Below are 57,228 nucleotides of genomic sequence, written 5' to 3'. Positions count from 1 at the left end.
CGGGTTCCGCTGGTGCTGGATGGCTTTCTCTCCTATGCCGCGGCGTTGGCCGCCTGCCGGATCGCACCGGGGGTACATCCCTATCTGATCCCGTCGCACCATTCGGCGGAGAAGGGGGCGGCGCTGGCGCTGGCGGCGCTGGGGCTGACGCCGTACCTGCATATGGAGATGCGCCTCGGGGAGGGAAGCGGCGCGGCGTTGATGATGCCGATCGTGGAAGCGGCCTGCGCCGTTCATCAGCGCATGGGGCTGCTGAGCCAGAGCAATATTGTGCTGCCGTAGCCGCGCGCGAACGGAGTGTCCCCGGTATTGACCCGCGGCGATCGAGGTGCGTAGATATCGAGATCGTCGCGGTACGGGGTGGGGAATAATCGGCGGGCGGTCATGACCTTGTCATGAATATGACGATGAGATTCCATATCATTATTTGTTGAATATGCCACAAACGCCCCGCGCTTATTTGTGCTGTGTCTTGCTGAAATGTTGCGAAAAAGTTTATTGGATATGCCATAAATATATTGCGCCGCGCTATTCTCGCTCTGGATTAATGGTGGTGATTCATTGAATATGCCATTAAAAACCGGTTCATGTTAGCCGGGCTAATCTGTAGTGATCCCCGTTGCTGGCGCGGTGAGAGGAGATATGCCCGATGACAGGGGGCGGATGTTGCAGCGCATCGCGCGCGTGGCGCGCCGCGCAGGGCGGCGGGGCGCCCTAATAATGGAATAAAGCAATGATGCGCTATACTATTATCGGCGTTGACGATGTATTATTGCTTTATCTGGTTATGCTATTTTTAATTTACCCGTTTTCCCGGTATATATTGACGCAACATCTGTTCACATTTATTTATCATGACGGCGTCAGTAGTGGGGAAATAATTTCCCATAGGCTGCTTATTTGCTGATGAGCTCAAATAATAAATCTCATTTCTCCCTATAATCATTTTATATAATAAAAAGGAGACTATATGAGCATCAGTCGTCGTTCTTTTCTTAAAGGCATTGGAATTGGCTGTAGTGGATGTGCCCTAAGCAGTTTTCCGCCCGGGGCGCTGGCGTTGAATCGACCCGATGAAATAAAAGGTAAGGCTAGGCTGACGCCCAGTCTGTGCGAGATGTGCTCTTTCCGCTGCCCGATACAGGCGCAGGTGGTGAACAATAAAACGGTGTTTATCCAAGGAAATCCGCAGGCGGCGCATCAGGGCACGCGGATCTGCGCCCGCGGCGGCAGCGGGGTGAGTCTGGTCAACGATCCGCAGCGTATCGTCAGGCCGATGAAGCGCAGCGGCCCGCGCGGCGCCGGGGAGTGGCAGACGATCAGTTGGCAGCAGGCCTACCGTGAGATCGCTGAAAAAATGAATGCCATCAAGGCGCAGCACGGCGCGCAGAGCCTGGCGTTCTCCTCCAAGTCCGGCTCCCTCTCGGGGCACCTGTTCCATTTGGCCTCCGCCTATGGCTCCCCGAATACCTTTACCCACGCCTCGACCTGTCCGGCGGGTAAGTCTATCGCCGCCAAGGTGATGATGGGCGGCGATCTGGCGATGGACATCGTCAACACCCGCTATATGGTGGCCTTCGGTCACAATCTGTATGAGGGAATCGAGGTCGCCGATACGCATGAAATGATGATGGCGCAGGAGCGGGGCGCCAAGGTGGTCAGCTTCGATCCGCGGCTGTCGGTCTTCTCCAGCAAGGCCGATGAATGGCATGCGATCCGCCCCGGCGGCGATCTGCCGGTGCTGATGGCCATGTGTCACGTGATGATCGCCGAGCGTCTGTACGATGCGGCCTTTGTCGATCGCTATACCCTGGGATTCGATCGGCTGGCGGCGGCGGTCAGTGAGACCACGCCGGCCTGGGCGCAGCAGCATTCGGATATCCCGGCGCAGGTCATCGTACGGGTGACCCGTGAGCTGGCCGCCTGCGCGCCCCACGCGATGGTCAACCCGGGCCACCGCGCGACCTATTCGCAGGAAGAGATCGACATGCGGCGGATGATCTTCACCCTGAATGCCCTGCTGGGTAACGTGGAGCGTCAGGGCGGCCTGTATCAGAAGAAGGGGGCCTCCGTGTATAACAAGCTAGCCGGCGAGACGGTGGCGCCGACGCTGGCCAAACCCGGAGTGAAGGGGATGCCATCCATCCAGGCGCCGCGTATTGACGCGACGGCGCCGCAGTTTACCTATATCACCGCCAGCGGCGGCGTGGTGCAAAGCATTATCGATGCCGCACTGAAGCAGACGCCTTATCCGCTGAAGGGGTGGATTATGTCGCGCCATAATCCGTTTCAGACCGTCACCTGTCGCCCCGATCTGGTGAAGACCGTCGAGAGCTTGGATCTGGTGGTGAGCTGCGATGTGTATCTGAGCGAAAGCGCCGCCTATGCCGACTATCTGCTGCCGGAGTGTACCTATCTGGAGCGCGATGAGGAGGTCAGCGATGTGTCCGGCCTCAACCCGGCCTATGCGCTGCGTCAGCAGGTGGTGGAGACCATCGGCGACGCGCGGCCCAGCTGGCAGATCTGGAAGGAGCTGGGGGAGGCGCTGGGGTTGGGCCAGTACTACCCCTGGGAGACGATGGCGACGCGCCAGCTGTTTCAGCTGGGGGGCGATCGGGCGCTGTACGGTGCGCTGCGCGAAAAGGGATATCTCAGCTGGGGGGTGCCGCTGCTGCTGCGCGAGCCGGCCTCGGTTGCGCGGTTTATCGAGCGCTATCCTCAGGCGGCGGCGCAGTGCGATAGCGACGGCACGCTGGGCGGGGCTCTGCGCTTTAAGTCGCCCAGTGGACGTATCGAGCTCTATTCGGCGACGCTGGAGGCGCTACTGCCGGGCTATGGCGCCCCGCGCTTTCGGAATCTGGCCCTTAAGCAGCCGGATCAGCTCTATTTTATTCAGGGCAAGGTAGCGGTGCACACCAACGGTGCGACGCAGTATGTGCCGCTATTGAGCGAGCTGATGTGGGATAACGCGGTGTGGGTACATCCCCAAACGGCGCAGGCGCGCGGTATTCGCAGCGGCGATATGGTGTGGCTGGAAAACGCGATCGGCCGGGAAAAGGGCCGGGCGCTGGTGACCCCGGCGATCCGCCCCGATACCCTGTTTGTCTATATGGGCTTTGGCGCGAAGGCCGGTGCCCGTACGGAGGCCACCCGCCACGGGATCCACTGCGGCAATCTGCTGCCCCATGAAACCAGCCCGGTGTCCGGCACCGTGGTACACACCGCTGGCGTTACCCTGAGCCGCGCCTGAAGGAGCCGTCGATGAATCAGAACGATAACCACTATGTCATGCTGCATGACGAAAAACGCTGCATCGGCTGCCAGGCCTGTACCGTCGCCTGCCGGGTGCTGAACGATGTGCCTGCGGCATACAGTCGGCTGCAGGTGCAGATCCATCTGCCGGAGCAGGAGACGGATGGCCGCTTCCGCTTTGTTCGGGTCTCGTGCCAGCACTGCGCCGATGCACCCTGCGTCAGCGTGTGTCCTACCGGCGCCTCTTTCCGGGATGATAACGGGATCGTGCAGGTCGATAAGTCCCGCTGCATCGGCTGCGACTACTGCGTCGCCGCCTGTCCTTTCCACGTGCGCTATCTGGATCCGCGCAGCGGCGTCGCGGATAAGTGCAACTTCTGCAGCGATAGTCGCCTGTCGGAGGGGCTGGCGCCCGCCTGTGTCTCGGTCTGCCCGACCGATGCGCTGCACTTTGGTCGTCTGGAGTCGGCGGAGGTGCAGAGCTGGATTGGCCAAGAGGAGGTCTATCGCCAGCGGGATGCGCGCAGCGGAGATGTCAGCCTGTATCGTCGTAAAGAGATCCACCGGGAGGAGCAAGCATGAATAGCATTTGGGGTGCGGAGTTACACTACACGCCGGACTACTGGCCACAGTGGCTGGCGCTGGCGGCGGCGCTGGTCGTCGCGCTGCTGGTCGGGCTGGCGCTGCATGGGGCGCTGCGCTACGCCCTGGCGCCGAAGCATGCCCCGGGGGTACCGGTGAGGCTGTATCTCTACTCGGCGGCGGTGCGCTGCTGGCACTGGAGCAACGCGCTGCTGTTTGTTCTGCTGCTGCTGAGCGGGCTGTGCGGCCACTTTTCGCTGGGGCCGGTGGCGCAGTGGGTCGCTCTGCATACGCTGTGCGGCTATGTGCTGATCGTCGCCTGGGTCGGCTTTGTACTGATCAACCTGCTGAGCGGCAATGGACGCCATTACCGCGTCCGCTGGCGGGGGCTGATCTCGCGCTGCCTGCGCCAGGCGCGCTTCTATCTGTTCGGCATAATGAAGGGCGAGGCGCACCCCTTCGTCGCGGATGCGCGGGGCAAATTTAACCCGCTGCAGCAGCTGGCCTATCTGGCGATTATGTATGCGCTGGTGCCGCTGCTGATGGTCAGCGGTCTGCTGTGCCTTTATCCGCAGTTTAGCGCCGGACAGGCGCCGCTGATGCTGACGCTGCATATGGTGCTGGCGGTGGTCGCACTGATGTTCCTGTGCGCCCATCTCTATCTGTGTACGTTGGGGGATACGCCGGGGCAGATCTTCCGTAGCATGCTGGATGGCTATCATCGCCACCGCGCGCACGAGAGCGCACCGGACGCGCGCCCGTAGCACCATGGCGGGGGAGTGGGTAAGACAGCGGGGGCGAATGCCCCCGCTGTGCTATCGCAGCGGCTGTGCCTCAGCCGCACTGAACCTTGATAGCCAGGCCGCCGCGCGAGGTTTCTCGGTACTTGGCGTTGATGTCTTTGCCGGTCTCGTACATGGTCTCAATCACCTTGTCCAGGGAGACGCGCGGCGCGGAGGTGCGCTGCAGCGCCATGCGGGCCGCGTTGATCGCTTTCACCGAGGCGATGGCGTTACGCTCGATGCACGGTACCTGTACCTGACCGGCGACCGGATCGCAGGTCAGCCCCAGGTTGTGCTCCATGCCGATCTCTGCGGCGATGCACACCTGCACCGGGCTGCCGCCCAGCAGCTCCGCCAGCCCGGCGGCGGCCATGGAGCAGGCGACGCCCACCTCGCCCTGACAGCCGACTTCGGCGCCGGAGATCGAGGCGTTCATCTTATACAGGGCGCCGATAGCGCCGCTGGCCAAGAAGTAGCGCACGAAGACATCCGGGGTCACGGGTTCGATAAAGTGGTCGTAGTAGGCCAGCACGGCCGGTACGATGCCGCAGGCGCCGTTGGTCGGCGCGGTGACGACGCGTCCGCCGGCGGCGTTTTCTTCATTGACCGCCAGGGCAAACATGTTGACCCAGTCGATCACGTTCATCGGATCGCGTGAGTATTTGTCGCTGGTGACCAGCATCCGACGCAGCGCGGCGGCGCGGCGCGGCACCCGCAGCGGCCCCGGCAGAATGCCTTCGGTGTTCAGTCCGCGCTCAATGCAGGCCTGCATGGTGTCCCAGATGGCGGTGAAGTAGGCGTAAATCTCCTCTTTGCCGTGCAGCGCCAGCTCATTTTTCATTACCAGCCCGCTGATGGAGAGCCCGGTCTCTTCACAATAGTCCAGCAGCGCCTGCGCGGAGTGGAACGGATAGGGAACCTTGACGTCGTCGCCGCTGTCCTGGCCAAAGTGCTCCTCATCAACGATAAAGCCGCCGCCGATGGAGTAGTAGGTTTTGCTGTACAGCGGGGCGTCGCCGGCGCCGTAGGCGCGGATGGTCATCCCGTTTTCATGCAGCGGCAGGTTATCGCTGCGGAAGACCATACCGCCGTCGCGAGGGAAGATTACCGGGTGGCCTTCGCGGCCCAGGGGCAGCCGTTCGCTGCTCTCCACGGTACGGATAAACTCAGGAATGGCGTCGATGTCGACGCTGTCCGGCAGGTTTCCCGCCAGCCCCATAATGATGGCGATATCGGTGTGATGGCCTTTACCGGTCAGTGAGAGCGAGCCGTAAACGTCAACGGCAACGCGCGTGACCGACGGCAACAGACCCTGCGCCGCCAGATCATCGACAAACTGTTTCCCGGCTTTCATCGGGCCGACCGTATGGGAGCTGGAGGGGCCAATGCCGATCTTGAACATGTCGAAAACGCTAATCACGCTAAAGCTCCTTAAAGAGGCTATGTCTTGTGCTGCTGGTGTAAAGTCGTCGACCGGCGCAATCGCGGGTCACGTGTCACCCGGGGTCGCCGTCACGGCGGCGGCGGGTGGAGTTGTTATCGCCGATTCGCATTAAATAATTTAATGCTGCACAGGCCCCTTTAATGGGGCGCCAACAATAACCGAACTGCGGCGTCGGCGCACGCGTAATTGTGCCACTGGCGTGCTCTCTCGCGCGGGAACGCGGCGATCGGCGGTACGGCGAACTGCGCAAAATAACCATGGGAATATGCTGCCAATTTCCACTTTTCTATCATATGACCCTGTGAAGAGTGAAAATCAAGACATATTCACATTGTTGCTCGCTGGGGGACGGCGACGGTCCGTTTTTGTCGGGTGGCTAGCAAAAACGCGCGCGGCCGCCGCGCCGTGGCGCCGCGCGGCTCGGATAAACTGAGGTAGGGGATCGGCGCCGACTCAGGGCGCGCGGGTCTGCAGGGCCAGGCGGCGGATCATCGCCGCCGTCAGTCCCCAGATCAGAAACTCCCGGTAGCGGGACAGGTAAAGGCGGTGCGCCGCGCCGGCGCGGGTCACATCCAGCGGATGATAGCGGCCCGGCTCCAGCGCCTGCGTCAGGGGCAGCTCAAAGATCTGCGCGACCTCGTCGCGGTTGGGGTGCAGGCGCAGCGGCGTGGAAAGGATGGCGACCACCGGCGTAACGCAGAAGCCGCTGCTGCTGTCCTGCGGCGGCAGATGGCCGAGGATCTTGACCCGGGTGGGATCCAGCCCGATCTCCTCCTGCGCTTCGCGCAGGGCGGTGGCATACAGAGAGGCATCCTGCTGATCGTGCGCTCCGCCGGGAAAGGCGACCTGGCCGGGGTGCTTGCGCAGGTCGGCCGCGCGTCGGGTCAGCAGCAGGGTCGGCTGTGGGCGGTTGACGATGGGGATCAGCACCGCCGCCTGGCGCGTGTGGCGCGGCGGGCGCTCCGGCAGCGGGCGATTCAGCTGAAAATGGGCCACAAAGCGGGCCAGCGCCGGGCTTAGTCGCATCGCGGGGGCGCTCCGTTCGCCAGCAGCGGCAGGATCCGACTGACTTTATCCAGCGTCTCCTGGTACTCGGCCTCCGCCTCACTGTCGGCGACGATACCGCCGCCCGCCCAGCAGTGCAGGCGTCCATGCTCCGCCAGCAGGGTACGGATCGTGATGCTGGTATCCATGTTGCCGCAGGCGCTGATATAGCCGATGGCGCCGCAGTAGAGGTTACGCCGCTGCGGCTCTAGCGCATCGATGATCTCCATGGCGCGGATCTTGGGCGCGCCGGTAATCGAGCCGCCCGGGAAGCAGGCGCGCAGCAGATCGCAGGCGTCCAGCCCCTCGGCCAGACGGGCGCAGACGGTGCTGACCAGATGGTGAACGGCGGGGAAGGTTTCCACCGCGAACAGTTCGGGCACGCTGACGCTGCCCGGCGCGGCGATCCGGCCAACGTCGTTACGCATCAGATCGACAATCATCAGGTTCTCCGCGCGATCTTTGGCCGAGGCGGCCAGGCGTAGGCGCTGCTGGGCATCGTCATGGGGCGCCGGACACCGGGGCAGAGTACCTTTGATCGGGCGGGTAACGATATCGCCCTGGGTGAGCTGCAGGAAACGCTCCGGCGAGACGCTGAGCACGGCGCTGTGCGGCAGACGCAGGAAGGCGGAAAACGGCGCCCGGTTGGCCTGCGTCAGGCGCAGGAAGGCCTGCCACTCATCGCCGCGGTAGTCGGCGCTGAAGCGCTGGGTCAGGTTGATTTGGTAGCAGTCGCCGGCCTGTAAGTGCGCCTGTATCCGCTGGAAGGCTTGGCGATAGGCCTCTCGGCTCAGGTTAGCCTGCCAGCCAGACGTCAGGCTGAAGGGGGCGACGGGGGCGGGCGTCTGCGCCAGTAGCCAGGCCAGCCGCGCTCCGGCGTCCCGCCAGCTGAGCAGCGTCACCCGGCGCCGATGATGATCGACGATCAGCGCCCAGTCGTAGATCCCCTGCGCCATGTCCGGGGTCTGCAGATCGGCGCAGGCCAGGCTGGGCAGACGTTCGAATCGTCGCCCGAGATCGTAGCCCCACAGCCCGAGCGCCCCGCCGCAAAACGGCAGATCCGGCGGCGGCGAGCAGCGGGGAAGATAGCGCGCTATCTCCGCGCGCAGCAGGGTCAGCGGATCGCCGTCGTCCTCCCGGCAGGCGCCGTCCCGCGTGGCGATCCGCGTCCGCTCGCCGCGGGTCTGCAGCGTGGCGCAGGGGTCGGCCACGACAATATCATAGCGGTTGTGGGCGTGGTCGGCGGCGGCGGAGCTGAGCAGCATGGCCCAGGGATGGTGCGCCAGCGGGGCAAAGTAGCGCAGCGCCGCATCGGGCTGGTAGGGAAGGTCACGCTGTGTCAGTTCGGGGATAGCGGTCATAGCGGCGTGGGGGTCTCATCGGTCTGTATATGATTTAGGTCAATTATCTACGGATGGCGCCTGCGCGGCAATCACCACGGCGCTGTTCCGTCCGGCGGGTTGGCTATATACTGCAGCGGAATTAACCGAGAGGAGACGTTGTATGGTTGGCGGTATGCCGGCATTAACCCATGAACAGCAGCAGGCGGCGGCGGAGCGCATCCAGACGCTGATGACGCAGGGGATGAGCAGCGGAGAAGCGATCGCCCAGGTCGCCGCAGAGATCCGCGCCAGCCACCGCGGCGAGCAGATCCGCGTGGCGTTTGACGAGACGGACGACGACGAGGCGTCGCAGTAGGGCGAGGCGCCAGCGGCGCCCCGGGGGCGTTTAGGGGCGGATAACCACCGACGCCGCGCTGTCCCTAGCGCGCTGGCGCGCCGTTTCCGTACTCTCTCCCCAGGCCAGCGCGACGCCGAGGCGCCGCACGCCGTCGATGTGCGGCTTGCCAAACAGGCGCAGCTGGGTTGCCGGGCGCAGCGCCTGCGAGAGATTGGCGAAGGTAACGTCGTCGCTGTGCAGCGACGGCAGCAGTACGGCGGATGCGCTGGGGCCAAACTGGCGGATCACGCCGATCGGCAGCCCGAGAAACGCGCGGACATGCAGCGCAAACTCAGAGAGATCCTGCGAGACCAGCGTGACCAGCCCGGTATCGTGGGGGCGGGGGGAGACCTCGCTGAAGATCACCTCGTCGCCGCAGACAAACAGCTCTACGCCAAACAGACCATATCCCCCCAGCGCCCGGACGACCGAGGCGGCGATCGCCTGCGCCCGCGCCAGCGCGGCAGGGCTCATCGCCTGCGGCTGCCAGGACTCGCGGTAGTCGCCCTCCTGCTGGCGGTGCCCGATCGGCGCGCAGAAGTGGATCCCGTCGCTGGCCTGTACGGTCAACAGGGTTATCTCGAAATCGAAGCGGACCTCACCCTCTACGATGACGCTGTCGGCGTCACCGCGGGCTCCCTGGCGGGCGTATTGCCAGGCGGACGCCACGTCGTCGTCGCCGCGCACGATGCTCTGTCCCTTACCCGATGAACTCATGACGGGCTTGACGAAGCAGGGATAGCCGATCTCGGCCACCGCCTGGCGAAACGCCTCGATGCTATCGGCAAAGCGATAGGGGGAGGTGGGCAGCGCCAGGGTCTCGGCCGCCAGGCGGCGGATCCCTTCGCGGTTCATCGTGAGCTGTACTGCCCGGGCGCAGGGAACGACGCGTTGGCCGTCGCTCTCCAGCTGCAGCAGCGTTTGCGTTGCGATGGCCTCGATTTCCGGCACGATATAGTCAGGGCGCTCGCGTTCGATAAGCGCCCGCAGGCTGTCGCCGTCGCGCATATCGATGACGTGGCTACGGTGGGCGACCTGCATGGCCGGCGCATCGGCATAGCGATCCACGGCAATCACTTCCAGACCGAGACGCTGACACTCAATAGCGACCTCTTTGCCGAGCTCACCGGCGCCTAACAGCATGACGCGGGTTGCATGGGGACGAAGGGCGGTTCCGATTGGCTGCATGGATTCTGTTCCTGTTCACTCGGGGAAATCATCGTCGGCAGTATATACGAAACCGTTTGCGTGGCAACGAGAAAGATTTTATTACAATGAGCAACAAAACGATAAGCTTTAAATAACCTTTTGTATTTCATTGTGTTGACTATGGGCTGCCGGGGATGCTTTACACAATTGTGCGCTATGTCTCACTAGAGCGTTTTCGCCGTCGGAGGCAGGGATATACTGGAAAAACGGGGGATAGACGGGGCGCTGAATAACCACTTCTAGCGCGGCCTTCCCCTCTCGGCGCGTAAGGCGCCGCAGCTTGAAGATTTGTATTATAAATAATATTGTATGATTAATTGTTTTGGCCGGAAGGGAGCCGGTCGCTTAAGACTTCAACAGCGCTGCGCAAACGCAGGAGTGCATCGGGTGCAGCGGGAAGGTATGTGGAATGAGTAGTGCGACCTGCATTGAAGAAAGCGGATTAAAACAGGATAACTGGTACCGTATCGCGGAAGAGATGCTGAGCCGGGCGGGGATTACCATCAATGGCACTCAGCCTTATGATATTCAGGTAAAAAACCCGCAGTTTTTTCACCGTGTACTGCAAGAGGGATCCCTGGGACTGGGCGAAAGCTACATGGATGGCTGGTGGGAGTGTGAGCGGCTGGATATTTTCTTCCAGCGCATTCTGACCGCCGGTCTGGATACCCAACTCCCGAAGCACGCTGCTGACATTGTACGCATCGCGTCCGCGCGGATCTTTAATCTACAGAGCCGTAAACGCGCCTGGATCGTCGGGAAAGAGCACTACGATTTGGGGAACGATCTGTTTAGCCGGATGCTCGACCCGTATATGCAGTACTCCTGTGCCTATTGGAAAACGGCGCAGACGCTGGAGCAGGCCCAGCAGGATAAGCTGAAGCTGATCTGCGAGAAGCTGCAGCTGCAGCCGGGCATGAAGCTGCTGGATATCGGCTGCGGCTGGGGCGGGCTGGCGCAGTATGCGGCGGAAAACTACGGCGTCTCCGTTGACGGGGTGACGATTTCCGCCGAACAGCAGAAGATGGCGCAGGCGCGCTGTCAGGGGCTGGATGTCAATATTCTGCTGCAGGACTATCGCGATCTGAACAACCGCTACGATCGCATTGTATCGGTGGGGATGTTCGAACACGTCGGTCCGAAAAACTACCGCACCTACTTTGAGGTGGCCGCGCGTAATCTGAAGGCGGATGGCCTATTCCTACTGCATACCATCGGCTCTAACCAGACTGACCTGAACGTGGATGCCTGGATCAATAAATATATCTTCCCTAACGGTTGTCTGCCGTCGGTGGCGCACATCGCCAACCACAGCGAGGGGCTGTTCGTCATGGAGGATTGGCACAGCTTTGGGCCAGACTACGATCGCACCCTGATGGCGTGGCACCAACGTTTCCAGACGTGCTGGCCGGAGATCAGCGATAACTACAGCGCGCGTTTTTACCGTATGTTCTGCTATTACCTTACGGCCTGCGCCGGGGCATTCCGCGCTCGCGACATTCAGCTGTGGCAGGTTCTGTTAAGCCCGAAGGGGATTGAAGGGGGGATGCGCGTACCGCGTTAATCTCCGCGCCTGTGCGAGGGCGGCTGAACAGAAAATAGGCGGTGCCAGGGTAATACTGGTGCCGCCTATTTATTATGTCTGACAATATACGCGGCGCGGTGGGGGCGGGAGGAAAAGGGGATATTTTTATGCAATGAGTGACGGCGATAAATGTGATGTCTATCTCGGAAATTGCGCTGGGAAACCCTATTTTTCTGTTTTAAAGATTTAATCTTATATCGTAATGCAATGAAATATATGGTATTTTATATTTAATTTCATTTAATAAACATCCTGAAATAATAATCCATAACGCACCTTTTTTTGCGGCGTGATTAAAAAACACAGCTAACCATTTGCACCCTGAAGTGAAGTGTGTCATTAATAATGGCGTCTTAAAACGGGGCGCCGTCTATGCCGAAGAAATATCTGGACTGATGCTTTCTTTACCATGGTGGCGGTATCGTTAAGAGGCTCAAGCATGCCTTAGGGCAGTTTTTCAAAGTGAAGGAAAGCGTAATGAGTAAGAAAACCGGTCAGGTCAAATGGTTCAACGAAAGCAAGGGATTTGGTTTCATCACGCCTGCTGATGGCTCCAAAGATGTCTTCGTCCATTTCTCTGCCATCCAGAACGATGGGTTCAAGACCCTGGCAGAAGGTCAGCAGGTTGAGTTCTCTATCCAGGACTCCCCGCGTGGCCCGGCCGCAGCCGACGTGGTTGCGCTGTAAGTAAACCGCTTCACCACGGTTGATAAAACCCGCCATCGGCGGGTTTTTCTGTTTTTGGCTGCGAAATCAACCGAACGGTAGCCATTGCTGCGCTGGAGGCTTGCAGATAGCCCCCGGAATCATTTACTGTATATAAAAACAGTGTCCAGGCGAGAGTGGGTAAGATGGCAGTAAATATTCAATATGTTGTGGTGCGCGATGGGGTAGAAAAAATGACCTTTGCCAGTAAGAAAGAGGCGGATGCCTATGACAAGATGCTGGATTTGGCGGATAACCTGAGCGAGTGGCTGGCGCAGGCGCCGCTGACGCTAGAGGAGGGGCAGCGTGAAGCGCTGAGCTTTTACCTGGCTGAGCAGAAAGAGAGCCTGGGGCGTCTGCTGCGCGGGGCCAGCGTAGCATCGCTGGTGGATGCATCACCGACGGAGCCCGCTGGCGAAGAGTCCATCGGAGAGACGCTGGTGGCCTAGTGTATCGCCTTGGCCAGCGTGGCCTCGATAGGCGCGCATGTCGACATTGGCAGCGGGAGGGGCAGCAGGATATCATGCTGCCTTTTCCCCTAGATCACCGCACTGGAGCAACCTATGAAACCCGATATCACTTTTTATCGCCGCTTCCAGGCCGATATTTTGGCCGGCCGTAAGACGATTACCATCCGCGATGGCAGCGAGTCCCACTTTCAGCCGGGGCAGCGGCTCACGGTCGGACGCTACGAGGATGGGCTCCCCTTTTGTGAGATTGAGGTGATTGACGTGACGCCGGTGACGCTGGCGCAGCTGAACGCACAGCATGCTGCTCAGGAGAATATGACGCTGGATGGGCTGCGCAGCGTGATCGAAGAGATCTATCCGCAGGTCGATCGGCTCTATGTCATCGCATTTTCACTGGTACGCGCGCTGGCGGGCTGAGGCTCGGGCGCCGACGCGTTTCCGCCGGTTGCGCTGCCGCCGTCGGCGATGCGCCGTTTGATGACGCGTCGGCCCTATTTTCCACTGCGGAGTACCTTAGCGCTCTGGTTTATTTTTCGGCGACCACGCTTCGCGATGATATGCACAATATATTACCTGTGGATCCATCAATGGGGGATTCTACGCGCCTATCTGCTGGCTGAGATGGCCGGCTGAAATAGTCGCCTTATCGCTGATGCTATTGGCGGTGGGGCATCGTCGTACGCGCTGGGCGTTAATTTAGCGGCGGCGCCTGGGTTATTTCAGTATGCGGCTAATCATTGTGTGAGATATATTAACCCAGCACACGATGCTATTGCTATGCGCTTTTTCCCGCGAGGAAATATCGCGTCGGTAGCGAAAAGGGGCGCGCTCTGCGGTGGCCTCTTCCGCGACGCCATATCCCGTATCGTGCACACGGAGAATCACCGGCGTGTGCGGCGAACCCCTCGGAGGCGCCGGCGCGATTATTAATGCATTTTTCGCATAACTTACTTATATTTAATAAGTTATTTTGATATATCGAAGCGGTGGCGCCCATCGCTACCGAGCTATGGTGCCCTGGTGAGCGTGGCTGTCTACCACAGGCGCTATCGCGCGATATTCCCGCGGTGCCCGGTATGTCCGGCCGGACGAGGCCGTGTCTATCCGGCGTAAGATATACGTCTTATCGATACGCCGATGAAATAGTTCTTCATCGTTATAGTGTCACGCGTAAATAATGTTGCGGTAGCCTAGCGATATCTTCTGGTGCGGGTGTGCTATCGGTGAGGTTATCCCTCTCGCCGAGCGTTACTTCGCGGCGTAATTTATTGCCTGCGTCGCGCCGTTTTAAATCTCACGCCCATGGATATCTCGGCGCACCGTATAATCGGCCGTTCGGATGGAGATTCGCGTTGGATGCGTAATTAAATTGATCATATATATTTTATTTAACGTCGATATTTTATTCTGTGATGAAAAGGAGACACCTGCGGCGCCGCGTTGACGAGCGCCACCGAGAAATGAACGCGTGATTCGCCGCTGATTCGTTTGCCCTCGGCTGACGTTGCTCTGGCGATACGCTGGGGCAGACGCCGCGGCGGGGGATAGGCCAAGCCGATCGCGTAGCCCGAGGGTTTGGCTATCCGTCGGGCGGAGTGGTACGGTAGACGATGCGCTTTACCCGAGTCTCTTTAGCGCAGCGGCGGTATCAGGCGAGTTAGGGGCGAGCCCCTATGTTCGGCTATCCAGCATAAAAAATGCGCGCTCAACGCGGTGGCGCGGGTATTGCTGCAGGGGGGGACGGCGCGCGCGTCTGCGGACCTCGGGCGCGTAGACGCCGCAAGATTGTTAAGATCGAAGTATCGATTCCTTCACGAATGTGATCTGATAGACATATTAATATATTTAGCTATAAAAATAGATTCTAATCCTGATTTTTTGATATATGAAGGATTTTTATTCTGATTTGTCGCAAATCATCGGATTATATAGTTACTCTTACCATATTACCCTCTAAGTGCATGGTTAATTATATCTATTCATTTATCCACTATCGGCTAGAATAGTGGCTGAATCCGCCGGATTAGATAAACTTTGCTAATATACCAAGGATGATTGATGCAATGTTCCAGAATAATAAATATTCACTTTAGTAAATACTGACGTAGCAGATACTTTAGAAGCGATTAATTTTTGTTGTAATAATGGCAAGCTGTCAACTTTGACACTACACGCAGTCAATACCAGTGACTCCTCATATGAGGAGGAAAATAAAATTAGATAGCATAATGAATAGTGAACATTACCATCTCTTAAGTGATGTCAGATCGGTAGCGCCGTCTCATAAGCAGGCTGAGGCGCTGCGGGTCAGGCTGCAATATGCGCTCGCTAGCGACGAGTTTTATCTGGAGTACCAGCCGCAGTGGAATGTTCACGGACACATCCAGGGCGCGGAGGTTTTGATTCGCTGGCAGCATCCTCGCTATGGCATCCTATTGCCCGAGCGGTTTATGGACGCGCTGATGAGCTGTCAACTGGGGCCCGCGCTATTTGGTTGGTTAGCCGAGCGCGCGCTGCCGCTGCTACAGCGGCTGCGTAACGAGGTCACGCCGGACTTCAGCCTGTCTTTGGCCCTACCGCTGAGCCTCGCCGCGAATGAGGCCGTGCTGGCGCCCTTTACCCAACAGCTGTCCCAGTATGGGTTAACGCCGGCGGCGATCGCGCTGATCTGGCAGGGAAGTGACGATCTGCTGTCCGATCCCGCGTGCCTGGCTGGCATGCACACTCTGCGCGAGCAGGGATACGGGGCCGCGCTGGCGGAGTACGGCGAGGGCTATCGCCAACTGGCAGCCCTGAACCAGCTGCCGCTGGATCGGGTGCACATTCCGCCGGGGGTGATCGGCCTGTTGCCGCACCCGGATGCTATGGTGATGGTTCAGCTGATGCTGCGCCTTGCGGATAAACTGGCTATGCGCTGCTGCGCGCAGCGAGTCGACAACGTACAGCAGTTTGAGTGTCTGTCGGCGGCGGGATGCCGCGATTTCCAGGGTGCCTATCTTTTTCATCCTCTGAGCGCGCATCAGCTGGCGGTCGTATGCCACATTTTGAGTGACGCCGACGAAGCGGCGTCGCCTTCTGGCGGGTGAGCCGCCGCGTTATCTCACCTTATTCCGCTTATCTTCCCAGGCATACGACGGTATTTTTGCGTTTTCACCGCCTGCGGATTGTGTCACCCTGTTATAAGATGGCTTGTGTGATGAATCCGTTAGGCATTAACAATGAAAAAGGCACCAAAAGCAGCAAAACATCCCTATGAGATCGTGACGCACGGGGATCGCCGGGTTGATGATTATTACTGGCTGCGCGACGACACCCGCAGCGATCCACAGGTGTTAGCCTACCTTAACGCGGAAAACGCCTACAGCGAGCGCTGCCTGGCACCGCAGTCGGCGCTGCGATCGGCGCTGTTGGCTGAGATGGTAGCGCGTATTCCCCAGCAGGATGCCTCCGTTCCCTATGTGCGCAACGGTTACCGCTACCAGCACCGCTACCGACCCGCCGCCGAATATGCCGAATATTGGCGCCAGCCTGAGTCGGCGAACCCGGAGAGTGAGACGGGGTGGCGACTGCTGCTGGATACTAACCAGCGTGCCGAGGGGCATGATTTTTATGCGCTGGGCGCACTGGAGGTCAGCCCGGATAACCGCCTGCTGGCCGTCAGCGAGGACACCGTATCCCGGCGGCAATATACGCTGCGCGTAAAATCCCTGACGGATGACGACGTCTGGCTGGAGGATACGATCGACGGGTGCGATGGGCATATCGAATGGTGTAACGACTCCCGCGCCTTTTATTATATCCGCCTGGATCCACAGACCCTGCTGCCTTATCAGGTCTATCGCCACCGCCTGGGCACCCCCTGCAGCCAGGACTGCCTGATCTATCAAGAGTTGGATGATGCGTTTTACCTGGGGCTGGAGAAGTCGCTCTCCCAGCGCTACGTGATGATCCATATCAGCAGCACGACGACCTCCGAGGTTCTGCTGCTGGATGCCGATGACCCCGAGGCGCGGGCGCACTGCTTCCTGTCGCGTAGGCGCGATCATGAGTATTCGCTGGAGCACTATGACTCGCGGTTTTATATCCGCTCTAACCGGGAAGGGCAGAATTTTGCCCTGTACTGTGGGCCGGATGGCGATGTGCTGAGCTGGCAGACGCTGGTACCGCCCCGCGATGCGGTCATGCTAGAGGACTTTTGTCTGTTTCACGACTGGCTGGTGGTGGAGGAGCGAACCCACGGTTTGACGACGCTGCGCCAGATCCGTCGCGACGGCGGCGAGGAGCGGCTGATCCATTTCGACGACCCCACCTACGTCACCTGGCTGGGCTATAACCCGCAGCCAGAGATTGCCAAACTACGCTACGGCTACTCATCGATGACGACGCCGGGCAGCGTCTATGAGCTGGATTTAAACAGCGGTGAGCGGCGCCTGCTGAAGCAGCAGAGCGTGGCGGACTTTAGCCCGCAGGACTACGCCAGCGAACGTATCTGGCTGCGGGCGCGGGACGGCGTGGATGTGCCGGTGTCTCTGGTCTACCGGCGCGATCGCTTTGTGCGCGGACAGAATCCGATCCTGATCTATGGCTACGGTGCCTATGGCAGCAGCATGGATCCCGGCTTCAGCACCAGCCGCCTGAGTCTGCTCGACCGGGGCTTTGTGTTTGCGCTGGCCCACGTTCGCGGCGGCGCCGATCTGGGGCAGCAGTGGTATGAGGACGGTAAGCTGCTGCACAAGCTGAACTCATTTTATGATTTTATTGATGTCACGCAGGGGCTGGTTCGCCAGGGGTATGCCGCCGCCGATCAGGTCTATGCTATGGGCGGCAGCGCCGGTGGGCTACTGGTGGGGGCGGTGCTGAATATGGCTCCCCAGCTTTATCGCGGTGCGGTCGCCCAGGTGCCTTTTGTCGACGTACTGACGACCATGCTGGATGCCTCGATCCCACTGACGACCGGTGAGTACGATGAGTGGGGGAATCCAGAGGATCCGGAATACTACCACTATATGCGGCGCTACAGCCCCTATGATGGGGTCCAGGCACAGGCTTACCCCCATCTCTTAGTGACCACCGGGCTCCATGACTCTCAGGTGCAATACTGGGAGCCGGCCAAGTGGGTGGCGCGTCTGCGTGAGATGAAATGCGATGATAACCTGCTGCTGCTGTACACCGATATGGAGGCGGGGCACGGGGGAAAATCGGGGCGTTTTAAAGCCTATGAAGATATTGCGTTGGAATATGCGTTTATTTTAACGCTGTCCGGCGTAACACAATAGACCCGCTTGGGTGAGCTTTAGCAAGGAGTCGTATGCCAATACTGCATTTACACCAGCGCGATATGTACTATGAGGACCACGGCAGCGGCTTTCCGCTGGTGCTGGGCCACAGCTATCTGTTCGATGCCGATATGTGGCGTCCGCAGATCGAGGCGCTGAGCGCCCACTACCGCGTCATCGTGCCGGAGCTGTGGGGACACGGTCGCTCTGCGGCGTTACCGGAGGGGCACCGCTCGCTGACCTGCCTTGCGCAGGATACTCTGGCGCTGCTGGACAGCCTGGGGATCGATCGCTTTGCGATGGTGGGGCTGTCCGTCGGCGGAATGTGGGGAGCCGAACTGGCGGCGCTGGCCGGCGATCGCTGCGCGGCGCTGGTCCTGATGGATACGTTCGTAGGGCGCGAGCCGGAGGTAACGCACCAGCGCTATTTTGCCATGCTGGAGGCTATCGAGCAGGCTGGCGCTATCCCGCCGCCGCTGCTGGCGCAGATCGCTCCGCTGTTCTTCCGCCAGACGCCGGCTCCCGAGCTGATCGCTGCGCTGAGTCAGCGCCTGGCCGCGCTGCCCGCAGAGAGGCTACGCGACAGTATTGTTCCGCTGGGGCGAATGATCTTTGGACGTCCGGATCGCTGCGATCTGTTGACTCAGCTACAGATGCCCGCGCTGGTGATCACGGGGGCAGAGGATCGACCGCGCCCACCGCTGGAGGGATATCTGATGGCTGAGATGTTGAACTGCCGCCAGGAGGTGGTGGCCGAGGCTGGGCATATCTGTACGCTGGAGCAGCCGCAGCGGGTGAACCAGCTACTGCTGACGTTTTTGCAGCAGAGCCTGCCGCGTTAAGCCGAACTCGGCGTGAGACAGATAAAAAAAGGGGCCTGAGGCCCCTTTTTGCTTTCCACCGGAGTGGAATTAGAACTGGTAGACCAGACCCAGAGCAACGATGTCATCGGTGTTGATGCTGTTCGCGCGGGTGAAGTCGTTTTCATCCAGCAGGTTGATTTTGTAATCAACGTAGGTGGACATGTTCTTGTTGAAGTAGTAGGTCGCACCCAGGTCAACGTATTTCACCAGGTCAGCCTTGCCACCGTTAAAGCCGTTGTAGGAGTTCAGCTCAGAGGCCTTAGACTGCAGGTAGGCGATGGACGGACGCAGACCGAAGTCGAACTGATACTGGGCCACGGCTTCGAAGTTCTTCGCTTTGTTAGCGATACCGGTAGAGCCGAACGGCGTCATGTTCTGGGTTTCAGTGTACATGGTGGCCAGGTAGATGTTGTTAGCATCATACTTCAGACCGGCGCCCCAAGACTGGGCTTTGTTACCGCCGGCAACGTTAGAGTTAGCCTGGTTGCCGCTCCATTTTTGCTCGGTAGTACGGTTAGAGGTGGTGTACGCCGCACCGGCGCTGATGCCCCAGCCCAGATCGTAGGTGGTGGACATACCGAAGCCGTCGCCGTTTTGGCCTTGGATCTCACGCGCATTGTTGCTCAGCGGAGCGCCATCCCAGCTGTAGGAGCCATCAGCATCTTTGCCATAGGCGTGGCCATCGTTTTTACCCTGATACTGCAGGGCGAAGTCCAGGCCGTCAACCAGGCCAAAGAAGCCGTTGTTACGGTAGGTGGCCAGGTTGTTGGCGCGCTGAGCCATGTAGTTGTCAGTCTGGGCAGAGGTATCGCCACCGAACTCCGGCAGCACGTCGGTCCAGCCTTCGATGTCGTACAGCACGCCGTAGTTACGGCCGTAGTCGATAGAACCGTAGTTGCCGTACTTCAGGCCGGCAAAGCCCAGACGGGTGAAGAAGTTAGAGGAGTTGCTTTCGGGCTGGTTAACGTTAGCCTGTGCTTCCCACTGGCCATAACCGGTCAGCTGATCGTTAATCTGGGTTTCGCCTTTAAAGCCGAAACGGACGTAGGACTGGTCACCATCCTTGCTGCTATCGCTAGAGAAGTAGTGCAGACCATCTACTTTACCGTACAGATCCAGCTTGTTGCCGTCTTTGTTGTAGATTTCCGCAGCGTTAGCTGCGCCTGCAACTAACAGAGCAGGAATAACGACTGCCAGCAGATTACGTTTCACAATAATATTCCTTCTTAGTTGCTGACCGGTGCGGTCAGGTATGAGATGCCACTGCTTATTTTGTCTTTTCGTGCTACGAGTGAGAACTAAATTGCGTTCCATCTGTCGAAGTAAACACATCGGGCACGCCCTAATGATAGGTGTTTTTTCAGCTAAATAAAAAGCAGAGTTCCATTTAATTTATTAAATCGCGTAATTAATTATGTATAAATGTAAAATGCACCATATTTTATGACATTACGTATGTTTTTTGCGCGCCCGCGCAGCTACCAACGTTTTATTATTCATTGCGCTATCGCGCGTTGACTGTTTGTTCGGATTTTTGACGATCACACAAAATGTCAATGTTATTCCTATTGTTGTTGTATACTTAAATCTCATCATTGTTACTGCACTTTATTTTTACTGTGTCTTAAAGATTTCTTTTAAGCCAACCTTTCGGGTTGGCTTTTTTTTGTAAAAATCCTTTAGTAATCATTATGATTTTCTATCGTCTTTAGCCTTTGCGTCGGTTGCTGTTGATACAACTCATTAATATTATTAAACCATGATATGCTTTTCTTATTATTCTATGGTGTATTGCTAGGTACTCTGTGCGTATATAAGAATCATGTTTGATTATTTGTGCTGTGCCCATTGCGAGTGATAAACCGTGTGATACGTCAACGATATCCCGCCGCTATTATATTAATTCTTAACTCTGTCTTTAACAAAAGATGCGGTTCGAAAGTGGCGGGGTGGGATATAAACATGATGACCTTGGCGGATGTTTTGTGAGAGTTGTCTTAGGTCTGGGGGGCGTCGATGGTGATTATTTTCCAATAGGGGGGAAGCGAAAGACGGCGCCTCACCGTCAATGCCCGGCGGAGGGATGTCATGCGACCTGCACGCCAAACGCCTCGCGGGATCGGCGCTGCGGATCTTCTGCACCTGCATAGAATACAAAAACCCGCCGTAGCGGGTTTATTTGCCAAGAATAACTGCCGTTTTTATTCTACCACATCCTCCGTGTGGGCGCGTTTAGCGCGTTTTGCCGCGCGCTTTTCCACCAGCGTTTTCTGCGGTTTTTTCTTAGCATTTTTTTTGCTATCCATTCCCTTACTCATAGTAGCCTCTCTTTAACTATCGTTGGGTAGGTTGCCTAGTTACTTAAGCGCCGTTGCGACTGAGTTGCAAGGTTATATTCATGGCATGAAGTTAATTCATTGTTATTGATGAAGTTATTTACAGGTAGTGGCTGGCAAGCAACGCTGCCACGCACGATTTTCGAACCGACAGTGCACCGTGGTACCCAGGGGGAGGATGGAACTACTCGGCGTGGGGCACCGCGCTCTGTGTGCCCCTGGTTTTTAGGCTGCGGTTGGCATACCGCACAGTTTGGTCAGATTACGGGCGCCGACCATGACGGTCGCGACATAGGACTGTCGTCGGGTGACGACCTCTACGGCAATGAGTTTATCTCGGTATTTAAGGTGGTAGATGCAAGGCCATCCCTGACGGGTGCGGCCGAAGGCGTTTGCATGTTGGTCGATGGCCGCATGGGCAACAACAAGGTGAGAGAAGTTTGTATCGCCTTTAATGATTCGCTTCATACAGGCTCCCTACATAAATCCATCAATTTGCTCTGTTCAGCCTAGGCTGACCTTTCTGTTATAACACCATTCCCTATACTTCGACACGTTTCAGTCAGAATTTCCGCTATTTAGTTAACAATATCGATCGGCTACGCTTAGCGGGATCCTCTATCGCGATCCGGGGAATGTGAGGCATGCTACGCTGAAACGAACTCTACCGATTAAGGAGCGCATATGAACCCTATCTATACCCTTACGCTGTCTCCCTCGCTGGACTGTTCGACCAGCACGGCCAAAATATATCCTGAGGGTAAGCTACGCTGCAGTCAGGCCATCTACCAACCGGGCGGCGGTGGGATCAACGTGGCCCGGGCCATTCAGCGCATGGGCGGCGGCGCCGTGGCCATCTATCCGGCGGGAGGATCGACCGGCGCGCACTTGACCACGCTGCTGCTGGCGGAGGGGGTGGCGGTCGATACGATCGAGGCGCAGGCCTGGACGCGTCAGAATATGCATGTCAGTGCGACGGCGACCGGCGAGCAGTTCCGTTTTGTGATGCCCGGCGCGGCGCTGACGCCGCGGGAGTTCGATCTCCTGGCGCAACGATTGGATCAGATCCCCACCGATGCCCTCTTGGTGGTGAGTGGGAGTCTGCCGGAGAACATTACGCCGTCGCGGTTTTCTGCGCTGCTGCAGCACATTCGTCAGCGCGGTATTCGCTGTGTCGTCGATACCTCGGGCGATGCCCTGATGGCGGCGGTGAATCAAGGGGGACTGACGCTGATTAAGCCCAATCAAAAGGAGCTGGCGACGTTGAGCGGTCGAGATATGACCCAGCCGGCCTCGGTTTTGCAGGCGGCCCACGCGCTGGTATTACAGGGCGCCGCACAGTATGTGGTGGTTTCGCTGGGGGCGCAGGGGGCGATTGCCGTCGATCGCCAGGCCTGGATTCAGGTGACGCCGCCGCCGATTAAGGCACTGACGACGGTGGGGGCCGGCGACAGTATGGTCGCCGCGATGACGCTGCAGCTGGCTCAGGGAGGATCGCTGAGCGCGCTGGCGATCGGCGGCGTTGCGGCCGGAACCGCGGCGACGCTGCGCCATGGCACCGAACTCTGCCAGGCGAGCGATGTCGCCGAGATCGTGGCTTATATCGAGGCCCACCACCCACAGCCGCATTCATTTTAATGCGCCGTGGATGTGGATAAAGAAAGACGCGGGGGACATTCGCCGCCCCGCGTCGCAAGCGGATCGCCGAGGATTAATCGGCCAGATGGGCCTCGATGAACCACAGGAACTTGTCCAGATCGCGCGAGGCGGCGGTCAGCATGTCTGCGCTGTCCTCATCCTGGGTGGCGCTAATCGCCGCCCGGGTATGGTTGGCGACGACGGCATAGCGCTCTGCCAGGGCGGACAGATGTTCGCGGACGCGGGTAATATTCAGCGGGTAGGCGGCCAGCGATGAGGCGGCGGCGGTCGTTTGCAGCGTCCCCAGCGCGATGCCGCCCAGCTGAACGATACGCTCGGCGAAAATATCCTGGTGGTTCAGCAGCGCGGTGCGAAAGCCGTCTAGCATTTCATGTACCGCGATAAAGTTTTTTCCCTTCATGTTCCAGTGCGCCTGCTTAGTCAGCAGGGCCAGATCGATGAACTCAGCGACCAGCGGCTGTAGCTGGGCGATGGTCTGCTGCTTGATTTCCGGGGCCAGATCGTTGCGGGTGGTCGCCAGAGTGGCGTCCAGAGCGGTGTTATTCAGCGGGGTCACGTTCATTATTATTTCTCCCATTGATTTACGTCGTTTATTCAGTCAGACAGCGCAATAATACGTACTTTTTGTGTCAGTATAGGGAGAGGGATGGGAGGATAGCTAAAGGGTTATCAGTATTGTTTGAATAGGTGCTATCTATCGTTTATGGCCTCAGTGCGTTTTATTTTTTATTCTCCTGGCGCGCTGCCGCGTCGACGTCCGCTTGAGCAGGGCGTGTGAATGGCCGTTAGGCGCCTGATGAGCGTGACGGCCGCGGGCTAGCGCGCCCGCGGGATTATCTGAGGACGGCGCGCGCGCCCTCGTGGTGAGGCTACTGGCCTAAGGGGCCGCTGATGGCTTTAAACAGCGGACACTCGGCGATGCCGATGACGCCGTTGCTATCGTGGATCTGCGTCTGCGTTACCAGCGACCGGGCGGTCAGATATTGGCACTGGAGTCCCAGACCGCCTAGGTTTTTACGGCTGCTGATCAGAAATCCATAGCCGCTGAATAGCATGGACAGATAGATGACAATCAACAGGATCAGGGTGGTTTTTAGCAGACGCATGACAACTCCTTAGGTCCGGCGCCAGCCTGCGGCGCTCACGGTAGAAAATTAGTGAAATATTATCATAATCAGTCAGATGGGCGAGCCTTTTTCCCTTGTTCGCGGCGCCGATATCCGCCAGCGCGCAAAGGGGGCGGGGGATTGTTGTATGCACAGGTTAACTACCAGAGATGATCTTGTTTTTATTTTTTGCCTTTGCTATTAATGAATCTGCAGATATGCAGAAGTTTGGTTTCCCGAAACTGAGTACTATCAAAAATAAGCGAGGTGTTTATGAGTAGAGGAAAGGATAAGGCCACCAAGAAAAAAGCAGAGAAGACGCTGAAGGAAAGGCGGGCGGAGAAAAGAGATAAACGCGGCGCGCCAGAATAAGTATTTTAAATAAAAGCCCGGGATGTGCCGGGCTTTTATTTTTTCGCGTGTGTCGATATCGCCGTGGTCGAAGGCTATGCGGTGACTGAGCTGAGAGACGCTAGCGCGGCAGGGAGGAAGCGGGGCATCGCGAATAATACGGTGAGTGGCTGCGCTAAGCGCGGGGAATGCGGGAGTGAACTCGCGCATAAAAACGTAAAGAGGCCTCACGAATGAGGCCTCAGATAATTGAGTGCTACATATTAAGGGCATGACCACCGCGAGGCAGAAATCCCGCGCCGCTTACTCAGTGGCATATTCCGGGCTGGCCAAGACGAGGGTCCGTTGGGTGCTACAACTCACTGCCGTCACGAACGTAATTAAATGTGCCATTTAACTCCTTTCGTTGCCTCGGATGAAATAAACATAGCGGAATCTCCAGCGGTCGAGTGTGATACAGCTCACTGATCTGTCTCTTTTTTTGCGCACGGACGTGATCGCCTTGCGCAACGGGGGCGTCCTGTATTGCGTCGGGAAATTTTACCGTAGACATTGAGTTGTGGCGTACGCTTGCTATTATCGCGGCCTACCTAGCGAGGAATATGTGATGAAACAATATCTTTCACTGCTGGCGGTGTGTCTGCTCGCCGGTTGCAGCGCGGGCCCGCAGGCGACGGAGAGCGTGCCGCAGACGCTGCGCAGCAGCTATCAGTGCGATGTGCCGCAGGCGCAGGCGTTTCCCCCGTTACAGACGGCGGCGGATCTGGTGGTCAATATGCGCCATCTCTCTCAGCATGCCCAGGCGCGAAACTTCGTCGCCGGCCAATGGCTGGCCCACAGCGACGCCCTGCCTGAGCGCGATCGCATCAGCGCCTGCAGTACGCAGATCTTACAGGCGTCGCGCCAGATTATCGATGCCCAGTATCAGGCGGTCTACCCCATGCTCACCAGCCAGGCGCAGCGCGATGCGCTGAAGGAGACCATCGCGACATGGCGTACGGCGATGCAGGGGATCACGCCGCAGGGCGTTAACGATACGGCGCTTGCGGCGTTTAATACGGCGGCGGAGCGTCTGCTTGCGCTGCTGCAGCCGCACTGAGTCCGGATGCGCCGGGGTGGGATACCCCCGGCGACGTAACGCGTCGTCTCCCCCCGTCGCGCGGGGCATAGGGATAGCCTGAGGCCGGAGAAACGCGCATGGCGCAGGCCATGCGTTAGCGGGGAGGCCCCGGATTCGAGGGGGCTAGCCACGGCTACCGCATCTCAACGCCGCCGGGGATAATGGGGGGGATGCCATCATGATCGTCGGGCTAGCGCGGTTAATTATCGCCCCATTTTGCGCTAGATTATCGCCGTAAAATACGCCGCCGAGCACCCGCTGATAAGGGGCCGCCGCGCCGTGATAGCGCGGGTTGTTTCGCCCATCATTTCTGTAAAATTAGCTGTATTCATTGAAATCAACCATGTTTTTCCTTATGATTTTGCCGTTCTTACGCCATCGTCCGCTATTTTTTTTGCCGTGGACGTTCATTTTAACCGGGTAATTTTCACATTAAGGATGAGTAAATTGCGCGCATTATAAACTCAACGTGAGGGTATAACATGAGTCATAATGGCACGAATATTGAGAATCAACGTCGAACGATTAACCCCCCCGTCTTTATTATTTCAGCAGTCCTCATTATTGCGCTTGTGCTGTTTGCCGGGATGTTACCGCAGCAGGCGGACCGCTGGTTTCAAGCCATACAGCAAGGGATATTTACCAACGCCAGCTGGTTTTATATTTTAGCCGTCGCATTAATTCTGTTAAGCGTGACCTACTTAGGCTTTTCACGCTATGGCTGCATTAAGCTTGGGCCGGATCATGCCGAGCCGGAGTTTAGCTATTTTTCCTGGTTTGCCATGCTATTTTCCGCCGGCATGGGGATCGGGCTGATGTTTTTTGGCGTGGCGGAGCCCGCCATGCATTATCTATCGCCGCCGCAGGGCAGCGCCGAGACGGTCGCGGCGGCAAAGCAGGCGATGACGCTGACCTTTTTCCACTGGGGCCTGCACGCCTGGGCCATCTACGCCATCGTCGGCCTGATCCTGGCTTTCTTTAGCTATCGTCACGGGTTGCCGTTGACTCTGCGCTCCGCGCTGTATCCGCTGATCGGCGAGCGTATCTATGGCCCGGCGGGCCATGCGGTCGATATTTTTGCCGTCATCGGCACCGTTCTGGGGGTGGCCACCTCGCTGGGCTACGGGGTGCTACAGGTGAACGCCGGGCTTAATCATCTCTTTGGCCTGCCCATTTCTGCCAGCGTACAGGTGACGCTGATCGTGGGGATCACGACGCTGGCGACGCTGTCGGTGGTCTCTGGGCTGGATCGCGGTATCCGTATGCTGTCGGAGCTGAACCTGGGGCTGGCGGTGCTGCTGATGATCTTGGTCGCCGCGCTGGGGCCGACGGTGCTGCTGCTCAAATCCTTTGTTGAGAACACCGGTGGCTATCTGTCGCAGATTATTAGCAAGACCTTCAATCTTTATGCCTATGAGCCTAAATCGAGCGATTGGCTGGGAGGCTGGACGCTGCTCTACTGGGGATGGTGGCTCTCCTGGTCGCCTTTTGTCGGCATGTTTATCGCCCGCGTATCGCGCGGCAGAACCATCCGGGAGTTTGTGACCGGCGTGCTGCTGGTCCCCGCTGGCTTTACCCTGCTGTGGATGACGATATTCGGCAATAGCGCCATCGATCTGATCGCCCACCGCGGCGCCGCCGATCTGGCGCGGACGGTGCAGACGGATGTCTCGCTGGCGTTGTTTAACTTCCTGGAGCACTTTCCGTTCCCGACGGCGCTGTCGTTTATCGCCATGGTGATGGTGGTGGTGTTTTTTGTCACCTCGGCCGACTCCGGGGCGATGGTGGTGGATACCTTGGCCTCCGGTGGCGTCAAGCATACGCCGCTGTGGCAGCGTATCTTTTGGGCCGCGCTGATGGGGGTGGTGGCGATCGTCCTGCTGCTGGCGGGGGGACTGCGCGCGCTGCAGACCGTCACTATCGCTAGCGCGCTGCCGTTTGCGCTGATCCTGCTGCTGGCGATCTATGGTCTGCTCAAGGCGCTGCGGGTCGATATCTATAAAAAGGAGAGTCAGCAGATGACCACCATTGCGCCGCCGGCCAGCCGTAATCCGATCCCCTGGCAGCGCCGCCTGCGCAATATCGTCTATTATCCGAAGCGCTCACAGGTGCGCCGCTTTATTGCCGAGGTGATCCGCCCGGCGATGCTGATGGTGCAGGAGGAGCTGGGGCGGCAGGGCAAGTCGGCCAGCCTGACGGAGGAGGCGGACGATCGCCTGAGTCTGCGGGTCGACTTTGGCGATGATATGGATTTTTGCTACGGCGTGCGGCCGCGTACCTATCGCAAGCCCGCCTTCGCTATGGCCGGGCTGGATGAGGAGGATAGCCCGCGCGAGGATGAGGCCTACTACCGCGCCGAGGTGTACCTGAAAGAGGGCGGCCAGGATTACGATCTGATGGGCTGGACCCAGGAGCAGGTGCTGCACGATATTCTGGATCAGTATGAGAAGCACATTCACTTTTTGCACCTGATCCGCGGCGAGCGGGTGCCGGAGTAGGGCAATCCCTTTCGCGGCCGGGATTGCGGTTGGCAATTGCGGCCGCAGGGGGGTAATATTGCCCGGTGCGGTGTTAGTCCGCTGTGTTATCCGTAGCGTCGTTGATGACGCAGCGTACGCGTCTTGCTAAGTAGAGCAGGAACGCACCGACAATCCTTGAAACTCAACAAAACTTTTTTCTATATGTGACCTGTCGTGTGGGTCACCACTGTAGATAAGGAATTCAAATGCCTGTTATTACGCTTCCTGACGGCAGTCAGCGTCATTTCGACCACCCCGTTTCTGTCATGGACATCGCCCGCGATATCGGCCCGGGTCTGGCAAAAGCCTGTATCGCCGGCCGCGTCAACGGTGAGCTGGTCGACGCCTGCGATCTCATCGATGCCGACGCAACGGTCGCCATCATTACCGCCAAGGATCAGGAAGGGGTAGACATTCTGCGTCACTCCTGCGCCCATTTGCTGGGACATGCTATCAAGCAGCTGTGGCCGCAAACGAAAATGGCCATCGGCCCGGTGATCGACAACGGCTTCTACTATGACGTCGATTTAGATCACACGTTGACCCAGGAAGATCTCGATCGCCTGGACAAGCGTATGCATGAGCTGGCGGAAAAAGACTACGACGTCATCAAGAAAAAAGTCAGCTGGCAAGAGGCGCGTGACGCTTTTGTCGCCCGCGATGAGCCGTACAAAGTGGCGATCCTCGATGAGAACATCAGTCACGACGATCGCCCCGGCCTGTATCATCATGAAGAGTATGTCGACATGTGCCGCGGTCCGCACGTGCCGAACATGCGCTTCTGCCACCACTTCAAGCTGCAGAAGTCCTCTGGCGCCTACTGGCGCGGCGACAGCGATAACAAGATGCTGCAGCGCATCTACGGTACCGCCTGGGCAGACAAGAAGCAGCTGAACGCCTACCTGCAGCGTCTGGAAGAGGCGGCCAAGCGTGACCACCGCAAGATCGGTAAGCAGCTCGACCTGTACCATATGCAGGAAGAGGCGCCGGGCATGGTGTTCTGGCACAACGACGGCTGGACCATCTTCCGCGAGCTGGAAGCGTTTGTGCGCATGAAGCTGAAAGAGTACCAGTACCAGGAAGTGAAGGGTCCGTTCATGATGGACCGCGTGCTGTGGGAGAAAACCGGCCACTGGGAAAACTACAAGGATGCGATGTTCACCACCTCATCAGAGAACCGTGAATACTGCATCAAGCCGATGAACTGCCCGGGTCACGTGCAGATCTTCAACCAGGGGCTGAAGTCCTACCGCGATCTGCCGCTGCGCATGGCCGAGTTTGGCAGCTGCCACCGCAACGAGCCGTCAGGCTCCCTGCACGGCCTGATGCGCGTCCGTGGCTTTACCCAGGACGATGCGCACATTTTCTGTACCGAAGAGCAGATCCGCGACGAGGTCAACAGCTGCATTAAGATGGTGTACGACATGTACAGCACCTTCGGCTTTGAGAAAATCGTGGTGAAACTGTCAACCCGTCCGGAGAAGCGCATCGGCAGCGATGAAATCTGGGATCGCGCGGAAGAGGACCTGGCCGCAGCGCTGCAGGAGAACGGGATTCCATTTGAATATCAGCCGGGTGAGGGCGCCTTCTACGGGCCGAAGATCGAGTTTACGCTGCATGATTGCTTGGATCGCGCCTGGCAGTGTGGTACCGTGCAGCTCGACTTCTCTCTTCCGGGTCGCTTGAGCGCCTCTTACGTTGGCGAAAACAACGAACGCGTAGTGCCGGTGATGATCCACCGCGCCATCCTGGGGTCCATGGAGCGCTTTATCGGTATTCTGACCGAAGAGTTTGCCGGCTTCTTCCCAACGTGGCTGGCGCCGGTACAGGCCGTAGTGATGAATATCACCGATTCTCAGGCTGAATATGTCGAAGAATTGAGCAAAAAACTGCAGGCCGCCGGTATTCGCGCAAAATCAGACTTGAGAAACGAGAAGATTGGCTTTAAAATTCGCGAACATACTTTACGTCGCGTCCCTTACATGTTGGTTTGCGGTGACAAAGAAGTCGAAGCCGGCAAAGTGGCAGTGCGTACACGCCGTGGTAAAGACCTGGGCGTAATGAGCATTGACGACGTAATCGAGAAGCTGCAGCAAGAGATTCGCAGCCGTAGTCTTCATCAGTTGGAGGAATAAGGTATTAAAGGCGGAAAACGAGTTCAAACGGCGCGTCCTAATCGTATTAACGGGGAAATTCGCGCCCAAGAGGTTCGCTTGACAGGTGTGGATGGCGAGCAGATTGGTATTGTCAGTCTGAGAGAAGCTCTTGAGAAGGCCGAGGAAGCTGGCGTCGACCTGGTCGAAATCAGCCCCAACGCTGAACCGCCGGTTTGTCGTATCATGGATTACGGCAAATTCCTCTATGAGAAGAGTAAGGCTAGCAAAGAGCAGAAGAAAAAACAGAAAGTTGTCCAGATCAAGGAAATCAAATTCCGTCCTGGCACCGATGATGGCGACTACCAGGTAAAACTCCGCAGCCTGGTTCGCTTTCTGGAAGATGGCGATAAAGCCAAGATCACGCTGCGTTTTCGCGGTCGTGAAATGGCGCACCAACAGATCGGTATTGAAGTGCTTAACCGCGTCAAGAACGATCTGAGTGAACTGGCAGTGGTCGAGTCCTTCCCGTCGAAGATCGAAGGCCGTCAGATGATCATGGTGCTCGCTCCCAAGAAGAAACAGTAAGGCTCTCAAGTAAGGGTTCTGCGGTTCGGTTTTCCGACCGTAGAACCGTTCGCCTCACTGATTCGTTGTAATTAACAATGCGAAGTGGAAATCGAAATGCCTAAGATTAAAACTGTGCGTGGCGCGGCCAAGCGCTTTAAGAAAACCGCCGGTGGTGGTTTCAAGCGTAAACATGCTAACCTGCGTCATATTCTGACCAAAAAATCTACCAAGCGTAAGCGTCACCTGCGTCCGAAGTCTCAGGTCTCCAAAGGCGATCTGGGTCTGGTTGTAGCGTGCCTGCCGTACGCATAAGTAATTTTTTTTGAATCAAGAATAAGACTTTAGGAGAGAGCATATGGCTCGCGTAAAACGTGGTGTGATTGCACGTGCACGTCACAAGAAAGTATTGAAGCAGGCGAAAGGTTACTACGGTGCCCGTTCGCGCGTATATCGTGTTGCCTTCCAGGCAGTGATCAAAGCAGGCCAGTATGCTTACCGTGACCGTCGTCAGCGTAAGCGTCAGTTCCGTCAGCTGTGGATCGCACGTATCAACGCTGCTGCCCGTCAGAATGGCATTTCTTACAGCCGTTTCATCAATGGCCTGAAAAAGGCTTCTGTTGAAATCGACCGTAAGATCCTGGCCGACATCGCTGTATTCGACAAAGTGGCGTTCACCGCCCTGGTTGAAAAAGCGAAAGCGGCTCTGGCGTAAGTCAGATGAAAGAGGGAGCTTGCTCCCTCTTTTGCTTTTGAGCCTGAAGCATTGTTCGCCAGAACTGCGCAGGGCTAGCGATAATTTATTGACATTCTCCGCGCTGGATCTTTCAATAGACAGAGATTTCAATACGTTCTGAATGTTCAAGGTAACGCAAGCATGAACGCTGCTATTTTCCGTTTCTTTTTTTACTTTAGCGCCTGATCGTCAGGAGGCTTTGCGCATAAGAAAAGAAACGGAAAATAGCGCCAAAAGCCTCCCTCGTGGAGGCTTTTTTTTTATTATCGCCGCGCGTTGCGCGGCGTGCGAAGCGGCGCGCCGTAGTACGATGAGCCGTCATCGCTCAACATCGACCATCGGGCCATACTGGCCGGAAGAAGAGGAAAGTCATGTCACATCTCGCCGAGTTGGTTGCCCAGGCGAAGGCAGCCGTAGAGAGTGCCCAGGACGTCGCCGCGCTGGATAGCGTACGCGTCGAGTTTCTGGGTAAGAAGGGTCATTTAACGCTGCAAATGACGTCACTGCGCGATCTGCCGGCAGAAGAGCGTCCGGCGGCCGGGGCGGTCATCAACCAGGCCAAGCAGGAGGTTCAGGAGGCCCTGAACGCCCGTAAGGCGGCGCTGGAGTCGGCGGCGCTGAATGCCCGCCTCGCGCAGGAGACCATCGATGTCTCCCTGCCGGGTCGGCGGATGGAAAACGGTGGCCTGCACCCGGTTACGCGCACCATCGAACGCATTGAATCCTTTTTCTCCGAGCTGGGCTTTGCCGTTGCTACCGGGCCGGAGATCGAGGACGACTACCATAACTTTGATGCGCTGAACATTCCGGCCCATCACCCGGCGCGCGCCGACCACGATACCTTCTGGTTCGATGCGACCCGTCTGCTGCGCACCCAGACCTCCGGCGTACAGATCCGAACCATGCAGCAGCAGGAGCCGCCGATCCGCATCATCGCGCCGGGTCGCGTCTACCGCAACGACTACGATCAGACCCATACCCCGATGTTCCATCAAATGGAAGGGCTGATCGTGGATAAAGATATCAGCTTTACCAACCTGAAGGGGACGCTGCACGACTTCCTGCGCAACTTCTTTGAGCAGGATCTGCAGATCCGTTTCCGCCCCTCCTACTTCCCGTTTACCGAACCCTCTGCCGAGGTGGATGTGATGGGGAAAAACGGCAAGTGGCTGGAGGTGCTGGGCTGCGGCATGGTGCACCCCAGCGTGCTGCGCAACGTCGGCATCGATCCGCAGGTCTACTCCGGCTTTGCCTTCGGGATGGGCATGGAGCGACTGACGATGCTGCGTTACGGTGTCACGGACTTGCGCGCATTTTTCGAAAACGATCTGCGTTTCCTCAAACAGTTCAAATAAGGCAGGATTAACACATGAAATTCAGTGAACTTTGGTTGCGCGAGTGGGTAAACCCTGCCATCAGCAGCGATGCATTGTCCGAGCAAATTACCATGGCCGGCCTGGAAGTGGACGGCGTAGAGCCGGTTGCCGGCGCTTTCCACGGTGTGGTGGTCGGTGAGGTGGTCGAGTGCCATCAACACCCCAATGCCGATAAGCTGCGGGTCACCAAGGTCAACGTCGGCGGCGAGCGTCTGCTGGATATCGTCTGCGGCGCGCCGAACTGCCGTCAGGGGCTGCGCGTGGCCGTGGCTACCATCGGCGCCGTTCTGCCGGGCGATTTCAAAATCAAAGCGGCTAAGCTGCGCGGCGAACCCTCCGAAGGGATGCTGTGCTCTTTCTCCGAGCTGGGCATCTGTGAGGATCACAGCGGCATCATCGAACTGGCACAGGATGCGCCGATCGGCTGCGATCTGCGGGAATATTTGCAGCTGGATGACCACGCGATCGAAATCAGCGTGACCCCTAACCGTGCCGACTGCCTCGGTATTCTGGGCGTTGCCCGCGATGTCGCGGTGCTTAACCGCCTGCCGCTGAATATGCCGCAGACGGCGCCGGTAGCGGCCAGCATCGATGACCGTTTCCCGATCGCCGTTGAGGCGCCGGAAGCCTGCCCGCGCTACCTTGGCCGGGTGGTGCGCGGCATCGACGTAACGGCGAAAACGCCGCTGTGGATGAGCGAAAAGCTGCGTCGCTGCGGCATTCGCTCCATCGATCCGGTGGTGGACGTGACCAACTACGTTCTGATGGAGCTGGGGCAGCCGATGCACGCCTTCGATCTCAGCCGTCTGCAGGACGGTATCGTGGTGCGTATGGCCCGTGAAGGGGAGACCCTGACGCTGCTGGACGGTAGCCAGGCGACGCTGAGCAGCGATACGCTGGTCATCGCCGACCATCAGCAGGCGCTGGCGCTGGGCGGCATTTTCGGCGGCGAGCACTCCGGCGTTAACGCGGAAACCCGCGACGTGCTGCTGGAGTGCGCCTATTTCAACCCGCTGGCGATTACCGGCCGCGCCCGTCGCTATGGGCTGCACACCGACGCGTCGCACCGCTATGAGCGCGGCGTCGATCCGCAGCTGCAGCAGCGTGCCATGGAGCGTGCGACCGAGCTGCTGCTGGCGCTGTGCGGCGGCCAGGCCGGTCCGGTTATCGATGTGACCAACGATGCCTACCTGCCGCAGCCGGCCAACATTACGCTGCAGCGCAGCAAACTGGATCGTCTGATCGGCCATCATATCGATGACGCGCAGGTGCTGGATATTCTGCAGCGTCTGGGCTGCCAGGTCACGGCCGTGGACGGCGGGTGGCAGGCTGTCGCGCCGAGCTGGCGTTTTGATATGGCCATCGAAGAAGATCTGATCGAAGAGGTGGCGCGTGTCTACGGCTATAACAACATTCCGGATGTGCCGCTGCGCGCCGATCTGGTGATGACCGCGCACCGTGAGGCGAATCTGCCCCTGAAGCGGGTCAAGACGCTGCTAGTCGATCGCGGCTATCAGGAAGCCATCACCTACAGCTTTGTCGATCCTAAAGTTCAGGCGCTGTTGCACCCGCAGACGTCGCCGCTGATCCTGCCGAACCCGATCTCCGTCGATATGTCCGCCATGCGCCTGTCGCTGTGGACCGGTCTGCTGGGCGCCGTGGTCTATAACCAGAATCGCCAGCAGTCACGGGTGCGTCTGTTTGAAAGCGGCCTGCGCTTTGTTCCGGACGAGAGCGCGAATCTGGGGATCCGCCAGGACGTGATGCTGGCTGGGGTGATCGCCGGTCATCGCGAGGAAGAGCACTGGGGCATCGAGCGTCAGGTCGTCGATTTCTACGATCTGAAGGGCGATCTGGAAGCGGTGCTGGAGCTGACCGGTAAACTGGATGCGGTGCAGTTCCGCGCCGAAGCCCACGATGCTCTGCATCCGGGGCAGAGCGCCGCGCTGTATCTGCACGGCGAACGCATTGGTTTCATTGGCGTGGTGCATCCGGAGCTGGAGCGCAAACTGGATCTCAACGGCCGTACCGTGGTGTTTGAGGTGTGCTGGAATGCCCTGGCAGAGCGCCTGATCCCGCAGGCGCGCGAGATCTCTCGCTACCCGGCAAACCGCCGTGATATCGCGGTTGTGGTGGCTGAAAATGTGCCGGCGGAAGATGTTTTGGCTGAATGTAAGAAAGTTGGCGCAAATCAGGTAGTTGGCGTAAACTTATTTGACGTGTATTGTGGTAAGGGTGTTGCCGAGGGTTATAAGAGCCTCGCGATCAGTCTGGTGTTGCAAGACACCACGCGTACACTGGAAGAAGAGGAAATTGCCGCTACCGTCGCAAAATGCGTAGAGGCGTTAAAACAGCGATTCCAAGCATCCTTGAGGGATTGAATCTATGGCGCTTACAAAAGCTGAAATGTCTGAACACCTGTTTGAAAAGCTTGGGCTGAGCAAACGGGACGCCAAAGACCTCGTCGAGCTGTTTTTCGAAGAGATACGCCGCGCGCTGGAAAATGGCGAGCAGGTCAAGCTGTCCGGTTTCGGCAACTTTGATCTGCGCGACAAGAACCAGAGGCCGGGGCGCAACCCGAAAACCGGGGAAGATATCCCGATTACGGCGCGCCGTGTTGTGACATTCCGTCCGGGGCAGAAGTTAAAGAGCCGGGTCGAGAACGCGACACCCAAGGATTAATCAGGCAGACAGGACAAAAGGCCGCCCTTGGGTGGCCTTTTTCTTGTGTTGTTCAGCGCTTTTGCGGGCGCAAGAGTGAGGCATTAACTATGCAGGTAAACGATCGGGTTAGTGTTAAAACGGACGGCGGTCCGCGTCGTATCGGGCGCATTTTGGCGCTGGAGACCTTCAGCGAAGGCACCATGTATTTGGTCGCCCTGGATGACTATCCCCAGGGCATCTGGTTCTTCAATGAGGCCGGCTGTGCGCAGGGTATCTTCGTCGAGCCGTATGATGACGCCGCGTCAGCCTGATGCGGCGCCCGCCTTCAGCGGACTGCTTCAGCGTCAGCGGCGGCGCGATCGTCGGCGCCTGATACTGCTGGCGCTGCTGCTGCTGGCGGCGCTGATGCTGGGGCTGAGCGCCGGGGATATCTGGCTGTGGCCAACGCAGTGGTTCACCCCCGACGGGCAGCTGTTTGTCGGGCAGCTGCGTCTGCCGCGGATGCTGGCGGTGATGGCGGTTGGCGCGGCGCTGGCGGTCAGCGGGGCAGTGATGCAGGCGCTGTTTGACAATACCCTGGCCGAACCGGGGCTGCTGGGGGTCTCTAACGGCGCCGGCGTGGCCCTGGTGATCGCGGTGCTGCTGGGGCAGAGCCTGATGCCGATGTGGCTGCTCAGCGCGCTGGCCATCGTCGGCGCGCTGACGATCACGCTGCTGCTAATGCTGTTTGCCCGCCGGGGGCGGGTAAACAACGCCCGGCTGCTACTGATCGGCGTTGCGCTGGGGATCGCCTGCAGCGCCGCCATGACCTGGGCGGTCTACTTTAGCAGCAGCCTGGATCTGCGCCAGCTGCTCTACTGGCTGATGGGCGGCTTCAGCGGCGTCGACTGGCGTCAGGGGTGGCTGGTGGCCGCGCTGCTGCCGGTGCTGCTGTGGCTGCTCACGCGCGGTGATATTCTCAATCTGATGGCGCTGGGGGAGCTTCCCGCCCGTCAACTGGGGCTGGGAATGACCCACTGGCGGAGCCTGCTGGTGCTGGCTATCGGCTGGCTGGTCGGGGTGAGCGTCGCGCTGGCCGGCGTGATCGGCTTTGTCGGCCTGGTGGTGCCCCATATGCTGCGTCTGTGGGGCATTACCCAGCATAGAATGCTACTGCCGGGCTGCGCGCTGGCGGGTGCCGCGATGCTGCTGCTGGCGGACGTCGTGGCGCGGATTGCGCTGTTTTCTGCCGAGTTGCCGATCGGGGTGGTGACCTCATCGCTGGGGGCGCCGCTGTTTATCTGGATGCTGCTGCGACGATCGGCGGGAGGTATCGATGGGCGGTAGTCTGCTGCGCATCGCCGGGCTGACGGTGCCGGGGCGGCTGGACGCTGTTGATGCCAGCGTCGCCCGCGGGGCGCTGGTGCACGTGATTGGCCCCAACGGCGCGGGGAAAAGTTCGCTGTTGCTGCGGCTGGCCGGCTTAGTGAGCGGAGAGGGCGAGGTGTGGCTGGCGGGGCAGTCGCTGCTGCGGCAGTCGCCCACGGCGCAGGCGCGGCGGCGCGCCTGTCTAGTGCAGCAGCAGATGCCGAACGCCCTGATGCCGGTGTTTGCCTACCTGGCGCTGCACGCGCCGCGCCACGCGGACGCCGCGGCGCTGGACGGCGCACTGGCGTCGCTCAGTGGGCGCCTAGGCCTCAGCGATAAGCTGAGCCGTCCGCTGAGCCATTTGTCCGGCGGCGAGTGGCAGCGGGTGCGACTGGCGGCGGTGCTGCTGCAGATCTGGCCGACCGTAAACCCGGAAGGGCGCCTGCTGCTGCTGGATGAGCCGATGAGCAGCCTGGATATCCGCCAGCAGGCCGCATTGGACAGCCTGCTCGGTGAGCTGTGCGCGGCCGGGATCACGGTGATCGCCAGCGCGCACGATCTCAACCACACGCTGTACCACGCCGATACGGTGTGGATGCTCAGCCAGGGGCAGATGATAGCGCAGGGAGACGCGCGGGCGGTGATGCAGGTGGAGACGCTGAGCCGGCTGTTTGACGTTCCCTTTCGCCGCATTCACGGCGGCGATCGCGACTGGCTCTATTATCAAAATGGCTAAAAAAACTTGACCTTGACGCGTATTTTGCCGTTATGTGTTGACGAGGCCGTGCGCAACGTCGCGCGGCAAATAACGCTAACTCATGGGGGTTGCCCGCGCGGCTCTACAAGGCGAGCCCGGGTATGATAGGGGCATAGGGAAGATGAGACGATTGGCATCCGTATACCGCTATTGCGCATTGTGTACCGTCGCACTGATTCTGGCGGGATGTAGCAGCAAACACCGGGCGCCGCCGCCATCCGGCCGCCTGGCCGACTCGATAGTGGTGGTCGCGCAGCTCAATGATCAGCTGCAGCAGTGGCATGGTGCGCCGTACCGCTACGGCGGGATGGAGCGCAGCGGTGTCGACTGCTCCGGCTTTGTGTACCGCACCTTCCGCGATCGCTTTGCCATTCAGCTGCCGCGGACGACGCAGGAGCAAACTGCGCTGGGAACCCGGGTCTCGCGGGACGATCTGTTGCCCGGCGATCTGGTGTTTTTCCGCACCGGGCGCGGTGACAGCGGGCTGCACGTCGGCATCTATGATACCAATGACACATTCATCCACGCGTCGACCTCGCAGGGGGTAACGCGCTCGTCGCTGGGCAACGTCTACTGGCGTAATGTCTACTGGCAGGCCCGGCGCCTATAGCCTCAGCGGCGGGCTCTTATCCGCGCGTTAGCGGTGCTATCATCATGGCTTTGGCTCAGTAAAAGGGCATAGTTATGACGCCGTTATCGCTTTTTATCTCCGATTCTCACGATCCCTGGTTCAACCTGGCGGTGGAGGAGTGCATCTTCCGCCAGATGGATCCCGCGCAGCGGGTCTTGTTCCTGTGGCGCAATGCCGATACGGTGGTGATTGGCCGCGCGCAGAACCCCTGGCGCGAGTGTAATACCCGGCGCATGGCGCAGGACGGCGTTAAGCTGGCGCGGCGCAGCAGCGGCGGCGGGGCGGTCTTCCACGATCTGGGCAACAGCTGTTTTACTTTTATGGCCGGTAAGCCCGGCTATGATAAGCAGGTCTCCACGGGCATCATTCTGGCTGCGCTGGCTGCGCTGGCCGCGCTGGGAATTGATGCTCAGGCCAGCGGCCGCAACGATCTGGAGCTGGACACCCCGCAGGGAAGGCGCAAAATTTCCGGTTCGGCCTACCGCGAAACCCTGGATCGCGGTTTTCATCACGGCACCCTGCTGCTGAATGCCGATCTGGGCCGCCTGGCCAATTACCTGAACCCCGACGTAAAGAAGCTGCAGGCCAAGGGCATTGCCTCGGTGCGTGCGCGCGTCGCCAATCTGTCGGAGTGGGTCGCGGACATCGATCATGCGCGTCTGTGCGATGCCATCGGCGAGGCCTTTTTTGCCCATTACGGGCAGCGGGTCGCGCCGCAGCATATTTCGCCGCAGCATCTCCCGGATCTGCCCGGCTTTGCACAGCAGTTTCAGCGCCAGAGCAGCTGGGAGTGGAACTATGGTCAGGCGCCCGACTTCAGCCATGTGATGGAGACGCGCTTTGACTGGGGCGGCGTGGAGCTGCACTGCGAGGTGACGCGGGGGACGATCGTTCGCGCCCGTCTGTTTAGCGATGCGTTGACGCCGGCGCCGCTTGAGGCGCTGGCCGTCGCGCTGGCGGGTTGTCCCTACCAGGGGGAGGCGGTAGCCCAGCGGGCGCTGGCTCTGGGGGGGCAGGATGCGACAGGGATGATGATGCCGCAGCTGGCGGCATGGCTGCGCCGCCAGCTGGCCTAAGGTCGGCTATAGGCGCGTGCGCGCCAGGGGAAAGCGGGCCTTCAGCTGCGCGCGGGTCGGTGCGCCGTCGGGCCCCGGCTGGCTGACTACGCAGGCGGCGACCTGATTGCCGAGGTCGATGGCCTCCTCCAGGGGCAGGCCGAGGGCGAGCCCCGCCAGCACTCCGCCGCAGTGGGCATCCCCGGCGCCAATGGTATCGGCTACCGTTATCGGGTAGGCGGGCAGGTGCCGCTGGCGACCATCGCTGGCGCACAGCCAGGCGCCGTGGGCGTCGAGGCGGCAGATCAGATGGATCCCGCGCTGGACGGCAAACGCCGCGGCGGCCACCACCGGATCGCCTTCGCCGCACAGCTGCGTCACCTCATCGCGGTTAAGGGTCAGTATGCTGCCCGCGGGGAGCCGCTGCCACAGCGTCTTTGGCAGATGGGGCAGGCGCGGCCCGGGATCCAGCAGCAGGGTGCAGCCGGACGGCAGGGCATACATCCATTCGCACAGCGCCTGACCCCCGCTTCCCGCCAGCTCATAGCCGCTGAGATAAACCAGCGCCCCGGCGGGCAGCGCTATCTGCGCCAGCTGTGGCGCAGACCACTGCGCCTCGCAGCCGCTGACGCTGATAAACGTGCGCTCTCCGTCGGCCTCAACGCAGGCCAGGCACCAGCCGTTATCCTGCTGCGGGTGACGCAGCAGCACCGGCAGCGCCAGCGCGGTCATGGCCTGCTCCGCCAGCGCGCCCCAGGGGCCGTTGCCGACCGGCATCCCGTTGATGACCGGGATCTCCAGGCGGCACAGCGCCCGCGCCACGTTGAAGGCACAGCCGCCGATGGTTCGCCCGCCTTCGCCGGCTTCTACGTCCTCTCCCCGCCGCGGCAGACGCGGCAGGTTGAGGATCAGATCGCCGACGGCGCCGCCGATGACGGCGACCGGGCGCGGCGTTTGCGTCGTTGTCATGCTTTTTTCCTCATGCCGACCAGCAGGGCGTAGCTAAACAGGCTGATCAGGAAGGCGACGAACAGCCCCAGGCTGGAGTCGGCGAAGACGCCGATGGCCAGCGGGCCGTCGATAAAGCCGGTGCGGGTCACCATCAGCCCGCACAGCGCGCCGAGCAGCCAGCACAGCAGCGGACCGACGCGTACGCCGGCGTTGCTGCCGCGCAGATCGAACAGCTGGCTGTCGCTGTAGCCTTGATGGCGACGCAGGCAGACATAATCGACCAGGAAGATCGCTTCCCAGGCGGCCAGGAAGACGCCGCAGCACAGCAGGAAGGAGACGAAGGGCCCCATAAAGTCGCCGGCGACGAACAGAATGTACAGGGCGATGCCCAGTACGATGGCGGCATCGAGCGTTACCGCCCAGATCTGGCGGATCTTAACCCCGATGGTCAACAGGTTCAGGCTGGCGGAGTAGAGGCTGAGCACGGCGATGGTCACGATGCCCGCCGTGGCGGCCAGCAGATAGGGGATGGACATCCAGCGCGGCAGCACTGAGCCTATCAGGGCGATGGGGTTTTCTGCCGCGGCCAGATCGGGCAGGCGGGCTGAGAGCAGGATCCCGGCCAGCATCAGCAGGCACAGGGGCAGCGCGGCGCCACCGGTGACGGCGGCGAAGATGTGGCTCTCTTTGCTCTTGGCGGACTGATAGCGGCTGTAGTCGGCGCCGGCGATAGCCCAGCTGATACCGGTGCCGGCGGCGATCACCGACACGGCCGGCAGGAAGGCGGTTAGCCAGCTGCCGGAGGGCATCGCCAGTACGGCCTGCCAGGGGGTGGTAAACAGGATATAGCCGACCACGATCAGGGTCATGGTGCCGAAGATGCGGGTAAACCAGCGTTGGATGGCGGCGACGGCCGTCTGACCCAGCAGGCTGACGGCGATGGCCAGGCCGGCAAACAGCACCAGGCACACCAGGGTGAGACCGTGTCCGCCCGGCACGCCGCAGGCCTGCAGCAGCGCGGCCAGGGTCAGGGTCCCGGTGATGATATTGACCGCCTCCCAGCCCATCAGGTTGATCCAGCTGAACAGGGTGGGGGCGATGTTACCGCGGATGCCGAAGATGGCGCGGGAGAGGGTCAGGGTAGAGGTGCGGCCGCGTTTACCGGCAAAGCTGAAGTAGCCGACCAGGCAGAAACTCATCACCCCGAGCAGGGCGGCCAGTATCGCCTGTACAAAGGAGAGGCCAAAGCTGACGATGATCGCGCCGTAGACCACGCCCAAAATACCGATATTGGCGGCAGACCAGATCCAGAACAGTTCGCTGGGGGTACTGCGGCACGCCGGCTCGGGAACCCGATCGATACCGATATTCTCTACCTGCCAGGCTGGGTTGGCGTTGGTTTCACTCATTCTACAATTCACTCCTTTGTCATTGGCTCATGCTGCTTACACCGTGGCGGGTCGCATCATCCCCTGCCATACGACGGCGCCGCGCACGGGAGGGGGGAAATCCATTCGCGCACAGTCTACTGGCACACCAATAGGATGCCAATATAAAACCGTTATAGATAAGCCATGCTGATGTGTTATTGCGGAGAAAAGGGCGGGACAGCGCCCGCCGACAGGAGAAACGGTTGTCTTGACTCAGCGTCGCAGGTGGATCTGGGGATCGCCGCTTTCAGGATGGCGCCCCGCCGTCAGATCGGCCCGATACCAGTGTGACAGCAGCGCCGGGTCCAGCACCTGCTCCGGCGTTCCGCTGGCGACCAGCGCCCCCTGGTGTAATAGCAGGATGCGATCGGCATACAGGGCAGCCAGATTGAGATCGTGCAGGATACAGCAGACCGAGAGCGGCTCGCAGCGGGTCATCCCGTGCAGCAGGCGCAGCAGGTGCTGCTGATGAAACAGATCGAGCGCAGAGGTCGGCTCGTCGAGAAACAGCCAGCGCGGCTGGGGGTTGGGATGCCACAGCTGGGCCAGCGCCCGCGCCAGCTGTACCCGCTGCTGCTCGCCGCCGGAGAGCGTGCGATAGTCGCGATCCGCCAGCGCCAGGCAGCCGCTCTGCTGCATCACCGCCTGCAGCGCCTGCTGCTGTCCCTCGGGGCAGGGCGCGCGCCCCATGGCGATCACCTCGCGTACGCTAAAGGGAAAGGCCAGCGCGCTGTGCTGGCGCATCACCGCCCGTCGCTGCGCCAGCTGCTGCGCAGGCCACGCGGCCAGATCCTTCCCTAGCAGGGTGCAGCGCCCGCTGTCTGGGCGTAAATAGCCCGCCAGCAGGCGCATCAGGGTCGATTTTCCCGCCCCGTTGGGGCCGATAATGACCACCAGCTCGGCGCAGGGTAGGGTCAGTGACACCTGGCGGATCAGCGTCCGGCCATGATCGCTGTAGGTGAGTCGCTCGGCCTGCAGCGTAGGGTTATTGACCATGACTTACCTCCCGGTAGCGCAGTATCAGCCAGAGAAAATAGGGGCCGCCCAGGAGGCTGGTCAGCATGCCGACCGGCATTTCCGCCGGGGCCGCCAGGGTGCGGGCCAGGGTATCGGCCAGCAGCAGCAGGCAGGCGCCGCCCAGCGCCGCGCAGGGCAGTAGCCAGCGGTGATCGGCGCCGAGCCGCAGGCGAAACAGGTGGGGAACCACCAGGCCAATAAAGCCGATGACGCCGCTGACGGCCACCGCGCTGCCGACCAGTACGGCGCTGAGCAGCAAGAGCTGGCGCTTGGTGCGCGCCACGTCGAGCCCAAGGTAGTGGGCCTCTTCATCGCCCAGCTGCAGCAGGTTCAGGCGCTGGGCCAGCGTGAGCGCGAACAGGCTGGCCGGCAGGATCAGCAGGGCGCTGGCGCCCAGCGTGTGCCATTCGCTGCGCGACAGGGTTCCCATGCTCCACAGGGTGAACTGACGCAGCTGCTGATCGTCGCTCAGGTAGCTTAGTACCCCGACCAGGGCAAAGCAGAGGGCGTTAATGGCGATCCCGGCGAGCAGCAATCGTGACAGTGTCACCGATGCGCCGCGGCTTAATAGATAAATCAGCAGCGAAATGGCCAGGCTGCCGCCAAACGCCGCCAGCATTTGGGCATACAGCGCCAGCAGCGGCGAGAGCGCCAGCGGGAGCACGATGGTCAGCGCCACGCACAGCGCCGCGCCGCTGCTGATCCCCAGCAGGGCGGGATCGGCCAGCGGGTTGCGGAACAGCCCCTGCATAACGGTGCCGGAGACGGCCAGCGCAATGCCGATAACCACCGCCAGCAGCACCCGCGGCAGGCGGATGTTGAGCCAGATCTGCCACTGAAGGGGATCGCCGTCGCGCAGCAGCGCGACGGGCGACAGGCGCAGTGCGCCCAGGTGAGCGGCGACCAGGGTGGTCAACATCAATAGACCCAGCAGCAGCCCCAGCGTCAGGCGCGGTGAGCGACGGATCATGGTCGCTGCGCCTGCTCGGCCGCGCTACGCAGGGCGGCCAGCGCATCCGGTGTGCCGAGGGTAAAGCCCAGCAGCGCCATGTCATCCAGCACCAGAACCCGCTTTTCGCGCGCCGCCGGCGTTTGCGCCATTCCAGGCAGCGCCCATACCCGCGCGGGGCCCCCCAGCGCCTTGGCGCCATCGCGGCTGATCAGGATCAGATCCGGCTGGGCGGCGATGCCCCCCTCCTGGGAGAGCGGCCGGTAGCGGTTAAAGCCCTGCATGGCGTTCTGGCCCCCGGCGGCGCGAATTATGGCGTCAGCGGCGGTCTGGCCGCCGGCGGCCATCGGCGTCATGCCGCTGTGGCTAAGGATAAACAGCACCCGGGTATTGAGGGGCGATCGCGGAATGGCGGCCAGGCGCCGCCGGTAGTCCTCGATCAGCGCTTGTCCCTGCGCCTCGCGCCCCAGCGCGCTGGCCAGCCGGTGGATTTTGTCGCCGACGGCGTCCAGGCGGTTGACGCTGGTCACCGGTACCACGGTGACGCCCACCTCGCTTATCTGTGACAGCGCGATGGCCGGCTGGGCCTGATCGCTGGCGAGCACCCGGGTCGGTTTCAGGGCGAGGATACCCTCTGCGTTGAGTTGGCGCATATAGCCGACGTCAGGCAGTGCGGCGGCGGCGGCAGGCTGGGTGCTGGTGCTGTCCCGGGCGACGACCTGGTCGCCCGCCCCCAGGGCAAACACGATCTCCGTCACGTCACCGCCGAGGGTGATAAGCCGCTCACCGGCCCGGGCGTCGACGCTGCACAGCGCCAGCAGCAGTATTGCCGAGGTGATTCTGGTCATTATGCCGGCTCCTTCACCTGCGGGGTCAGGGCCGCCAGCTGCTCGCGCCACTGTGTCTGCTCCGCCTCTCCTTCGGTACGCTGCCCGAACAGCTGGGCTATCTGGGTGCCGTCGGCGGCGAACAGCTCCAGGCTGCTGACCATCCCATCGCGGGTCGGTTTACGGGTGATCCAGCTCTCCGCGATAGCCGGGGCGAACAGGTGCAGGGTAAAGCGCGGATTAAAGACGTTGAGCCATTGATCCTGCGGGGTCAGCTTGGCGATTTCACCGGTGAAGATCTGTACGCAGCCACGGTTACCGACGAAGATCATGATCTCATTCTGGCACCGCTGCGCCTGGGTCAGGATCTGCTGCAGCGCGGCGTTGTCTACCCGGTAGGCGAGATCATCGGCGACGGCGGCAAAGGCCTGCTGGCGGCTGACGCCATGGCGCTGCAGCAGCGGGAAAAACTGGTGTACATCGGTCATGGCGCGCCACTCGCGCTCCAGCGCGGCGGCGTCCAGCGCCGGCGCGGCGACAGGAGGGCGCGCGGAGAGCCCGGGGAAGGCCGGATTCTCGTCGCCGGTGAAGCGGGAAACCAGCGCGTGCCAGGCCGCCATATCGCTCGCCTGAGTGGCGTAGATTTTATGTACGGCGTCGCCCTGTGAGTCAAAGCACTGCAGGCTAAAGCGCTCGCCGCGCGCGCTCTGCTCACGCAGGGCGAAGGCGGCGTGCCAGTGCTGTAAAAACAGACGCAGATCCAGCGCCCGCGGATTGAGAATAAGCCCGCTGTGGCCGCTCAGGTGCGCGTTGTCATAGCGCCCCAGATGCTCATGTACGGCATACTCGTTGCGGGTGATGGCGTTAACCTCGCTCAGCGCGGCGCAGGCCGTCAGCAGGGCCGCGGCGTCAACGTGCAGGCGGACTGCGTCGTGGCCGACGCGGGCCCGGGTCAACTCGCCCTCGCTGACGCCTAATATCTGCGCCAGATCGCGGGCATAGGCGCGCGGGTGCGCTTGGCGGGCGTTCAGGTAGCGGGTATACAGGTCATGGCTCATGCAAAGATCCTTTTTTATTGTGCAGGTGAAAACGGGGCGCGCTAACGCCCCGGGGTAAAAATAGCGTTACCACTGGTAGCTGAGCAGCAGACGGGCGCCGCGGCCATCCTGCAGCGCGCCGTTCGGCGCGTAGTAGGTCTTGTCAAACGCATTGCTCAGGACGGTGGTGGCGCTGAACTGATTGCCCAGGGCCGGGGTGCGGTAGCTGACATAGAAGTCATTGACGCCATAGCCGGCCTGCGGCTGTGTCCGGCTGTCGTTGGTGTGGAAGGCGGCGGCAAAGGTGCCGACCCAGCCGACGGAGAAGCCGCTGTGGGCCAGCGGAATATCCAGCCGGTTGCTGAGGGTGTCCGGCGTTCCGTTGGCAATCCAGTCGCCGCTTTGGCTGTTTTTGCCGCGGGTGCGGTTATAGGCCGATTCCCAGCTAAACCGATCGCTGCGGTAGTTCAGCGCGACGTCCCAGCCCCACAGTTTGACATCGTCAACGTTGATCGAGGTGGTATAGAACTGGCGCTTGGCAAAGTCGTTGACCACCTGCGTGTCGATATAGTTCTTGGCACGGGTGCCGAAGTAGCTGGACTTGAACTGCAGGCTGTCGCCCTCGGCCAGCAGATCGTCGAAGCGTAACCCAAAGCCGGCCTCTTGGGTGGTGTTGCTCTCCGGGCGCAGGTTGGGGTTGGGGCGCCAGTAGTTGACAAAGGGCCCGATGGAAAAGTGGCGGGCATCGTTGTAGATCTCTCCGATGGTCGGTGCCCGGAAGGCCTGGGCGTAGCTGGTAAACAGCATCAGCCAGTCGGCCGGGGTCACGGTAACGGCCGCCCGGGACGACCATTTGTCCGCGTTGATATCGCCATAGCTGTCGTTGTGGGCTCGGTAGTTATCGTAGCGGGTGCCAGCCACCAGGCTAACGGGCAGATCGCGCAGGGTTATCTCATCCTGCAGCCAGCCCGAGGCAAAGCGGATGTCCGCCTGGGGATAGGCGCTGGCGCCGCCGCCCGGGCGCTGGCTTTGGCCGTAGGCTTCGCTGCCGTAGGTCACCAGATGGGCGGCGGGGCCGTCGTGCCATAGGCGACTGCGGTTTTCCAGCCGAAGTCCCAGGGTGCGCTGGGTTCGGCTTTCGGCGCTTTCTCCCTGCGGGTTGGCGGTAATCCGGACATCGGAGTAGTAAGGCCGCAGGCTGGCATCCAGCCAGGTATTCTCCCTCGGTTTGAGGCGGTACTCCAGCTGCAGATCGCGTTGGAGAGTATCGCGGCGGGTCATGACGTTGTTGGCGCTGGCCTGGATATCCTGCGGATTTTTGGGCTCACGGGCGGCGTTGTCGTAATAGCGAAGGCTGGCGCGCAGCGATTGAGCATCGTCGATGAGCCAAGTGCCTTTGGCCAACAGGTTGCCGATGGTTTCGCGGTTGGCGGCGCTTTCCCCCTCGCCAAGACGCAGATCGCCGCGCTGGCGGGTGCTAAAGGAGATCAGGCCATCCAGCGTATCGCTGCGGGCATAGGCGCTGGCGCCCAGGCCCAGGCTGTGATCTTGGGTGCCGCCGCTGGCAAATACGCGGTAGCCGCTGTTTTTCCCCGCCAGCAGCAGGTCGGCGGCATCGACGGTCTGGTAGGCGATCACGCCGCCCAGCGCGCCGTTGCCATACAGCAGGGCGCCGGGGCCGCGTACCACCTCGACTCGCTTGATCAGCGCCGGATCGAGAAATGTTCCGTTCAGGTGACCGGTGTCGGTTCCCTGGCGTACGCCATCGACCAGGACCAGAACGCCGCGGTTATCGTAGCCGCGCAGCGTGATGTCCTGGCCATTGCTGCGGCCGACGCCGCTCAGGCTGAGCCCCGGGACATTACGCAGCATTTCCGGCGCGGATGCCGCGCTGGCGGCCACCGGATCCTGCTGGTCGATGACGGTGACCATCATCGGGGCGCTGAAGCTGTCGCGCTGGTTCCCGGTGGCGATAACGGTCACGCGGTCGCCGCTCTCCGCGGCCTGCAGCAGGGAGGGGGTCAACACGATGGCGCCGATGGCCAGGGTAAGCGGACGTAGGGCAGGGCTAAAAAGCGTAGGCATGGCTCAACACTCCAAATGTAGTATGGCATTGGGACTGCTGGCTGCCTTGCCGCACCGCGGGTATGCGGCGGACTGGGTGGCTGGCAAAACGGTATTAGGGCGTTATGGTATCTATTTGGTCAGGATCAGTTTGCCCGATCGGGTCTGGCGTAGCTGGTAGTGCTCTCCCTGGTGGGTAATTGTCACCCGGCCTTCCTGACCGAGCAGGGTGTGACTGGCGATGGTACTGCCCGGCGGCGCAGTACGCTCTTGCGTCAGTCTGGTACGTGGTGAATCGGGGGTCGCTTTTTCCATAGTGAGTACGTAGGATAAAATTCCGCTCTTCATCTTAATGATAATCATTATCGTATAAGCCGCCGGCGACGGCAAGCAGTTTTTAGCGCACGGGGCGCTCGGGCGGCGTCAGATGGCGGTCTACCAGCGTGTGGATCTGTCCCCAGGCCTGCGGCATTTCCATCAGGCGGTACATCCACTGCGCCAGATCGGCGCGGCGCACCAGACCGTGGCGCGGCGTCCGGTGCAGCGTGGCTTGCCCGCTGGCTTCGCCATCCAGCAACCCGCCGGGGCGCAGAATGCAAAAGTCCATACCGCTGCTCTGCAGCCAGCACTCCGCCAGGCTCTTTTCCCGCACCGCGTGGCCGAAGGCAGCGCGGGCGCGCGGCGACAGCAATGGCCAGCTCTCCCCGCAGCCCAGCGATGTCACTAACAGCATCCGGGCGATCCCCTGCTCAACGGCGCAATCGATAATGGCCCGGTGGGCGAGATAGTCATGACCGCCGCCGCCCAGGGTGGAGAGGATCGCGCTGTGCGCCCCCGCCTGGCGATATAGCGCCTGCAGCGCCTGTGTATCGCAGGCATCGCCCAGCGTGACCTGGACGCCGAGGTCGCGCAGGCGCTGGGCCTGGGCCTCTTTACGCACCAGGGCATACAGCGGGCGATGGCCTGCCGCCCGCTGGGCCAGCGCCAGGCCGGCGCCCTGTCCGGCGCCAAACAGGATCCACGGCGTCATGCGTGCGCGCCTGCGGTGGACAGCGTTTGGGCCAGGGCGCGGAACGCGGCCAGGGGCTCTTCCCGCAGGCGGCGCTGCTCATCCCGGCCGACGAACACTTTCAGCATGGCCTGTCCTTCAGGGTTGATAAACCACACGCTGGCAGTCTCCATCCCCATGAAGGGACGCTCCACCAGTGCAATGTGTCGGCAGCGCTGAGCCCGGATGTGGCCGCTCAGGCCGCCTTTGCCGCGCAGGTTGAAAAAGCCGTGTCGGTGGGCGCCGCCGGGCAGCGGGCCATGAAACTCCAGAATTAAATCGGGGTTGTTGATAAGCGTGGTGACATCGCCCCAGCCGGTCAGGGTTTGCCAAACCCGATCAAAGGCGTCGCCGTCGCACAGGGTGACCTGCGGCAGGTGGCGCAGAACGTCCAGCGCCGAGAGCGCGAAGCGCTGGGCGATCGCTTCAACGGTATCCGTCGGCGCCGTGGATAGAAAGGCGTCCAGTTCGGCAATGCGTGGCTGATGTTCAGGATGCATGGTGTCTCTCCGAGTGTGTGTGATGGGGGGCGTGCGCGGCGTGTGCACCAGCGCTAAGGGGGGTTGCCTGCAAGGGGGTCAACAGCTGAGCCAACAGCTGCTGCAGGGCCTGCAGCAGATTGCTGGCCCAAAAACGCCCGCGCGGCGTCAGCGTGAGGCAGTGATCCCGCAGGCGTAGCAAATCGCAGGATTGCCACTGCAGCAGCAGCGGCAGCAGCGGCGTAGGATCGTCGAGCAGGGTGGCGAGATCCAGCCGCCCGGTTTCGATACCGCCCTGCAGCGCCAGGCGCCAGCGGTGCTGCGGCGCGGGCGCGCTCAGCATCATCAGCGGCTTTTCCGCGGCGTCCAGCCGTTGATAGTAGGCCTCCAGGGAGCGCTGCAGCATATAGGACTGGCCATCCAAGTGGCCGCCGGCACCGCTGCCGAAGGCCAGACAGTCTGCCCCCTGCTTGATCAGCAGGTTATACAGATTGCGCTCGCGGGTGGTGCGTGCCCAGTGGCTGTTGCTGAGCTGGCGCCAGCCCCGCTTATCCAGCTCATCGAGCGCATGCAGGTAGAATGACTGGCGTTCTGCGGCGTCAGCGACGCGGGTACGGGCGTTGGCGACGGCCTTGGCCAGCGGCGTCGAGGGCAGCAGATTGAGCGCGTAGAGATCGACGCCGTCCAGCGGCAAATCCTTGACGATGTCCAGATCGTTTTGCCACTCCCGCGCGGTCTGCCCCGGTAGGCCAAACATCAGATCGCAGATCACCGCCGCCCGGTCGCGCTCGGCCAGCGCCCGCAGAAAGGCGATGGCCCGATCGCGATCGGCCCGCCGCCCCATACGCTGGCGTAGACGGGTATCAAAGGTCTGAATGCCGATGGAGAAACGGTTGGCGCCGGCCGCCAGACAGGCGTCGATGCGCGCATCGTCAAAGTTCAGCACGCGTCCTTCGACGGTGATTTCGCCGTCGGCGGCCAGCGGCAGCGCGCTGCGCAGCTGAGTAATCAGGCGATACAGCTGTTCAGCGCTCAGGGCGCTGGGGGTTCCGCCGCCCAGATAGATGGCGTGGATGGGCGCCGACTGCTGCAGCGGCAGGGCGCTCTCCAGGGCGATTTCGCGCTGCAGGTAGTCGCAGTAGCGAGCAACGGCCTGCTCGCTGAAACGGTTTTGATAAAAACCACAGAAGGTACAGTGGGTGGCGCAAAAGGGGATATGCACATAGACCAGGCGCTTATTGGGCGGCAGGGTGCGTTGGCATAGGTGCTGCCAGCCCTGCGCCAGGGCGTCGGCGGGCAGAGGCTGCTGATGGCGCCAGGGCATGGTGGCCCAGCGTTCGGGGAAGGGAATGCCCTCGGCCGCGGCCAGATAGGGGGTAATGTCCAGCGTCATGGTAACTCTCCGTTAATACCTGATCTGCGCGGCATTGAATGATAATAGTTATCATTCGATCAACGGTAATGCGAATTGTTCATGATCTGGATCAAGCGAAAGGGCACAAAAAGATAAAATGCGGGGATAAGGGGATGTCGGGACGCCGCGGGCGTGCGTCCCGATCGGGGTCAGAGGCGGCTGCCGACCGCATCGGCCAGCTGTGCGAGTAGCCGTTCGCTGTCCTCCCAGCCCAGGCAGGGGTCGGTGATCGATTGCCCGTAGATCAGCGCCTGTCCGGGCAGATTTTTCTGTGCCCCCTCGGCGATGAAGCTCTCCGCCATGATCCCGACAATATTGCGGGAGCCGGCGCGGATCTGGCTGGCGACCGCCTCGGCGACGTTAAGCTGCCTGCGGTGCTGCTTTTGGCTGTTGCCGTGGCTGGCGTCGACGATCAGGTAGGGCGGCAGGTCGTACTGGCGCAGCTGTTGGCAGGTCTGCTCCACGTCGGCCGGGTGGTAGTTGGGCACCTTGCCGCCGCGCATGATGATATGGCCAAACGGGTTGCCGCTGGTCTGGTAAATGGTCATCCGGCCATCTTTATCCGGCGACAGGAACATATGGCTGGCGCGGGCGGCGCGGATGGCGTCGATGGCGATGCGGGTGCTGCCGTCGGTGCCGTTTTTAAAACCGACCGGACAGGAGAGCGCCGAGGCCATCTCGCGGTGGATCTGGCTCTCCGTGGTACGCGCGCCGATGGCGCCCCAGCTGATCAGATCGGCAATATATTGCCCGGTCACCATATCTAAAAATTCTGTTGCGGTCGGCACCCCTAGCTGATTGACCCGCAGCAGCAGCTCTCGGGCCAGGCGGATGCCGTGGTTGACGCGGCAGGCGCCGTTCAGATCCGGGTCGGAGATCAGCCCTTTCCAGCCGATAACGGTGCGCGGCTTTTCAAAATAGGTGCGCATCACGATCTCCAGACGATCCCGATAGCGCTGGCACAGGGGGGCCAGGCGCTGGGCGTAATCCAGCGCCGCCGCCGTATCGTGGATGGAGCAGGGACCAATGATGACCAACAGGCGGGGATCATCGCCCTGAAGGATGCGTTCAATTCGTTTTCGTGACGTTGTCACGTGCTCTGCCACCGACGGATCGATAGGCAGTTGCTGCGCCAGTTCTGCGGGCGAAATCAATGTATCGATGCGCGCAGTACGCAGTTCATCGGTTTTGTGCATGGCTATCTCTAAAGCTGGTCTTCTCAACGGCAGGAGTACCGGGAAGTGATGGGGATCACGATAAAGCAATTACCGGACAAATCAATAGAGCGTCGCTGCTTTTGTGAGCAGTTGATGTACTTTCTTACTAGTACATGCGTCAGGTCGCACAATAAGCGCCTTTTTTGCCCGCCCCGCGGCGCAGGGATGCGGCGACAGGGGCAGGCGCCATCTCAATACATGCGGCGATTGAGCCCCAGGGTATCGATGATTTTGGCGGCGATCTCTTCGACGGAGTGGTTGGTGGTGTTGAGGTAGCGGATCTGGTGTTTACGGTAGAGCGCTTCGACCTCACCCAGCTCCAGACGGCACTGGCGCAGGGATGCGTAGCGGCTGTTTTCCCGGCGTCCCTCGCGGATCGCCGCCAGTCGCTCGGGGTTGATGGTCAGGCCAAACAGCTTGTCCTGGTGTTCGCGCAGCGCGGGGGGGAGCTGCAGGTTGTCCATGTCGTCGGCGGTGAACGGATAATTGGCCGCAAAGATACCAAACTGCATCGCCAGATACAGGCTGGTGGGGGTTTTACCGCAGCGTGAGACCCCCAGCAGAATAACCTGGGCGCGCTCCAGGTTGCGCAGCGAGATACCGTCGTCGTGGGCCAGAGTGTAGTCAACCGCGGCGATACGCGCATCGTAGCGGTTCAGATTATGGGCCGTCAGGCCATGGGTCAGGTTGGCGACGTGCACCGGCTGGATACCCAGCTCCGCCTGCAGCGGCGACACCAGCGCGCGGACGATGTCCTGGCAGAAACCCTCGCTGCTTTCGATAATCGTGCGGATGCGCGGCGAGACGATAGAGTAAAACACCAGCGGGCGATCGCCGCTGTGCTGATAGATGGCGTTGATTTGCTGCCGTACGGTCTCCGCTCGCTCTTCGGTTTCGACAAAGGGCAGGGTATAGCTGGTGGCGTCCAGCGCAAACTGCGACAGCACGGCGTGCCCTAGCACCTCTGCGGTAATGGCCGTTCCGTCGGAAATATAGAACACGCTTCTCTTCATGCTCTCCTCCTGTTGATGGGGGCAGGACCACCGCGACCGCGGTGCGTCGCTGCCCGGCTGATAAATAGCACGAATGTATTTTTAAGACTACAGTTAATTGAAGAGTGGTCAGGAAAGTCTTTGCTTTCAATATGCTGTAGCTACTCTGCCGCCGAAGCGTCCCACGCTGCTGGCCAATACGCTGACGATCGCGCGCGGCGCGCTTCAGCATGGGCGCGATGCGGCCAATAATGGCTGACGAGCTTCAGCACCACTCAGTAAAAAAGTGCGTTTTTTCCATGAAAGGTAAATTCTACGCTAGGTGTAACGATTCACCTGTCTTGGCCTGTGTCGACATTGTGTTAGGCTAATTATGCCGCGTTGGCGGTGTATTGTCTCCGAAACCCATGCTTTGAAATAAAAGGATTGCTTCGATGTCTAGTAATGGCGCGCAATTACAGAATGTGGTGTGGTACAACCAGCTCGGGATGCACGATGTCGAGCGGGTCGGCGGTAAAAATGCCTCTCTGGGCGAGATGATAACCAACCTGTCTGAGCTGGGCGTGTCGGTGCCGAATGGCTTTGCCACCACGGCGCAGGCGTTTAATGATTTTCTGGATCAGAGCGGCGTCAACCAGCGGATCTATGCGCTGTTGGATCAGACGAACATCGATGACGTCGACGCACTGGCGCGGGCGGGAGCGCAGATTCGCCGCTGGGTGATCGAAACCCCGTTCCCGGCGGCGCTGGAGGCGGAGATCCGCAGCGCCTATGCCACCTTGGCCGCGGACAACGCCAACGCCTCCTTCGCCGTGCGCTCCTCGGCGACGGCGGAGGATATGCCCGATGCCTCGTTTGCCGGGCAGCAGGAGACCTTTCTCAACGTACAGGGCATCGATGCGGTGATGACGGCGGTGAAGCATGTCTTCGCCTCGCTGTTTAACGATCGCGCCATTTCCTACCGAGTGCATCAGGGCTATGACCACCGCGGCGTAGCGCTCTCTGCCGGGGTCCAACTGATGGTGCGCTCCGATCTGGCGGCCTCTGGGGTGATGTTTACCCTGGATACCGAGTCGGGGTTCGATCAGGTGGTCTTTATCACCTCGGCCTATGGGCTGGGCGAAATGGTGGTGCAGGGGGCGGTAAACCCCGATGAGTTTTACGTGCATAAGCCGACCCTGCAGGCGGGGCGGCCGGCTATCGTGCGCCGTACGCTGGGGTCGAAGAAGATCCGCATGGTGTATGCCGACAGCCAGGAGCACGGAAAGCAGGTGCGCATTGAGGATGTCCCCGCGGCGCAGAGCGGGCGCTTTAGCCTGAGCGACGAGGAGATCCAGCAGCTGGCGCGCCAGGCGCTGCTGATCGAGCAGCACTATGGCCGTCCGATGGACATCGAATGGGCCAAGGATGGACACAGCGGCACGCTGTACATCGTTCAGGCTCGTCCGGAGACCGTGCGGGCCAACGAGCAGGTGATGGAGCGCTACCACCTGAGCCAGCGCGGCGAAGTGCTGGTGGAGGGGCGCGCCATCGGCCATCGTATCGGCGCCGGGCCGGTGAAGGTGATCACCAGCATCAGCGAGATGCACCTGATCCAGGCGGGCGATGTGCTGGTGACGGACATGACCGACCCGGACTGGGAGCCGATCATGAAGCGGGCCGCGGCGATAGTAACCAACCGCGGCGGGCGCACCTGCCATGCGGCGATCATCGCGCGCGAGCTGGGGATCCCGGCGGTCGTCGGCTGCGGCGATGCCACCGAGCGCCTGCGGCCGGGGACGGCGGTGACGGTCTCCTGCGCCGAAGGGGATACCGGCTACGTTTACCGCGGGCAGATCGACTTCAGCGTGCAGAGTTCGCAGGTCGAGCAGATGCCGGCGCTTCCCCTGAAGATCATGATGAACGTCGGCAATCCGGATCGCGCCTTTGACTTCGCCCGTCTGCCCAACGACGGCGTGGGGCTGGCGCGGCTGGAATTTATCATTAACCGGATGATCGGCGTGCATCCGCGCGCGGCGCTGGAGTTCGATCGTCAGGATGCGGCGGTGCAGGCAGAGATCCGTCAGATGATGCAGGGGTTTGACGATCCGGTGGAATTCTACGTTAGCCGTCTGACCGAGGGCATCGCGACGCTGGCAGCGGCATTCTGGCCCAAGCGGGTGATCGTCCGCCTGTCAGACTTTAAGTCCAATGAATATGCCAACCTGATCGGCGGTGAGCGCTATGAACCCCATGAGGAGAACCCGATGCTGGGGTTCCGCGGTGCCGGTCGCTATGTGGCGGAGAGCTTTGCCCCCTGCTTCGCCCTGGAGTGTGACGCCATTAAGCGGGTGCGCAATACGATGGGGCTGACCAACGTCGAGGTGATGATTCCCTTTGTGCGCACGGTGGAGCAGGCGCAGGCGGTGGTCTCTCAGCTGGCGAAAGAGGGGCTGCGCCGCGGTGAAAACGGCCTGAAGGTGATCATGATGTGCGAGATCCCCTCCAATGCGCTGCTGGCCGACGACTTCCTGGCCCATTTCGACGGTTTCTCCATCGGCTCTAACGATATGACGCAGCTTACCCTGGGGCTGGATCGCGACTCCGGGGTGGTCTCTGCGCTGTTTGACGAGCGCAACGCGGCGGTGAAGGCGCTGCTGTCGATGGCTATCCGTAGCGCCAAGGCGCAGGGGAAATACGTAGGGATCTGCGGTCAGGGCCCCTCGGATCATGAGGACTTTGCCCGCTGGTTAATGGAGCAGGGAATTGACAGCCTGTCGCTGAATCCGGATACGGTGGTGCAGACCTGGATTAATCTGGCAGAAAAATAAGCGTTATTTTGCTAACCCGCTAAAACGGTCGCTGCGATGCGGCCGTTTTTTCTACCGTTTTTATTTTTGCTCAGCGCGATAAAAATAAATGGCCGGTTACCATTTGAAACATGGCGGATAAAAAAAAGCCCATCAAGGCGATGGGCAAAGACTACACACAGCAATAGGGGGAGAAATCCGCAGGCCCGCGCTGGCACCGATGCACATTTCTGGATCCGGGGGATCAGACGGTTTTGGGAGTGATTCTTCTTGACACCGCGCTGAAGACATTACAGGGCTGGATTATATATCTAATTTATTACTATGACGATAGCTAATCTATAAAAAATGGAGAATACAGAACTTTCACCGGGCAGCGAGAGGAAAGGAATATGTACAGCGATTTTAGTTTCATTACTTAAATAAAGCCGCAGGCTGTTGAATAAATACCCGATGGCGTTCATGTCGGCTATTTTAATCGTGCGAGCGTAGAGGAGTTACCGCATTTTAGGCGACGTCTCCCGAAGCAGGCGCCGCCCATTATCTTACTGCAGCTTATCTAGCTCTTCGCTGACCTGCCGGGCATCTCTCAGCGGCGCCGGCGCCTCGCTGATCCAGACGGAGACCAGACGATAAGAGACCGCCAGCACGACGGGGCCGATAAACAGGCCGATCATGCCAAAGGCCAGCAGACCGCCGATAACGCCGGAGAGCACCAGCAGCATCGGCAGATCGGCGCCCAGGCGGATCAGCGCCGGACGCAGTATGTTATCCATGGTGCCGACCACGCCGCTCCACACCAGCAGCACCGTTGCCCAGGTGTTATCGCCGCTCCAGTACAGCCAGGCGACGGCCGGGATCAGCACCAGCAGCGGGCCCAGCTGGGCCAGGCAGCAGATAAACATCACCACCGTCAACAGGACGGCATAGTGGATACCGCTGATCGCCAGCCCGATACCCGCCAGTACCGACTGGGCCAGCGCGGTGACGACGACGCCCAGCGCGACGGCGCGAATGGCCTGACCGCCCAAGATCACCGCCGCATCGCCGCGGTCGGCGGCCAGGCGGATAGCGAAGCGACGGATGCCAAAGGCGACGTCCTCACCCCGGCTATACAGCAGGGCGCTGAACAATAGCATCAGAGAGCAGTGCAGGAAGAAGCCGCCGACGTGGGCCGCCTGGGTAATAAACCAGGTGATCCCCTGGCCGATATAGGGCTGGATCTTGGTGACCAGAACCCCTTCGTTCATCAGCCCCTGCCAGCTGGCATACAGTTTGGCGCCGATCAGCGGCAGCGTCTGCAGCCACTCCATCTGCGGCATTTGCCAGCTACGGGCGTTGGCTGCCCAGTCCAGGATCGGGCCTGCGTTGCCGATCAGGCTGGTAATCACCATGCCGATGGGCAGCACAAACAGCAGCAGCAGCAGCAGAGTCATCAGCACGACCGCTATCCAGCGTTTGCCCCACAGGTGATTTTGCAGCCAAATCAGCACCGGCCAGGTCGCGATCACCACCATGCTGGCCCAGGTAAAGCCCAGAATAAACGGCTGAACCACCCACAGACAGGAAATGATCAGCAGGGCAATAAACAGCGACCCAAAAATAATCCGGGCCAAATCATACTTCGGTAGTGGCTTATCCATAGTCTCCATCTCAATTGTGCGCGGCGGCGTGCGCCGCGCCTATGATGACTCAGGATAGAGGGAAAACCCAGCGCCTGCATGCAGATCTTTATCGGCGGCGGCGCGCGGCGTAGAAAATTTCAC

The 57,228-nt window shown here is 60.4% G+C and carries 51 protein-coding genes and 1 other annotated feature (1 of these 52 only partly in view); of the genes, 29 read left to right on the top strand and 22 right to left on the bottom strand.

What is annotated here, in order from left to right:
* The 4 genes from cobT to phsC form a co-directional block, all read left to right on the top strand.
* Positions 1-282: the 3' portion of a nicotinate-nucleotide--dimethylbenzimidazole phosphoribosyltransferase gene (cobT, locus tag BRD58_RS09570; RefSeq protein WP_069578669.1), read on the top strand. It extends 777 nt beyond the left edge of the window; the window shows 282 of its 1,059 coding nt (coding positions 778-1,059); its start codon lies off the left edge, out of view; its stop codon occupies positions 280-282.
* 688 nt (positions 283-970) lie between these two features.
* Positions 971-3,250, top strand: coding sequence for a thiosulfate reductase PhsA (gene phsA, locus BRD58_RS09565; RefSeq protein ID WP_069578667.1), 2,280 nt, complete (start codon positions 971-973; stop codon positions 3,248-3,250).
* Between the two features lie 11 nt (positions 3,251-3,261).
* Positions 3,262-3,834, top strand: a complete 573-nt coding sequence (locus BRD58_RS09560) for a 4Fe-4S dicluster domain-containing protein (protein WP_012848682.1) — start codon at positions 3,262-3,264, stop codon at positions 3,832-3,834.
* Positions 3,831-4,598 carry a thiosulfate reductase cytochrome B subunit gene (gene phsC / locus BRD58_RS09555; protein WP_015461550.1) on the top strand — a complete coding sequence of 256 codons (768 nt, stop codon included), beginning with the start codon at positions 3,831-3,833 and terminating at the stop codon, positions 4,596-4,598. The genes BRD58_RS09560 and phsC overlap by 4 nt, the downstream gene beginning before the upstream one ends.
* A 70-nt stretch (positions 4,599-4,668) precedes the next feature.
* Here the strand turns inward: phsC and BRD58_RS09550 are convergent, their stop codons facing one another.
* The 3 genes from BRD58_RS09550 to pabB form a co-directional block, all read right to left on the bottom strand.
* Positions 4,669-6,036, bottom strand: coding sequence for an L-serine ammonia-lyase (locus BRD58_RS09550; protein ID WP_015461549.1), 1,368 nt, complete (start codon positions 6,034-6,036; stop codon positions 4,669-4,671).
* Between the two features lie 477 nt (positions 6,037-6,513).
* A complete protein-coding gene (locus BRD58_RS09545) occupies positions 6,514-7,086 on the bottom strand; it encodes a CoA pyrophosphatase (protein WP_012848679.1) in 573 nt (190 codons plus the stop codon).
* The gene (pabB, locus tag BRD58_RS09540) at positions 7,077-8,465 is read right to left on the bottom strand and encodes an aminodeoxychorismate synthase component 1 (protein ID WP_034168178.1); all 1,389 of its coding nucleotides are present in this window, start codon (positions 8,463-8,465) and stop codon (positions 7,077-7,079) included. The genes BRD58_RS09545 and pabB overlap by 10 nt, the downstream gene beginning before the upstream one ends.
* A gap of 142 nt (positions 8,466-8,607) precedes the next feature.
* Here pabB and BRD58_RS09535 point away from each other — a divergent pair, with 142 nt between their 5' ends.
* On the top strand, positions 8,608-8,802 hold the full coding sequence (locus tag BRD58_RS09535; protein WP_012848677.1) for a YoaH family protein: 195 nt from the start codon (positions 8,608-8,610) through the stop codon (positions 8,800-8,802).
* A gap of 30 nt (positions 8,803-8,832) precedes the next feature.
* Here BRD58_RS09535 and purT read toward each other — a convergent pair whose 3' ends face one another.
* Positions 8,833-10,011, bottom strand: a complete 1,179-nt coding sequence (purT, locus tag BRD58_RS09530) for a formate-dependent phosphoribosylglycinamide formyltransferase (RefSeq protein WP_015461545.1) — start codon at positions 10,009-10,011, stop codon at positions 8,833-8,835.
* Positions 10,012-10,441: 430 nt separating this feature from the next.
* On the opposite strand from purT, the gene cfa reads away from it, so the two are divergent.
* From cfa to BRD58_RS09495, 7 genes are all read left to right on the top strand, one after another.
* The gene (gene cfa / locus BRD58_RS09525) at positions 10,442-11,596 is read left to right on the top strand and encodes a cyclopropane fatty acyl phospholipid synthase (protein WP_015461544.1); all 1,155 of its coding nucleotides are present in this window, start codon (positions 10,442-10,444) and stop codon (positions 11,594-11,596) included.
* Between the two features lie 498 nt (positions 11,597-12,094).
* Positions 12,095-12,304, top strand: a complete 210-nt coding sequence (cspE, locus tag BRD58_RS09520) for a transcription antiterminator/RNA stability regulator CspE (protein ID WP_012848672.1) — start codon at positions 12,095-12,097, stop codon at positions 12,302-12,304.
* A 164-nt stretch (positions 12,305-12,468) separates the two neighbouring features.
* On the top strand, positions 12,469-12,771 hold the full coding sequence (locus BRD58_RS09515; protein ID WP_015461543.1) for a YebG family protein: 303 nt from the start codon (positions 12,469-12,471) through the stop codon (positions 12,769-12,771).
* Positions 12,772-12,885: 114 nt separating this feature from the next.
* Positions 12,886-13,209 (top strand): N(4)-acetylcytidine aminohydrolase, encoded by a 324-nt coding sequence (gene yqfB / locus BRD58_RS09510; protein WP_012848670.1) that lies wholly within the window; start codon positions 12,886-12,888, stop codon positions 13,207-13,209.
* A gap of 1,811 nt (positions 13,210-15,020) precedes the next feature.
* A complete protein-coding gene (locus tag BRD58_RS09505; protein WP_073382526.1) occupies positions 15,021-15,878 on the top strand; it encodes an EAL domain-containing protein in 858 nt (285 codons plus the stop codon).
* A 132-nt stretch (positions 15,879-16,010) separates the two neighbouring features.
* Positions 16,011-18,068: a S9 family peptidase gene (locus BRD58_RS09500; protein WP_069578664.1), complete on the top strand. Its 2,058-nt coding sequence runs from the start codon at positions 16,011-16,013 to the stop codon at positions 18,066-18,068.
* A gap of 32 nt (positions 18,069-18,100) precedes the next feature.
* Positions 18,101-18,910, top strand: coding sequence for an alpha/beta fold hydrolase (locus BRD58_RS09495; RefSeq protein ID WP_073382522.1), 810 nt, complete (start codon positions 18,101-18,103; stop codon positions 18,908-18,910).
* Positions 18,911-18,979: 69 nt separating this feature from the next.
* Here BRD58_RS09495 and ompC read toward each other — a convergent pair whose 3' ends face one another.
* Together ompC and BRD58_RS09485 are read right to left on the bottom strand one after the other, a co-directional pair.
* Positions 18,980-20,143 carry a porin OmpC gene (ompC, locus tag BRD58_RS09490; RefSeq protein WP_012848664.1) on the bottom strand — a complete coding sequence of 388 codons (1,164 nt, stop codon included), beginning with the start codon at positions 20,141-20,143 and terminating at the stop codon, positions 18,980-18,982.
* Between the two features lie 1,349 nt (positions 20,144-21,492).
* Positions 21,493-21,735 carry a DUF4060 family protein gene (locus tag BRD58_RS09485; RefSeq protein ID WP_012848661.1) on the bottom strand — a complete coding sequence of 81 codons (243 nt, stop codon included), beginning with the start codon at positions 21,733-21,735 and terminating at the stop codon, positions 21,493-21,495.
* A 216-nt stretch (positions 21,736-21,951) separates the two neighbouring features.
* Between BRD58_RS09485 and pfkB the strand changes: the two genes are divergently transcribed.
* Positions 21,952-22,905 (top strand): 6-phosphofructokinase II, encoded by a 954-nt coding sequence (pfkB, locus tag BRD58_RS09480; RefSeq protein WP_015461538.1) that lies wholly within the window; start codon positions 21,952-21,954, stop codon positions 22,903-22,905.
* Between the two features lie 73 nt (positions 22,906-22,978).
* Here pfkB and dps read toward each other — a convergent pair whose 3' ends face one another.
* Complete coding sequence (gene dps / locus BRD58_RS09475; protein WP_015461537.1) at positions 22,979-23,488, bottom strand: DNA starvation/stationary phase protection protein Dps; 510 nt, start codon at positions 23,486-23,488, stop codon at positions 22,979-22,981.
* Positions 23,489-23,795: 307 nt separating this feature from the next.
* Positions 23,796-24,032 carry a YobH family protein gene (locus tag BRD58_RS09470; RefSeq protein WP_069578662.1) on the bottom strand — a complete coding sequence of 79 codons (237 nt, stop codon included), beginning with the start codon at positions 24,030-24,032 and terminating at the stop codon, positions 23,796-23,798.
* 958 nt (positions 24,033-24,990) lie between these two features.
* Between BRD58_RS09470 and BRD58_RS09465 the strand changes: the two genes are divergently transcribed.
* From BRD58_RS09465 to BRD58_RS09400, 15 genes are all read left to right on the top strand, one after another.
* Complete coding sequence (locus tag BRD58_RS09465; protein ID WP_073382519.1) at positions 24,991-25,482, top strand: hypothetical protein; 492 nt, start codon at positions 24,991-24,993, stop codon at positions 25,480-25,482.
* A 503-nt stretch (positions 25,483-25,985) separates the two neighbouring features.
* Positions 25,986-28,001 (top strand): choline BCCT transporter BetT, encoded by a 2,016-nt coding sequence (gene betT, locus BRD58_RS09460; protein WP_012848654.1) that lies wholly within the window; start codon positions 25,986-25,988, stop codon positions 27,999-28,001.
* A gap of 227 nt (positions 28,002-28,228) precedes the next feature.
* Positions 28,229-30,157 (top strand): threonine--tRNA ligase, encoded by a 1,929-nt coding sequence (gene thrS, locus BRD58_RS09455; protein ID WP_015461535.1) that lies wholly within the window; start codon positions 28,229-28,231, stop codon positions 30,155-30,157.
* Between the two features lie 3 nt (positions 30,158-30,160).
* The gene (infC, locus tag BRD58_RS09450; RefSeq protein WP_034163363.1) at positions 30,161-30,703 is read left to right on the top strand and encodes a translation initiation factor IF-3; all 543 of its coding nucleotides are present in this window, start codon (positions 30,161-30,163) and stop codon (positions 30,701-30,703) included.
* A gap of 96 nt (positions 30,704-30,799) precedes the next feature.
* A complete protein-coding gene (gene rpmI / locus BRD58_RS09445) occupies positions 30,800-30,997 on the top strand; it encodes a 50S ribosomal protein L35 (protein ID WP_005293643.1) in 198 nt (65 codons plus the stop codon).
* Between the two features lie 43 nt (positions 30,998-31,040).
* The gene (rplT, locus tag BRD58_RS09440; protein WP_015461533.1) at positions 31,041-31,397 is read left to right on the top strand and encodes a 50S ribosomal protein L20; all 357 of its coding nucleotides are present in this window, start codon (positions 31,041-31,043) and stop codon (positions 31,395-31,397) included.
* 157 nt (positions 31,398-31,554) lie between these two features.
* Positions 31,555-31,680 (top strand) — a sequence feature (Phe leader region).
* Entirely contained in the window at positions 31,560-31,604 is a 45-nt protein-coding gene (gene pheM / locus BRD58_RS17915) for a pheST operon leader peptide PheM (protein WP_106120997.1), read from the top strand. Its footprint overlaps the feature before it by 45 nt.
* 109 nt (positions 31,681-31,789) lie before the next feature.
* Positions 31,790-32,773 (top strand): phenylalanine--tRNA ligase subunit alpha, encoded by a 984-nt coding sequence (pheS, locus tag BRD58_RS09435; protein WP_012848650.1) that lies wholly within the window; start codon positions 31,790-31,792, stop codon positions 32,771-32,773.
* A 14-nt stretch (positions 32,774-32,787) separates the two neighbouring features.
* Positions 32,788-35,175, top strand: a complete 2,388-nt coding sequence (gene pheT / locus BRD58_RS09430; RefSeq protein ID WP_012848649.1) for a phenylalanine--tRNA ligase subunit beta — start codon at positions 32,788-32,790, stop codon at positions 35,173-35,175.
* Positions 35,176-35,179: 4 nt separating this feature from the next.
* Positions 35,180-35,476, top strand: a complete 297-nt coding sequence (gene ihfA / locus BRD58_RS09425) for an integration host factor subunit alpha (RefSeq protein ID WP_005285818.1) — start codon at positions 35,180-35,182, stop codon at positions 35,474-35,476.
* An 89-nt stretch (positions 35,477-35,565) separates the two neighbouring features.
* The gene (gene dsrB / locus BRD58_RS09420) at positions 35,566-35,769 is read left to right on the top strand and encodes a protein DsrB (RefSeq protein ID WP_012848648.1); all 204 of its coding nucleotides are present in this window, start codon (positions 35,566-35,568) and stop codon (positions 35,767-35,769) included.
* On the top strand, positions 35,750-36,784 hold the full coding sequence (gene btuC, locus BRD58_RS09415) for a vitamin B12 ABC transporter permease BtuC (RefSeq protein ID WP_015461532.1): 1,035 nt from the start codon (positions 35,750-35,752) through the stop codon (positions 36,782-36,784). Before dsrB ends, btuC begins: the two co-directional genes overlap by 20 nt.
* On the top strand, positions 36,774-37,541 hold the full coding sequence (btuD, locus tag BRD58_RS09410; protein WP_012848646.1) for a vitamin B12 ABC transporter ATP-binding protein BtuD: 768 nt from the start codon (positions 36,774-36,776) through the stop codon (positions 37,539-37,541). Before btuC ends, btuD begins: the two co-directional genes overlap by 11 nt.
* Before the next feature lie 142 nt (positions 37,542-37,683).
* Positions 37,684-38,172 (top strand): NlpC/P60 family protein, encoded by a 489-nt coding sequence (locus BRD58_RS09405; protein ID WP_045474762.1) that lies wholly within the window; start codon positions 37,684-37,686, stop codon positions 38,170-38,172.
* 74 nt (positions 38,173-38,246) lie between these two features.
* Positions 38,247-39,269, top strand: a complete 1,023-nt coding sequence (locus tag BRD58_RS09400) for a lipoate--protein ligase (RefSeq protein ID WP_073382516.1) — start codon at positions 38,247-38,249, stop codon at positions 39,267-39,269.
* Between the two features lie 6 nt (positions 39,270-39,275).
* On the opposite strand, the gene BRD58_RS09395 is transcribed toward BRD58_RS09400, so the two are convergent.
* The 13 genes from BRD58_RS09395 to ppsR form a co-directional block, all read right to left on the bottom strand.
* Positions 39,276-40,217, bottom strand: a complete 942-nt coding sequence (locus tag BRD58_RS09395; protein ID WP_012848643.1) for a PfkB family carbohydrate kinase — start codon at positions 40,215-40,217, stop codon at positions 39,276-39,278.
* Positions 40,214-41,608, bottom strand: a complete 1,395-nt coding sequence (locus tag BRD58_RS09390) for a purine-cytosine permease family protein (protein ID WP_012848642.1) — start codon at positions 41,606-41,608, stop codon at positions 40,214-40,216. Before BRD58_RS09390 ends, BRD58_RS09395 begins: the two co-directional genes overlap by 4 nt.
* A gap of 234 nt (positions 41,609-41,842) precedes the next feature.
* Entirely contained in the window at positions 41,843-42,625 is a 783-nt protein-coding gene (locus BRD58_RS09385) for a heme ABC transporter ATP-binding protein (RefSeq protein WP_012848641.1), read from the bottom strand.
* Positions 42,615-43,616, bottom strand: a complete 1,002-nt coding sequence (locus tag BRD58_RS09380; protein WP_012848640.1) for a FecCD family ABC transporter permease — start codon at positions 43,614-43,616, stop codon at positions 42,615-42,617. The genes BRD58_RS09385 and BRD58_RS09380 overlap by 11 nt, the downstream gene beginning before the upstream one ends.
* On the bottom strand, positions 43,613-44,443 hold the full coding sequence (locus BRD58_RS09375) for a heme/hemin ABC transporter substrate-binding protein (RefSeq protein ID WP_073382512.1): 831 nt from the start codon (positions 44,441-44,443) through the stop codon (positions 43,613-43,615). The genes BRD58_RS09380 and BRD58_RS09375 overlap by 4 nt, the downstream gene beginning before the upstream one ends.
* Complete coding sequence (locus BRD58_RS09370) at positions 44,443-45,480, bottom strand: hemin-degrading factor (RefSeq protein WP_069578653.1); 1,038 nt, start codon at positions 45,478-45,480, stop codon at positions 44,443-44,445. Before BRD58_RS09370 ends, BRD58_RS09375 begins: the two co-directional genes overlap by 1 nt.
* A gap of 66 nt (positions 45,481-45,546) precedes the next feature.
* On the bottom strand, positions 45,547-47,544 hold the full coding sequence (locus tag BRD58_RS09365; RefSeq protein WP_069578651.1) for a TonB-dependent hemoglobin/transferrin/lactoferrin family receptor: 1,998 nt from the start codon (positions 47,542-47,544) through the stop codon (positions 45,547-45,549).
* Positions 47,545-47,655: 111 nt separating this feature from the next.
* A complete protein-coding gene (hemP, locus tag BRD58_RS17730) occupies positions 47,656-47,886 on the bottom strand; it encodes a hemin uptake protein HemP (RefSeq protein ID WP_034168171.1) in 231 nt (76 codons plus the stop codon).
* A gap of 34 nt (positions 47,887-47,920) precedes the next feature.
* Entirely contained in the window at positions 47,921-48,553 is a 633-nt protein-coding gene (locus BRD58_RS09355; protein ID WP_012848635.1) for an NAD(P)H-binding protein, read from the bottom strand.
* Positions 48,550-49,071, bottom strand: a complete 522-nt coding sequence (gene hutX, locus BRD58_RS09350; protein WP_073382507.1) for a heme utilization cystosolic carrier protein HutX — start codon at positions 49,069-49,071, stop codon at positions 48,550-48,552. Before hutX ends, BRD58_RS09355 begins: the two co-directional genes overlap by 4 nt.
* Positions 49,061-50,443: a heme anaerobic degradation radical SAM methyltransferase ChuW/HutW gene (hutW, locus tag BRD58_RS09345; RefSeq protein WP_073382502.1), complete on the bottom strand. Its 1,383-nt coding sequence runs from the start codon at positions 50,441-50,443 to the stop codon at positions 49,061-49,063. Before hutW ends, hutX begins: the two co-directional genes overlap by 11 nt.
* Positions 50,444-50,613: 170 nt before the next feature.
* A complete protein-coding gene (locus tag BRD58_RS09340) occupies positions 50,614-51,660 on the bottom strand; it encodes a 3-deoxy-7-phosphoheptulonate synthase (protein ID WP_012848632.1) in 1,047 nt (348 codons plus the stop codon).
* A gap of 212 nt (positions 51,661-51,872) precedes the next feature.
* Positions 51,873-52,694, bottom strand: a complete 822-nt coding sequence (gene ppsR, locus BRD58_RS09335; protein ID WP_015461523.1) for a posphoenolpyruvate synthetase regulatory kinase/phosphorylase PpsR — start codon at positions 52,692-52,694, stop codon at positions 51,873-51,875.
* 413 nt (positions 52,695-53,107) lie between these two features.
* Here ppsR and ppsA point away from each other — a divergent pair, with 413 nt between their 5' ends.
* Positions 53,108-55,483, top strand: coding sequence for a phosphoenolpyruvate synthase (ppsA, locus tag BRD58_RS09330; RefSeq protein ID WP_015461522.1), 2,376 nt, complete (start codon positions 53,108-53,110; stop codon positions 55,481-55,483).
* Positions 55,484-56,007: 524 nt separating this feature from the next.
* Here ppsA and ydiK read toward each other — a convergent pair.
* Complete coding sequence (gene ydiK, locus BRD58_RS09325; RefSeq protein ID WP_073382498.1) at positions 56,008-57,105, bottom strand: AI-2E family transporter YdiK; 1,098 nt, start codon at positions 57,103-57,105, stop codon at positions 56,008-56,010.
* Positions 57,106-57,228: the final 123 nt, after the last annotated feature.

The sequence above is a fragment of the Edwardsiella piscicida genome, assembly GCF_001896205.1.
Taxonomy (GTDB): domain Bacteria; phylum Pseudomonadota; class Gammaproteobacteria; order Enterobacterales; family Enterobacteriaceae; genus Edwardsiella; species Edwardsiella piscicida.
This window is presented reverse-complemented; position numbering and strand designations above follow the sequence as displayed.

What these genes read in the sequence shown, in the direction of transcription:
- phsA (WP_069578667.1), top strand. Translation starts at nt 971, where the DNA reads ATGAGCATCAGTCGTCGTTCTTTTCTTAAAGGCATTGGAATTGGCTGT.
- BRD58_RS09560 (WP_012848682.1), top strand. Translation starts at nt 3,262, where the DNA reads ATGAATCAGAACGATAACCACTATGTCATGCTGCATGACGAAAAACGC.
- phsC (WP_015461550.1), top strand. Translation starts at nt 3,831, where the DNA reads ATGAATAGCATTTGGGGTGCGGAGTTACACTACACGCCGGACTACTGG.
- BRD58_RS09545 (WP_012848679.1), bottom strand. Translation starts at nt 7,086, where the DNA reads ATGCGACTAAGCCCGGCGCTGGCCCGCTTTGTGGCCCATTTTCAGCTG.
- pabB (WP_034168178.1), bottom strand. Translation starts at nt 8,465, where the DNA reads ATGACCGCTATCCCCGAACTGACACAGCGTGACCTTCCCTACCAGCCC.
- BRD58_RS09535 (WP_012848677.1), top strand. Translation starts at nt 8,608, where the DNA reads ATGGTTGGCGGTATGCCGGCATTAACCCATGAACAGCAGCAGGCGGCG.
- purT (WP_015461545.1), bottom strand. Translation starts at nt 10,011, where the DNA reads ATGCAGCCAATCGGAACCGCCCTTCGTCCCCATGCAACCCGCGTCATG.
- cfa (WP_015461544.1), top strand. Translation starts at nt 10,442, where the DNA reads ATGAGTAGTGCGACCTGCATTGAAGAAAGCGGATTAAAACAGGATAAC.
- cspE (WP_012848672.1), top strand. Translation starts at nt 12,095, where the DNA reads ATGAGTAAGAAAACCGGTCAGGTCAAATGGTTCAACGAAAGCAAGGGA.
- BRD58_RS09515 (WP_015461543.1), top strand. Translation starts at nt 12,469, where the DNA reads ATGGCAGTAAATATTCAATATGTTGTGGTGCGCGATGGGGTAGAAAAA.
- yqfB (WP_012848670.1), top strand. Translation starts at nt 12,886, where the DNA reads ATGAAACCCGATATCACTTTTTATCGCCGCTTCCAGGCCGATATTTTG.
- BRD58_RS09505 (WP_073382526.1), top strand. Translation starts at nt 15,021, where the DNA reads ATGAATAGTGAACATTACCATCTCTTAAGTGATGTCAGATCGGTAGCG.
- BRD58_RS09500 (WP_069578664.1), top strand. Translation starts at nt 16,011, where the DNA reads ATGAAAAAGGCACCAAAAGCAGCAAAACATCCCTATGAGATCGTGACG.
- BRD58_RS09495 (WP_073382522.1), top strand. Translation starts at nt 18,101, where the DNA reads ATGCCAATACTGCATTTACACCAGCGCGATATGTACTATGAGGACCAC.
- BRD58_RS09485 (WP_012848661.1), bottom strand. Translation starts at nt 21,735, where the DNA reads ATGAAGCGAATCATTAAAGGCGATACAAACTTCTCTCACCTTGTTGTT.
- pfkB (WP_015461538.1), top strand. Translation starts at nt 21,952, where the DNA reads ATGAACCCTATCTATACCCTTACGCTGTCTCCCTCGCTGGACTGTTCG.
- dps (WP_015461537.1), bottom strand. Translation starts at nt 23,488, where the DNA reads ATGAACGTGACCCCGCTGAATAACACCGCTCTGGACGCCACTCTGGCG.
- BRD58_RS09470 (WP_069578662.1), bottom strand. Translation starts at nt 24,032, where the DNA reads ATGCGTCTGCTAAAAACCACCCTGATCCTGTTGATTGTCATCTATCTG.
- BRD58_RS09465 (WP_073382519.1), top strand. Translation starts at nt 24,991, where the DNA reads ATGAAACAATATCTTTCACTGCTGGCGGTGTGTCTGCTCGCCGGTTGC.
- betT (WP_012848654.1), top strand. Translation starts at nt 25,986, where the DNA reads ATGAGTCATAATGGCACGAATATTGAGAATCAACGTCGAACGATTAAC.
- thrS (WP_015461535.1), top strand. Translation starts at nt 28,229, where the DNA reads ATGCCTGTTATTACGCTTCCTGACGGCAGTCAGCGTCATTTCGACCAC.
- rpmI (WP_005293643.1), top strand. Translation starts at nt 30,800, where the DNA reads ATGCCTAAGATTAAAACTGTGCGTGGCGCGGCCAAGCGCTTTAAGAAA.
- rplT (WP_015461533.1), top strand. Translation starts at nt 31,041, where the DNA reads ATGGCTCGCGTAAAACGTGGTGTGATTGCACGTGCACGTCACAAGAAA.
- pheS (WP_012848650.1), top strand. Translation starts at nt 31,790, where the DNA reads ATGTCACATCTCGCCGAGTTGGTTGCCCAGGCGAAGGCAGCCGTAGAG.
- pheT (WP_012848649.1), top strand. Translation starts at nt 32,788, where the DNA reads ATGAAATTCAGTGAACTTTGGTTGCGCGAGTGGGTAAACCCTGCCATC.
- ihfA (WP_005285818.1), top strand. Translation starts at nt 35,180, where the DNA reads ATGGCGCTTACAAAAGCTGAAATGTCTGAACACCTGTTTGAAAAGCTT.
- dsrB (WP_012848648.1), top strand. Translation starts at nt 35,566, where the DNA reads ATGCAGGTAAACGATCGGGTTAGTGTTAAAACGGACGGCGGTCCGCGT.
- btuC (WP_015461532.1), top strand. Translation starts at nt 35,750, where the DNA reads ATGACGCCGCGTCAGCCTGATGCGGCGCCCGCCTTCAGCGGACTGCTT.
- btuD (WP_012848646.1), top strand. Translation starts at nt 36,774, where the DNA reads ATGGGCGGTAGTCTGCTGCGCATCGCCGGGCTGACGGTGCCGGGGCGG.
- BRD58_RS09405 (WP_045474762.1), top strand. Translation starts at nt 37,684, where the DNA reads ATGAGACGATTGGCATCCGTATACCGCTATTGCGCATTGTGTACCGTC.
- BRD58_RS09400 (WP_073382516.1), top strand. Translation starts at nt 38,247, where the DNA reads ATGACGCCGTTATCGCTTTTTATCTCCGATTCTCACGATCCCTGGTTC.
- BRD58_RS09395 (WP_012848643.1), bottom strand. Translation starts at nt 40,217, where the DNA reads ATGACAACGACGCAAACGCCGCGCCCGGTCGCCGTCATCGGCGGCGCC.
- BRD58_RS09390 (WP_012848642.1), bottom strand. Translation starts at nt 41,608, where the DNA reads ATGAGTGAAACCAACGCCAACCCAGCCTGGCAGGTAGAGAATATCGGT.
- BRD58_RS09385 (WP_012848641.1), bottom strand. Translation starts at nt 42,625, where the DNA reads ATGGTCAATAACCCTACGCTGCAGGCCGAGCGACTCACCTACAGCGAT.
- BRD58_RS09380 (WP_012848640.1), bottom strand. Translation starts at nt 43,616, where the DNA reads ATGATCCGTCGCTCACCGCGCCTGACGCTGGGGCTGCTGCTGGGTCTA.
- BRD58_RS09375 (WP_073382512.1), bottom strand. Translation starts at nt 44,443, where the DNA reads ATGACCAGAATCACCTCGGCAATACTGCTGCTGGCGCTGTGCAGCGTC.
- BRD58_RS09370 (WP_069578653.1), bottom strand. Translation starts at nt 45,480, where the DNA reads ATGAGCCATGACCTGTATACCCGCTACCTGAACGCCCGCCAAGCGCAC.
- BRD58_RS09365 (WP_069578651.1), bottom strand. Translation starts at nt 47,544, where the DNA reads ATGCCTACGCTTTTTAGCCCTGCCCTACGTCCGCTTACCCTGGCCATC.
- hemP (WP_034168171.1), bottom strand. Translation starts at nt 47,886, where the DNA reads ATGATTATCATTAAGATGAAGAGCGGAATTTTATCCTACGTACTCACT.
- BRD58_RS09355 (WP_012848635.1), bottom strand. Translation starts at nt 48,553, where the DNA reads ATGACGCCGTGGATCCTGTTTGGCGCCGGACAGGGCGCCGGCCTGGCG.
- hutX (WP_073382507.1), bottom strand. Translation starts at nt 49,071, where the DNA reads ATGCATCCTGAACATCAGCCACGCATTGCCGAACTGGACGCCTTTCTA.
- hutW (WP_073382502.1), bottom strand. Translation starts at nt 50,443, where the DNA reads ATGACGCTGGACATTACCCCCTATCTGGCCGCGGCCGAGGGCATTCCC.
- BRD58_RS09340 (WP_012848632.1), bottom strand. Translation starts at nt 51,660, where the DNA reads ATGCACAAAACCGATGAACTGCGTACTGCGCGCATCGATACATTGATT.
- ppsR (WP_015461523.1), bottom strand. Translation starts at nt 52,694, where the DNA reads ATGAAGAGAAGCGTGTTCTATATTTCCGACGGAACGGCCATTACCGCA.
- ppsA (WP_015461522.1), top strand. Translation starts at nt 53,108, where the DNA reads ATGTCTAGTAATGGCGCGCAATTACAGAATGTGGTGTGGTACAACCAG.
- ydiK (WP_073382498.1), bottom strand. Translation starts at nt 57,105, where the DNA reads ATGGATAAGCCACTACCGAAGTATGATTTGGCCCGGATTATTTTTGGG.